We start from the raw sequence: 54,665 nt of genomic DNA, 5'->3' as shown, positions 1-54,665 counted from the left end.
CCAGCCCCAGGACCACCCCGTTGGCCAAGATCACCGCGACGATCGCCAGCTCGAACGGGCGGGAGGCGGAGATCCGGGCGCACGCCTCGACAAGCCTCGACCGCGACGAGTCGACCGGCCCGCGTCGCGGGGCCGGCACCTGCGCACCGTTCACCGGGTGGCTGACCTCGGCACGAGCGCTGGGGCCGGCCGCGCCAGCCACCGTGCGTCACCCAGGTATCGACGTACGGCAGTCATGACCGACAGCCTACGGGGCGACGCCGATCGTCATCATCCGCCCAGTCGGCGGACCATGTTCATCACGGTTTCCACCTGGGCGCCGCCCTTGATGGGGTAGTTCGTCGCCCCCAGGTAGCCCCACCAGTCCCAGCAACCGTTCGGGTTGGCGGTCGCGGTGACGGCCTGCGGGTACAGCACGATCATCGCGTTGGTGTCGGCGTACTGGTTGAGGTTGGCCCGGTCCACGAAGGCCGTACCGACCCGGCTGTGCCCTTGGAGGCAGCCGTGCAGGGCGACGAGCAGGCGGCAGGTCGCGCCGGCCGCGCAGGACGCCGGGACGTAGGCGAACCCCTCGGCGTCCATGCTCAGGGCGGTGGCCCGGCCGCCGGGGGCGAAGGTGTGCTGACCGAACCGCACCAGGGTGCCGCCCAGGGGGCCGGTGTTCGGCGGCTGCACCGTGCCGAACAGCTTGCGCAGCAAGGAGTTCTGCGGGTCGGTGCCGCAGTTGTTGAGATACGGCGCGGCCGTGCCCGTGCAGCCCACCGTCCCGTACGGGGTGACCCAGCCGTGCCCGGCGGAGGAGGTGTTGTCGTACTGCACGTTGGCGCCGAAGTGCTGTTGGTAGCGGACCAGGTCGTCGCTGACCGACCGCTTGACGGTGGTGTCGGAGCGGCCGTGGAAGACGTAGACCGGTTCCCCGGACAGCCCGCTGACCGGGTCGATCCAGCCGTAGCCGGCCCAGGTCCGGGTGTAGGTCTGCAGGGCGCTCAGGTAGGTCGGGTAGAGGTTGTCGCCGCAGCCGTACAGGGCCTGGGCCACGTTGTTCTGGGCGCAGTAGTACGGGCCGGCGGCGAACAGCGCCGCTCCCCTGATCCGCTGCGAGTAGGCGACCTGGAGTTGGGTGGCCAGGTAGGCCCCGGAGGAGACACCGGCGACGTACACCCCGGAGACCCGGTACGGCGACAGGCTCCCGGCCACCGGGGTCTTGGTGTGCACTGTGGCGGCGGCGTACGCCGGTGCCGTGGGGGTGATCAGCATTGCCGTGGGGGTGATCAGCGCTACCGCGACGGCTCCGGCGAGCAGGCGCAGGACGGATTTCAGCATGACGCTCTCCCTGGGGCCGGTGAGCGCCGGCGGTAATGTCGGCGTACGGCGACGCTAGCGTGATCCAGGTCACCGGCGACATGAGCGCGGCCCACACCTGGCCGGGTCGCGGTGTGGTGCCGGGCGCTGTCCGCGGGGCGCTCAGTCGGCGGAGGATCGGGCGACCGGCAGGTCGAAGTAGGTGTCCGGCCAGGGTTCGTCGCGGTAGCGGTAGTGCCACCACTCCCGGTCGTAGCCGACGAACCCGCCCTCGGTCATCAGCCGCCGCAGCAGCCGCCGGTTCTCCCGGGCGGTGGCGCTGACCCGGGTGGCGTCGACGTGCGCCAGCGGGTCGAAGCAATCGAAGCGGGTGCCCATGTCGACACTGTTGTCCCCGAAACGCTCCGGCACGTCGGCGGTGCAGTCCACCAGTGGTTGGCCGGCGACATAGGGGGCCTGCGGGGGCGGGGGCAGGTCGACCAGGGTCAGGTCCACCGTGCTGCCCCGGCTGTGTGCGGTGGGGGCACCCAGATAGCCCTGGTCGAACAGGTCCGACTTGGCCACCCGGGGATAGAACTCGGCCTTCATCCGCTGGTCGCCCGGGCGCCCGGCCCAGGTCAGGAAGTCGTCGGCCGCGGACTGCGGGCGGTAGCAGTCGTACACCTTGAGGGTGTGGCCGGTGGCCAGGGCTGCGTCCTGCACCCGGCGCAGCGCCTCGGCGGCCGGGGCGGTGAGCAGGCACACCGGCTCGGCGTATCCGGCGACCGGCCGGCCGATGAAGTTGTGCGGACCGGCGTACCGGATGTCGGTCAGGATCCGGGGGTCCACCTCGGAGAGCACGACGAAGCCCGGCAGCACCGGGGCCGGTGACGGTGTCGGTGATCGGGTGTCGGACGGTTGCGGCACGGGCGTGGGCCGACCGCACCCGGCCACCGTGACCAGGCCGAGGATCAGCCCGACGAGCAGGGCCGACCAGCCCGCCCGACGACCCGCGGGTGGCCGCGACCGCCAGCCGGGGCGGCGCCGGCCCGCGCCGCACCCACCTCCGTCATGCGGGCGGCCCTCGACCATCCGCGGTCAGCCGCGGGAGGTCGGGGCGTGCCGGTCGCTACGCAGCCGCCGCACGATCAAGGCACCGACCAGGACAGTCAATCCCACGGCGAGCAGCAGGTACGAGCCCGAGCGGAGCCGGTCGGCCAGCGGATGCCCACCGGCGGTCTCGCCACCGGAGGCACCACCGGGCAGCGCCTGGGGTGGCATCGTGGTCGGCGCCGCGGAGGCGGTGGTGGCGCCGGGGGGCACCAGCACACCGACCGAGGCGTCACGGGGCAGGGCGAAAGCCCAGTCGAGCAGCGTGGCCCCCTGTTCCCAGGCGCGCTTGTCGATCGCGTCCGCGCCGAGCAGGGTGACCACCAGTCGGCGTCCGTTGCGTTCGGCGGCACCGACATAGGTGTGCCGGGCCAGGTCGGTGTAGCCGGTCTTGCCCCCCAGCGCGCCCGGGTAGCGGTAGAGCAGCTGGTTGTCGTTGTCGATGGTGAAGCCCTTGGCGCGGTGTCTCGGCTGGGCGGGGATGTCCGCCTCCCGGGTGGACACGTACCGCCGGAAGTGCTCGTCGGCGAAGCAGGCCCGGGCGATCAACGCCAGGTCGTACGCGCTGGTGAACTGCCCCGGACCGTCCAGTCCGGAGGGGGTCGCGGCATGGGTCTGGTACGCCCCGAGCAGTCGGGCCTGGTCGTTCATCGCCCGCAGGCCGCCGGCCATCCCGTCCGCGCCGCCGCCCAGGCGGGCCAGGGCGTTGGCCACCTCGTTGCCGGAGCGCAGCAGCAGCCCCAGCCAGAGGGTCTCGACGCGGTACCGGCCGCCGGCCACCAGTCCCACCGCCGAACTGCCCGGCTCGATGTCGAGGTCACCGGCGGTGATGGTGACGACCTCGGCCGGGTCCAGTCGGGGCAGCATGGTCGCGGCCAGCAGCAGCTTCTGCACGCTGGCCGGGGTGGCGTACTCGTGCGGTCCGCAGCCACCCAACACCTGCCCGGTGTCCAGATCGGCCACCACCCAGGAGGTGGCGGCCACCTTCGGTGGCGCCGACACCTGCGGCGGAGCGACGAGTCCGGCGGTCGCCAGCCGGGCGCCCCCGACCGCTCGCGCCACCGGATCCGGTGCCGGTGTCGCCGAGGGTGTCGGACCGGGCGCGGGTGGCGCCGGGCGCGGGCACGGCACGGGTGCCGCCGCGATGGCACCCGTGGTGGGCACCAGTGGTGATGTCATGAGCGCCGCGGTCACCGCCACGGCCAGGCCGGAGACTCTCACAGCCGTTGACACTATCGGGTGAATTCCGGCCAGTCCGGCGAATCGACCAGCACGGACCTCCCGCCGGCCCTCGGCCCTTCCCGCCGCAGGTCACCGGCGAGGGCGGGGGCCTGCTACCCGGCGCGGCGGCGGACGCCGGCCCGCATCCGTCGTGCGAGAACCACGGCGAGCACGATCACTACCGCTCCCACGGCCAACGCCACATACCGGCCCCCGCCGGGGGTGTCGTCGAGCCCCGCCGAGGTGGTCACCTGCACCGGCGGCAGGTCCTCGCTGAATGGGGTGGGGGTCGGTTCGGCGTCCCACTCCCCCGGCTCGACCAGGCGACCCACGGTGGCCTCGGGCGGTAGGCCGAATCCCCAGTCGAGCAGCGCCGCACCCTGTTCCCAGCCCCGCAGCGGCTGGGGCTCGGCACCGAGCAGGGTGACCACGAGCCGACGTCCGTCGCGCTCGGCGGCACCGACATAGGTGTGCCGGGCGTAGTCCGTGAAGCCGGTCTTGCCCCCCAGGGCGCCCGGATAGCGGTAGATCAACTGGTTGTTGTTCTGGATCTGGAAACCCTTGGCACCCAGGGCCTTCTGCGCCGGGATCCGGGCCCGCTCGGTGCGCACGTACCTGCCGAAGGTGGGGTCGGCGAAGCAGGCCCGGGCGATCAACGCCAGATCGTACGCGCTGGTGAACTGTCCCGGACCGTCCAGTCCGGAGGCAGTGACCGCGTGGGTCTGGAGGGCACCCAGACGGCGGGCGTACTCGTTCATGGCCCGCACGCCACCGGCCACCCCCTCCGACCCGCCGCCGAGGCGAGCCAGGGCGTTGGCCGCCTCGTTGCCGGACTGGAGCAGCAGCCCCAGCCAGAGGGTCTCCACCCGGTACCGGCCACCGGGCAGCAACCCGACCGCCGAACTGCCCGGCGCGATGTCCAGGTCCTCGCGGGTAACCGTGACCACCTGGGTCGGGTCCAGTCGGGGCAGCATGGTCGCGGCCAGCAGCAACTTCTGCACACTGGCCGGAGTGGCGTACTCGTGTGGCCCACAACCACCCAGCACCTGCCCGGTGTCCAGATCGGCCACCACCCAGGAGGTGGCGGTCACCTTCGGTGGCGGTGGCGCCTGCGGCGGCACGACCAGCCCCGGGGTGGCCAGGGCCTCGCCGCCGACGACCCGGTGCTGCGGCACCGAGGGTGGTGGCGTCGGGCGCGGCGACCGGACCGCCTTGGGCGCCTTCGCCTTCGGGCAGGGCGTCACGGCAGGTACGACACCCTCGGTGGTCGCCGCGATACCTGGAGTCACCGGAGCGACAGGGGTCGCGAGGACGACGAAGACGGTCACCAGCGCCCTGAGCTTCATGAACACGCAGACTAACGGCCAGATCCGGCGCCCAGCACCCGGCCGGTGCGACACCCGGCCCGCACACCCGGCGAGACCGTTGAACTGATCGATCGACCCTGCCGTACTCACCGGCGAACCACAGTCACCCCGGACCTGTCACGGGAGCGCTCCCGAAACACGTCCGGTCCCACCCGGGGAGCACGACGCGCAGGCGGGCCGACCGCCGCCGTCGGACCGCCCCCGGGGAAGCCACGTCGCATCAGCCGGCGGGACGACCTTCGTCGACCCCTCCGGCCGGTCAATCATGAGGAGAGATGCATGGTCAGGCGTACGCTACGGCACCAGAAGCACGCGGCCTTGAAGGTCGGCGGGGTCGGCCTGCTCGCGGTGACCCTGCTCGGGGCCGGTCTGACGCTGGCCTCGGCCGATGACAGCGCCAGGACCGCCGCGCAGACGGCGAACTGCCCGACGGTACGAGACAAGCTCGATTCCGTGCCCGCCGCCGCGGTCGCCGGAGTCGAGCAGGAACTGGCCAACCTCGACAAGCAGATCGAGGAGGCCAACGCCCGTCTCGCCCAGCAGGCGGCCAACCCCCAGGGCGGCGCCAACTTCGTCTCCAACGCCATCCTCGGCCCCCTGGCCAGCAAGCGGGTAGCCGCCCTCGACCGGATCGGCATCAACATCAACCGGGTGGGTGGACAGCGGCCCGACCTGGCCAGCCTGGCCACCTGCGGCCTCAACCCCCCGGGCACCCCCAGCGCCCTCAACGGCAACCCCGGCAACGCGGGCAACGGCAACGCGGGCAACGGCAACGCCGGCAACGGTGGAGTCGGAGTCGCCCAGAAGGTGAGTTGCCCGAGCGTCGGCGACCGGCTGCCGGCCGTACCCGCCCAGGCCGCCGCCGAGGTCGAACGTGAACTGGCCAACCTGGACAAGCAGATCGCCGAGGCCGACGCCCGGCTGGCGCAGTTGGCGGTGCGGCCCGAAGGTGGCCCGAACTTCGTGCGCAACGCCGTGATCGGCCCGCTGGAGGACCGGCGGGTGGCCGCCATCAACCGGATCGCCACCGCGATCGGCCGGGTCAACGGCGACCGTCCGGGTGACCTGGTCAACCTGGCTCGCCCCTGCCTGGCGCGCTGATCCCGACAGACCAGAACGGCCCGGGGGTGAGGTTTCCCGTCCCCCGGGCCGCCGGCCCTGGTCCTACCGGTCACCAGGTGACCGCAGCCCGTGGGTCACCTCATGCCGGGTGCCTCAGGTGTTCGGGCAGTCGGCGCAGCCAGCGACGCTGCCACGGGGTCTCCACCGCTTTGGGGCGATAGGCGGCCCGGACCCAGGTGACCGCCTGTTCGGCGGGCAGCCCGTCGAGGATCGCCAACGCCGCCAGGGCGGTGCCGGTACGCCCGGTGCCGCCCCGGCAGGCCACCTCCACCCGCTGGCCGGCGTACCCGCGCCGCAACGCCTCCCGCAGAGCGTCCAGTGTGTCGGCCCGGTCCGTCGGCACCCAGAAGTCCGGCCACCGCACCCGCCGGTGCGCCCAGGCCGGAGCCGGCCCGGGTGCCAACAGCAGACTGAAGTCGGCCGGGGAGGCGGGATCGGCGATCCGTCGCCCGCGTACCCGCACCCCGCCGGGCAACTCGACCACCCCGACCCCGTCCGCCCAGCCCGCTCCACCCTCCATCGACCCAGTCTGCCGCACCAGCACCCCCACGGAGGCCGCCGGACAGGAGCTGTGGCAGTGGAGCTGTTTCGCATCCGGAGTGTCGGCCAGCTCCACTGCCACGGCTGCTGGGGCCGACGGCACCGGTCAGCGGGGTGGTTCCCGGTCCAGTCGGTGGTCCTGGGCCCAGGCGCTGCGGTAGATGGTGCCGCGCCCGTGCGGGTCGGGGACGCTGGCCGGTTCCGCGTCGGTGAGCCCGGCACCGCTGTCGTTGGACCGCAGACCGCCGGCCCGGCGCGAGCGGCGCAGCCGGGTCACGACGAACCACCCCAACCCGAGTACGCAGGCGACGATGACCAGGTTCTGCAGGATGCCGGCGTACGACTCGACCAGGTGCCAGTTGTCCCCGAGCAGGTATCCGGCCAACACGAAGGTGGTGTTCCAGATCAGGCTGCCCAGGGTGGTGTAGACCACAAAGGTGAGCAGCGGCATCCGCTCCACACCGGCCGGGATGGAGATCATGCTCCTGAAGATCGGGATCATCCGGCCGAAGAAGACCGCCTTCACCCCGTGTCGGAGGAACCACTCCTCGGTGCGGTCGATGTCGCTGAGCTTCACCAGCGGCAGCTTGGCGGCGATCGCGCGGACCCGCTCCCGGCCCAGCTTGGCGCCGATCCAGTAGAGGGCCAGCGCCCCCAGCACGGAGCCGAGGGTGGTCCAGAAGATCGCACCGACCACGCTCATCCGGCCCTGAGCCGCGACGAACCCGGCCAGCGGCAGGATCACCTCGCTGGGAATGGGCGGGAACAGGTTCTCCAGCGCCACGGCCAGGCCCGCGCCCGGTCCGCCCAGACGCTCCACCAGGTCGGTGACGAAGCCGACCAGCCCGTCCTCGGGCGGCGCGGACTGACTGACGACGCCGACAGGGGACGAGGCACGCGGAATGTGAATCACCTGTACCACCCTACGAACCATCGTCGGATGGCGCTGTGTGGGTATCGACTCGGCATGAGGGCAGAACCTAGGGTGGGCGACAGTGGAGAATCAACTCGGCCGTGACCCCCTGCGGCTCGCGGTGGCCCAACCCCGGTGTCGGGCGTACGACCTCGGTGCCAACGTGGCCGCCCACGCGGCCCTGGTCGATGCGGCGGCGGCCCGGGTGGTGGTCTTTCCGGAACTGTCCCTGACCGGATACGAACTGGACGCCGCCCCGGTCGATCCGGCTGATCCCCGGCTGGCACCCCTGGTCGAGGCCTGCGCGGCGGCCGGGTCACTGGCCCTGGTCGGCGCGCCGGTGGCCGGCGACCACATCGCCCTCCTCGCGGTCGACGGCACCGGGGCCCGGGTGGCGTACCGCAAGATGTGGCTCGGTGGGTACGAGCCCCGCCGGTTCCTGCCCGGTGCGGAGCCGGTGGTGCTGACCGTGGACGGCTGGCGGCTGGGGCTGGCGATCTGCAAGGACACCGGGGTGGCCGAACACGCCGCCCGCACCTGTGCCCTGGGGGTCGACGTCTACCTGGCCGCCGTGCTGGAGTCGGCGGCCGATGTGGCCGTGCCCGACCAGCGGGCCCTGCGCACGGCCACCACCCACCGGGTGCATGTGGCGGTGGCCAGCTTCGCCGGCCCGACCGGCGGCGGTTACCGGGAGACCGCCGGCCGTTCGGCGGTGTGGGCGCCGGACGGTACGGTGCTGGCCCGGGCCAGCAGCGATCCCGGGGAGTACGCCCGGGTGCTCCTGACCTGACCTGGGTCAGTCGCGGGGCAGGTTGTCCTCGACCCGGTCGAGCAGGTCGTCCATGCGGTCGGCGAAGTCGGCCGGCATCCGGCCCCGATCGGACTCCTTGGCGAGGCGCTTTCGCAGGTCGTCGATCCGCTTCTGCCGGTCCTCGGCCTTGCCGGCGGCGAGCTTGGCCAGGTCCTTGCGGAGGCGGTCGGCCACCTTGCCGTCGAGACCGTCGGTGAGCTGCGCCTCGGTGAGCAGCGCGATGAACTCGGTGGCGAACTCCCGCAGGCTGACCGGGTCGGAGGGTGCCGGTGACGGGCTGGGGCGCTTCGTCGCGGGTGCGGCCGAGGTGGGGGCGGCGGCCGGGGCACTGGGCGGCGCAGCCGCAGGGCTTCCCTCGTCGGTGCCGTCGGGGACCAGCAGCACCCCCAGCCCCACCAGGACGACCAGGGCGGCGAGCACCGCCCCGATCGGCGGGCGGCGGCGCTGGCCGGAGACCGTTCGCAGGGCGGCAGGTGGTGGGCCGCCAAGCCGATCCACAGGGGACAGTGGCCCCGGGGTCGGGCGGGCGGACCAGGCCTCGGCACGGTCGACCAGGGTCGGCGGATGGCTCGCTGCTCCCGCCGGGGCGGTGACCGGCTCGTCGTGGCCGGTGATGATCGGCAGTACGGCTGTGGCGGGGCTGGCCGCGCCCGCGGCGGCGGTGTGCCATCGGGCGGCGAGTTGCCCGGCCGTGGGTCGCCGCCCGGGTTCCGGGTCCAGGCAGGCCAGCACCAGGGCGGCGGAGTCGGCGGGCAGCCCGACCACCCGCAGCGGCGGCACCGGTCGCCGGTTGGCGTGCACCACCAGGGCGTCCTCCCAGCTACCCACCGGCAGCGGCACCGCTCCGGTGAGCGCGCGGTAGAGGAGTACCCCCAGGGCGTACACGTCGCTGGCCGGATCCGGTGCGGCGGCCCGCAGCCGCTCGGGGGCGGTGTACGCGGGGGTACCCATCATGGGTTCGCCGACGGCCCCTGCGGGGGACGGCGGCCCGGCCAGCGCGGCGATGCCGAAGTCCAGCACCTTGGCGCCGGTGTCGGTGAGCATGACGTTCGCGGGTTTGATGTCGCGGTGCACCACCCCGATCCGGTGGGCGGCGGCCAGGGCGGCGGCGACCTGGGCGGCCATTCGCAGCGCCGCCGGCCAGGGCAGCGGCCCGTCGGCCAGCCGGTCGGCCAGGTTGTGCCCCTCGACCAGCTCCATCACCAGGTACGGCACGACCCTGCCGTCCAGGGTGGCCTCACCGTAGTCGTACACCTGGGTCACGTGGGGGTGGGCCAGCCGGGCCGCGGCGCGGGCCTCGCGGCGGATGGCGGCCCGCAGATCGGGGTCGGCGGCGAAGCCGGCGGCCAGCACCTTCACCGCCACCGGGCGGCCGAGGACCTCATCCTCGGCACGCCACACCTCGGACATGCCGCCGAGGCCGATGCGCTCGCGCACCACGTACCGGTCGTGCAGGCGCAGGTGGGGGGTGAAGGGGGACATCAGCGCCCAGTCTGCCTGGTCGGTCGGTGCGCGCACCACCCGGCGGTGCGGGTGGTGCGCGCCGGGCCGCAGTTCCTTGCGGTGTCCGCCGTTACCGGGTGCAGTACGGGGTGGCGGTCCGCGGGGCGGGCTGGATCTGGTCGGCCAGTCGCCGCAGGGTCACGGCGGCGAAGTGGCGGGCACCGCTCAGGCGCGGGGTTCGCGTCGGATCGGCAACGATCGGCGCGTCCGGCCGAGCGGAACTGACGTGTCGGGTGACCGCGTCGATGGCGAAGACGAAGCCGGTGACCGAGAGGTGTCGGCCGGCGTCGCGCAACGTGTCGAGGGCGCCGAGGGCGAGCACGTCGGCGCAGGCCAGCACGGCGGTGATCGGCTCGGACAGGGCATCCGGCGCGCGCACGGCGGCGGCACCGGCGGGGCGGCCGTTGTCGGCCGCCGAGAGGATCGTCAGCTGCGGCCAGTCGACTCCGACCGCCGCGAGGGCGTCGGCGAAACCGGCGAGGCGTTCCCGGGTGGTGGGGTGCGGCACGTCGGCCACGTCGCGGACCCGGACCCGCCCGGGCGCGGCGTCGGGCAGCACGCTCTCGGCGAGCAGGGCGACCCGCCGGTGGCCGAACCCGGTCAGATGCTCGGCCACCGACCGGGCGGCGGCCCGCTCGTCGATGCCCACCCACCGGTCCTCCGCCCGGGGGCGTGCCGAGGTCGTGACGAAGGGCAGTCCGCGGTTACGGATCGTGTCGACGATCTCCCCCTCCTCGTCGCCGCCGCAGTAGACGCAGAACCCGTCGACGGCGGCGTTCTCCACGGCCTTGCGGGCACCGGCCGCGTCGGCGGGCAGCGGCACCAGCAACAGGCTGCTGTCGTGACGCTCGGCCGCCTGCGCCACACCGGTGAGGAACTGCGTGGCGAAGGGATCGGTGAAGGCGTAGGACAGGCGGGAGGTGAACAGCACCCCGATGTGTCAATGGAATGACGGAAAGTGACGGTAGGACGGTCAGCGACGGATCAGTCGTCGGCGAACTCCGCGATGATCCTTTCCAGGATCTCCGGAGTACGCTCCGGCGGCTCGGCCTCCACGCAGAGGCGCTCCATGGCCACCGCGTAGAAGTCCAGGTCTTCCCGCTTGTCCAGGTAGAGCGCGCTGGTCAACTGTTCGATGTAGACGATGTCGGGCAGGTCCTGGTCGCCGAACCGCAGAATGGTGAAGGCGCCCCCGGCGGCGGCATGTCCACCGGCGGTGAAGGGCACGACCTGCAACCGGACGTTCGGGGTGCGGGTGGCCTCGAGCATCGCCTGCAACTGACCCCGCATCACCTTCGGTCCGCCGATCGGCCGGCGCAGCGCGGCCTCGTCGACCACCGCCCACAGCCGGGGCGGACGCGGTCGACGCAACAACTCCTGACGGTGCATCCGCAGGTCCACCCGGCGCTCGATCTCCGCCGGCTCGGCCGATGCGTGGCCGAGCCGCACCACGGCGCGGGCGTACTCCCGGGTCTGCAACAGCCCCGGGACGAACTGGACCTCGTAGCTGCGGATGAGTGCCGCCGCCGCCTCCAGGCCGAGATACGACTGGAACCACGAGGGCAGCACGTCGCCGTACCGGTGCCACCACCCTGGGTTGTTGGCGTCCCGGGCCAGTTTGAGCAGGGCGGCGCGTTCCTGGTCGTCGGTGACCCCGTAGAGGGTCAGCAGGTCGGCGACGTCGCGCTCCTTGAAGCCGACCCGGCCCAGCTCCATCCGACTGATCTTCGACTCGGAGGAACGGATCTCCCAGCCGGCGCTCTCCCGGCTGACCCCGCGCGACTCCCGCAGCCGCCGCAGCTGTGCGCCCAGCAGCATCCGCAGCACGGTCGGGCCTACCGCCGCGCCCTCCTCGGCGGAAACCATGGTCACCTGCCGCCCTCCGCATGCCGTCGTCGATCGTGCCGGTGGACCGGCCCGACCGACGTGTAAGCATGCCATGAACCTTCAGTGAGTTGAACATCCATCCCCGTGCACAACAAATCCCGTCGGTGGGATCCCGGGTCAGCCGATCAGATGATCGAAGTCTCCATCGCGGGCACCGCGCACGAAGGCCGCGATCTCGTCGACCGTGTAGATCAGTGCCGGCCCCTCGGGGTGCCGGGAGTTGCGCATCGCGATGCCCGCTCCCCCGGGCAACTGGGCCAGCTCGACGCAGTTCCCACTGGGATTGCTGCGACGGCTCTTCAGCCAGGCGAGGGGAGGCAACTCGTTGGCGGGAACACCGTTGGGCGGCTGTTGCATGGGGGCGTCTGTTCTCTCCGGTAGGCGCCGACGCCGTGGGAGGAGCGGTAGCGGCACGAGGATGTGGTTTCTCGTTCATTTGCACGTGCATCTGCTATTGCATCTGCAATGGACAGCGAGCATGATAGCGCATGTGTGTGGTGCCCATCCGCTCACAATCTGTTACGTAAACCTGGTTTCCACCAGGGGAAACGAACATGTTTGGCGACGCTCGTCGGCCAAGGGTGGGCGCGTGTGACGGCGAGGGGAGGATCTTGTGCCGGATCCGCTGACGGTCGCCTCCGGCATCTGTGCGGTGGGTGCCCTGCTCTCCTCATGGCAGATGGGTCGCCGAGCCGTACGTGCCGAGGCCGAGATCGGCCACCTTCAGGCTGAACTCGCCGCCGAGCGGCACGCCGCCAGCCACGATCCGTTGACCGGCCTACCCAACCGGCGCGCCTTCTACCGGCTCGCGACGGCGCTGCTCACCGACGCCGCAGGCCGACCCCTGGTAGCCGTGATCCTCGACCTGGACGACTTCAAGCAGATCAACGACCGGTACGGCCACGCCGCCGGAGACAAGGTCCTGATCAGTGTCGCCGAGCGGTTGGCCACCTTCGCCGGAGACAATCTGGTGGCCCGGCTCGGCGGTGACGAGTTCGCGGGTCTGCTGGCCACTCCGACGGTCGACCACCGATGGATCGACCACGCCACCGGGCGCCTGTACGACATGCTCGCCGCACCGATCTGTCTTGGCCCCACCACCGTCCGGGTGACCGCCTCGGTCGGGCTGGCACCGGTACACGGGACCCAGCTCACCGAGGCCCTGGACCGCGCCGACGCGGCGATGTACGAAGCCAAGAGCCTGGGGGCGGCCCGCTCCCGCCGGGCGCTACGCGACACACCGCACCTGGCCGAGTGCTGACCGCGGCGCCCAGGTGCCGGCGCAGTCGGCGCGCAGGGAGTCAGTGCCAGCCGTAGCCGTTGCGCAGGGCGGCGCCGACCCGGTCGAAACGGGCCCGGTCCAGCACCGCGCCCTCGCGTCGGATGCCGTCCTCCCGCATGGTCAGCACCCGGTCCAGCCGCACCCAACTGGGTCGGTTGTCCCGATCCCACTCCCCCGGCCCGAGGGCCAGCCAGTGCCGTTCGCCGTCGCGATCCCGGCTGGAGAGCATCAGCCCGAACAGGGTCTTGCTGTGGCGGCCCACCACCAGCACCGGCCGGTCCTTGCCCTGACGAGGATCGTCCTCGTAGGACACCCAGGTCCAGACGATCTCACCCGGGTCGGCCTGGCCGTCGGGTTCCGGGGCGTAGGACAGTTGACGGCGTTGCAGCGCGGTCACCTGACGGGGCCGCGCGACCTTGGCCGGGGTCGGCCCGGAACGCCGGGGCGTCGGGATCACCACGCCGACACGAGCCGCCATACTCCTCAACAGACCTGCCACGGCGGGCAGCCTACCGGCCGTGGCCCACCCTCCCGGCGGCAGGGAGGCGTGCGCGACGGGACTTCTGGCCGCCGGCCGCTCAGGGCCAGGTCTCGTCCGGCCCGGCGACCGGATCCACGGTGCCGTCGGGGGCCGTGGGCAGCCCGGCCACCAGAGCCCGGAACTCGTTGACGGTGACGGCCTCGCGCAGGGTCGCGAAGACCGCCGCCGCACCCAGGCCCGCCGTCTGCTCGTCCACTCCGGCCCGGGCCCCGACCCGGCGCAGGAAGTCCCCCGGCCCGTCGGTGAGCAGTTCACCGGAGGGCCCGCTCAACTCCTGCGGCAGGTACCCGGTGGGATCGGTCGTCGGCTGGCCGGTCATCCGTTCCGCCAGGGTGCCCAGCACCGCACGGGCCACCGCGGCGGACAGGTCCGTCGACAGCCCGGACCGACGCGACACCGCGTCGACGAACAGGGGAAACCGCACGGCACCCTCCCTCGTCAAGCGCGGCGCTGGTTACCCCCGCCCGGTCCGGCTAAACGACGGCCGTTCCTCGGGGAACGGCCGCTGTTCGGCCAGGCGTGACCGGCGGGCCGCGTGCCAGTCGGCGGCCCGATCCCGGTCCACCCGGTAGCACCGCTCGCGGGGCGCCTCCGGCCGCCCGGGTACCCGGGCGAAGGAAGACCCCGCCCCGGGTAGTCATGGTGGGTCTTCAACACCCGGGTCGGTCCCGCCATCGCGCTGACGGTCACTCAGCCGAAGCGACCGGTGATGTAGTCCTCCGTACGCTTGTCCGCGGGGTTGGTGAACAGCTTGCCGGTCTGGCTGTACTCCACCAGCCGGCCGTGCCGCACCTGCTGGTCGTCCACCTCGGCGGTGAAGAAGGCGGTGTAGTGGCTGACCCGGGCCGCCTGCTGCATGTTGTGGGTGACGATCACGATGGTGTAGTCGCTGGTCAGCTCGGTCATCAGGTCCTCGATCTTCGCCGTGGCGATCGGGTCGAGCGCCGAGCAGGGCTCGTCCATGAGGATCACCTCGGGCTTGACGGCGATGGTCCGGGCGATGCACAGCCGCTGCTGCTGACCACCGGACAGGGCCAGGGCGCTCTTGCGCAGCTTGTCCTTGACCTCGTCGAAAAGGGCGGCCTTGGTCAGCGCCTCCTCGACATGGTCGTCCAGGCGGCCCTTGAGGCCGTTGATCCGCAGCCCGTAGGCGACATTGTCGAAGATGGACTTCGGGAACGGGTTGGGCTTCTGGAACACCATGCCGATGCGGCGGCGGACCTGGATCGGGTCGACGTCGCGGGCGTACAGGTCCTGGCCGTGGAAGGAGACCTCGCCGCTGACCCGGGCACCGGGAATGGGGTCGTTCATCCGGTTGAGCGCCCGCAGCATCGTGGACTTGCCACAGCCCGACGGCCCGATCATCGCGGTCACCTGGTTCTGCCGGATCGGCATGGTGGTGCCGCGAACCGCCTCGTAGCTGCCGTAGTAGACGCTGACGTCGCGCAGCTGCATCACCGGCGCCTCGGTGGGCTCGGTGACGGTGCTGCCCGCGGCGTGCACCGCTACGGGTGGACGGGTGGTCAGGGTGGTGTCGTAGCTGGCCATGTCAGCGCTCCTTGATGGCGAACCGGCTGGAGATGAGACGAGCGATGATCGTGAAGCTGAGCACGATCACGATGAGGGTCAGGGCCGCGCCCCAGGCCCGATCCTGGGCGGCCGGGAACGAGGTGCTGGCGTTGCGGAAGATCTGCGCCGGCAGGGCGGTGTTGGAGCCGTCGAAGAGATTCCAGTTGGGGGTGAAGACGATGCCGGTGACGATGATGATCGGCGCGGTCTCGCCGGCCGCGCGGGCCACGGCCAGCAGGGACCCGCTGGTGATGCCGGAGATCGCCGCCGGCAGCACCACCGTCAGGGTGGTCTTCCACTTGCGCGCACCCAGGGCCATGCTGGCCTGGCGCAACTCGTCGGGGACCAGCCGGAGCATCTCCTCGCTGCTGCGGATGACCACCGGCAGCATCAGACAGGCCAGGGCCAGCGCGCCGGCGAATCCGGTCTGCTGGCCGACGAGCAGCACCCAGCTGAGATAGACGAAAAGCCCCATCACGATCGACGGGACACCGGTCATCACGTCGGCCATCAGCCGGATCACCCGGGCCAGTGGCCGCTGCTTGCCGTACTCGTTGAGATAGATCGCCCCGAAGACCCCCAACGGGATCGCCATCAGCGCGGCGGCACCCGTGATGAGCAGGGTGCCGACGATGGCCGGCGCCATCCCACCGCCTACCCGGCGGTAGGAGTTCGGGATGTCCTCGGTGAGGAAGGACAGGCTCATCACCCCCGCCCCCTTGCTGACGACCGTGTAGGTCACCAGGGCCAGCGGGATGACGGCGAGCAGCACGGCGCCCCAGATGACGGCCGTGGCGAGGTGGTTGGTGAAGCGGCGGCGACCCGACAAGGCGGCCCGGGTCAGGTCGGGTCCGCTGGTTGCCGGGCGGGTGGCCGGTGGTGCGGTGACGCTCACGCGACGCTTCCCTTCATCCGGGCCTCGGCCCGACGGACGACCGTACGGGCGAGCACGTTGATCAGTACCGTCATCGCGAACAGCACCACCCCGAGACCGATCAGGGCGGCGGTGAAGGTGCCGGTGGATTCCCCGAACTGCTGCACGATGACGGCGGCCATCGAGTTGCCGGGGGCGAACAGGTTGGCGGAGATGTTCGTGGCACCGCCGATGACCAGGGCCACCGCGATCGTCTCCCCCATCGCCCGGCCCAGGCCGAGCATCACCGCGCCGACGACACCGCCGAAGCTGTGCGGGAACACCGCGCCCCGGATCATCTCCCAGCGGGTGGCGCCGAGGGCGAGGGCGGCGTCCTTGTCCGCCCGGGGCACCGTGCTGAACACCTCGCGGGTGATCGAGGTGATGATCGGCGTGACCATGATCGCCAGGATGAGGCCGGCCGTCATGAAGTTGCGACCGCTGCTGACCGGGCCGAAGATGCTGCCCAGCACCGGAACGCCACCGAAGACCTGGTGGGCCCACTGGTAGACCGGCACCATGGCGGGGGCGACGACCAGGATGCCCCACAGGCCGAACACCACCGAGGGCACGGCGGCCAGCAGGTCGATCACGGTGACCGCCGGTCCGCGCAGCCGACGCGGTGCCAACTCGGTGAGAAACAGCGCGATGCCGACCGAGACCGGCACGGCGAACAGCAGGGCGATCAGCGACGAGACTGCCGTGCCGTACGCGAACGACAGCGCGCCGAAGATGGCGTCGCCGGCTGCCGGATTCGGATCCCAGGTCCGCTCGGTGAGGAAGCGCAGGCCCATCGTGTCGAAGGCCGGCCAGGCCTCGCGGACGGTGGTGATCAGGATCAGCCCGAGGATCGCCAACACCAGCAGGCCGGTGCCGAGGGTCCACCAGGAGAAGAGGCGGTCGCCGAGGGCGCCGCCGCCGCGGTGGGCCGGCGTCGACCGGGAGACGGGGGTCTTGTTCGTCAAGGTCATCTTCACTCCAGCTCGGGTACCCCGCTGGGGACGGGATCCAGGTGATCCCGTCCCCGCCCGGACGCCCTTTGCGATCTTGGTCTCGATCAGCTCTGGATCTTGTCGACCTGGGCCAGCGCCTTCTCCTTGAGGGAGGCCGGCAGCGGCGCGAAGTCGATCTCCTTGGCCAGCTCCTGGCCGTCGTTGAGCAGGTAGGTGAGGAAGCCCTTGACCAGGTCGGCCTTGGCGGCGTCGCCGTAGGAGGTCTGCACGATGATGAAGGTCGGCGCGGTGATCGGGTACGCGGTGGCACCGGCTGCGTTGAGCGGGTTGTAGCTCAGGTCCTCGGCGATCTCGGCGCCCTCCAGACCGGCGGTGGTGCCCTCCAGGGTCGGCTCGACGAACTGGCCGTCCTTGTTCTTGATGGCGGCGAACTTCAGGCCGGTGGCCTTGGCGTCGCTGAGGTCCACGTAGCCCACGGCACCGTTGGTCTGCTGCACGATCTGCGCGACACCGGTGTTCTTCTCGCCGCCCTGGGTGTTGGCCGGCCAGTTCACGGTGTCACCGCTGCCGAGCTTCCAGGTGCCCGCCGCGGCGGCCTCGAGGTACTTGGTGAAGTTGCTGGTGGTACCCGAGCCGTCCGAGCGGTGCGCGACGACGATCGGGGTGTTGGGCAGTTCCACACCCGGGTTGTCCGCCCTGATCGCGGCATCGTCCCAGGTCCTGATGTCGGTCTGGAAGATCTTGGCGAGGGTCTCCGGGCTGAGCTGGAGCTTCTCCACGCCCTGGAGGTTGTAGGAGACCGTGATCGGCGCCGCCACCGTCGGGATGTAGAGGAAGGAGCCCGGCGCCACGCCGTCGGTCTCCTTGACCAGGCTGTCCGTGCCGGCGAAGTCGACCAGACCCTCACCGAACTGCTTCTTGCCGGTGCCCGAGCCGGTCGCGTTGTAGGTGACCGTCACCTTGCCGGCCACATCCTTGAAGGCCTCGACGACCTCTTGGTAGTAGGCGTCCGGGAAGCTCGCGCCGGAGGCCTTCAACTCGCCGGACAGGTTCGCGTAAACGCCGTCGCCGCCGTTGCTGCTGGGCTCCGTACTGTTGTCGTTGCTTGCGCAGCCGGTAAGCGCGAGCGCGGCAAGCGCGACGCCAGCGAGGACGCGCCGCGAAAGCACGTTGCGGTTCACCAGGTAAGCCTCTCGATCGGGGTGCATCAGCCCGTCCGGGCCGTACGCGAGTCAAGGTGCCAGGCCCAGGTAGCCGGACTCCCGGAACCAGGTGAACGAAGAATGAACTCGGCGTCCCCGGTGATGACCTACCGGCGACGGGATACGACGTTCCGGCGCACCCGGCGCCGGATGTCCGGATCAGGCCCGGCAGCGGGGGCCGATCTCAGCGTCGGAGGGGTCCCAGCCTCCAGGGCCGGTTCAGCGCCGTAGGGTCCCGGCGTCCAGGTTGACGACCTGACGGGCGACGTTCACCGCCTGGTCGGCGTACCGCTCGTGGTAGCGGCCGACGAGGGCCAGGTCGATCGCCGACTCCACCCCGTAGGGCCAACCGGAGACCAGCATCGACAGCAGGCGTTCCTGCGCGGCGTCGACCTCGTCGTCGTCGAGCCCGAACTGCATCGCGTCCAGCCGGTCGCGGGTGGCCAGCAGCACGGTCGTCTTGTCGGCCATCCGGGTCACCGCGTCCGCCAGCTGGGCCGGCACCGGCACCGCCGGCTGCGGCACCACACCCACCGGATGGCGCATCAGGACCACCTTCGCGATGTGCACGGCCAGGTCACCCATCCGTTCCAGGGCGGCGGCGATCCGCAGCGCGGACACCACCAGCCGCAGGTCGGAGGCGACCGGCTGGTGCCGCACCAGCACCTCGGGAATCATCTGCTCGGCCTGCGCGCGGCAGCGGTCCAGGACGACGTCACCGGCGATCACCGTCTCGGCGGCGTACCGGTCGACACCGCGGGGTTGAAGACGATGTGGGGCACCCGCCCGTCGCGCCACTGCGCCTCGAACAGGCTGGTCAGCTCCGACCAGGTGCGCTCCGGGCGGAGGTGGGCCCAGCCGATCGCGATGAAGGCCGAATCCCAGCTCCACTGGTGCGGGTAGAGGGTCCGGGAGGGCACGGTGTGCGCCTGGGCCCAGTTGGCCTCCAGGGTGGCCCGGGCCAGGGCGACCAGCCCGGAGTGATCTCGTGGTGCGCGGTCGACAGCCGGGGTCGGCACCGGCTCGACCGGTGACCCGACGTGTTCGACCATGTGTCACTTCCCGGTAGCGCTGGGCTTCAGAATAGAAGCCCGGCAACCGCGGCACGCATCGAGGGCGGTAGGTTCCGGTGACACCCCTGCCGCCCTGCGGGTGAGCGGCCTCGACGGGATAATCTAGGAATCGACGCATACCGGTCGAAGATTTTCGATGGACCACGTCGATCCTCGGGCCCGGGGCGCCGCGGGTCGAGTGGCACCACGAGGCAGAGGAGCCCCGGATGAAGCAGTCGCGGCAGGGACCCACCGGCACCGAGGGTGCGGACTACACCGAGCGGTTGCAGCAGCTCAGTGGCGCCCGCTGGAAGCAGGTCCTGGACGTGCAGGCGCCCTACCGGTGGAACCTGCGACGGCTGCGACTGGGCCGGACCCTGGATGTCGGCTCGGGGCTCGGCCGCAACCTGATCAACCTGGGCGAGGGCGCGGTCGGGGTGGACCACAATCCGACCTCGGTGGCGCACAGCCGGGCGCTCGGTCTTCAGGCGTACACCACGGAGGAGTTTTTCGCCTCCGAACACGCCCGGCCGGGCACCTTCGACTCCCTGCTGGCCGCGCACCTGCTGGAGCACATGCCGGCCGAGCAGGCCCGCGAGGTGGTCGCCTCCTACCTGCCCTTCCTCCGCTCCGGCGGCCGGGCGGTCTTCATCACCCCGCAGGAGCGGGGCTATGACAGCGACTCCTCGCACGTCCGGTTCGTCGGTTTCGCCGAGGCGGCCGAGGACTGCCGGGCCCTCGGCCTGACCGTGCAGCGGCAGTACTCCTTCCCGTTCCCCCGGGCCGCCGGGCGGGTGTTCACCTACAACGAGTTCGTGACGGTGGCCCGACTGCCCTGACCAGCGCTGGATACGGTGGTCCGATGAGCGAGCACAGCACCGCCACGGGCCGACCGACCCGCTGGGCCACCGACACCGGGCCGGAACACTCCCAGTGGTACGTCGACCGGTTCCGGCACCTGGCCGCCGAGGGGGCCGACCTGGCCGGTGAGGCCCGACTGGTCGACGCGCTGGTGCCGCCCCGTTCGCGGATCCTCGATGCCGGCTGCGGCACCGGCCGGGTCGGCGCCGAACTGGCCGCCCGGGGCCACACGGTCGTCGGGCTGGACGCCGACCCGGTGCTGGTCGAGGCCGCCCGCGCCGACCATCCCGGGCCACGCTGGCTGGTGGCCGACCTGGCGGAGCTGGATCTGGCGGCGGCCGGCGAGCCCGAGCCGTTCGACGCGGCCGTGCTGGCCGGCAATGTGATGACCTTCGTGGCCGCAGGCACCGAGGTGGCGGTGCTGCGTCGGGTGGCCGCGCACCTGCGCCCGGACGGGGTGATCGCGATCGGCTTCGGCACCGACCGGGGCTATCCGCTGCGCGACTTCGACGACCATGTGGCCGCCGCCGGGCTACGCGGTGAGCACCGCTTCGCCACCTGGGACCTACGCCCGTGGCACGAAGGCGCGGACTTCGCCGTGAGCGTGCTGCGCCGCCCCGCCTGACCCTGCCCAGCCCGACCTGACCTGCCCGACCTGACCTGCCCGACCTGACCTGCCCGACCTGACCTGCCCGACCTGGCCTGCCTGGCCTGCCTGGTCGCGGATCTCGACCAGATCTGGTCACCGGTCGCGGGCCTGGGCCGGACCGGTGACCGGTCAGCGCACCTCGGCCCGGTCCGGTTCGGTCGGTAGCGGATGGATCGGGGTGATCGTCGGGAGGAAGGCGATCGCGTCGAAACTCTCGGTCAGCGACGGCAATTCGTAGTAGTGCTCTTCGTCGCGCTCCGCCTGGTAGAGGCCGGAGATCAGGCGGGTCCGCCAGGGCTGGTCGAGCCGGTGCGCGAGCTCGGTGGGCGGTTGGCCGTGCAGGTCGATGACCCGTTCACCGGCACCGTCGAGCAGCGCCTCCAACGACGCCGGGTCCGGCGGCGGGATCTCCGTGCGCGGCGTCCGACCCCGGCCGAAGGTGATGTGGACGTTCGCGTACCCGTCGCCCAGGGCCGCCCGCAGGTGTGCGCCCATCTCCGTGTCGCCGTGCGCCGCGACGTGGGCGCTGCCCTCCCAGAAGACGACCCGGTCACCGGTCCGCCGGTGATGATCGAGCAGTCGCCTGGCGGCGTCACGTTCCCCCCGTCCGGTGTCTCGGCCGGGGTCGGCGTGGAAGTCGACCACCGCGTCGACAAGTCGCAACGCCTCGTCGCGTTCCGGGCCGCCGGCCAACCCGGCGACCAGGTCGCGGGCGCTGCGGGCCAGTTCCACGAACGGTACGCCGGGGTGGGTGCCAAGTCGGCGTTGGACATGCTCGCCGTTGTCATGAGCGGTCCGGATGATGTCGAGAAGTTCGCCGACCCGGGTGGCGGTCGCCCCATCCAGCGGGGCGAGCAGTTCCGCGACCCGGTCGTAGTCGGCGGGCAGGGCACGCGGGGCGTTGACCGCGACGACGCGTACCCGCTCGTGGGGGTGGGCCGCGTTGTGCCGACGGAGCCGGACCAGGGCGTCGCGCATCTCGATCGTGCGCCACGGGCCCCATGCCTGGGCCAGAGCCGCTGACAGGTCCACCTGTTCGCCTCGGATGAACCGGTCGTACCGGTCGCCGACCCGGGGGTTCTCCAGCAGGGCGATGGTCCGGAAGCCGCGCCGCAGGAGGGCGTGGGTGGTCTGCTCGACCAGGCGGAAGGGCTCGGTCCCCTCGCGGGTGCTGGTGCCCAGACCGACCACCTGGGCGGTCTGGACCAGGGCGGCCAGGGTCTGGGCACTTCGCTGCTCGTCCATTCCCCGACGATCGACCTTCAACCTAGGGTGAAGTCAAGCCCGGGCGGTCAGCGTGCCGGTTCCGCCCGCCCGATCTCGCACAGCTTGGCCCCGCTCTCCATCGCGGCGAGTTGGGCCTTGAGGTGGCGTACCCGCTGCTCGACCTCGGTCACCAGCTGACCCGCCACCCGCTGCCAGTCCTCCGGCTGCGGGTCGGGCGGCAGGTCGGTGAAGAGTTCGGCGATCTCCCGCACGCTCAGGCCGACCCGTTGGGCGAGCTTGGCCACCTGGATCCGGCAGGCGGCGGAGGTGTCGAAGCGACGTTGGTTGCCGGTGGTGCGTACCGCGGTGACGATCCCGTGGCTCTCGTAGAACCGCACGGCCGACGGCGCGACACCGCTGTCGGCGGCGACCTCGCTGACGCTGAGGGTGGGCTGCCGGAGAACTGTCATGAGCGGCAGGATAGGCACCAGACCGGTTGACTTCAACATATGTTGAGGTTGCAGGGTGGTGGACATGAGCGTTCCGACCGAACACCACCGCCAGTCCGCCGAGGTACGCATCGCCGTGATCTCGGGCAGCGTCCGTAAGGAGCGGATGGCCCCGACGATCGCCCGCTGGGTGGTCGCCGCGATCGACGATGCCGCAGTCGATCTGATCGACCTGGCCGAGGTCACCCTGCCGGACGACAGTCTGCTGTGGCCCGGTGGTGGACCGAGAAGCGAGGTGGCCGACCGGATAGCCGCGGCCGACGGGTTCGTCTTCGTCACCCCGGAGTACAACCACAGCTACCCCGCCGCCCTGAAACGGCTCATCGACTGGCACTACGGCGAGTGGCGGTTCAAGCCGGCGACCGTCGTGGCCTACGGCGTGCAGGGCGGGTACGCGGCGATCGAGCACCTGCGGGGGGTGCTCGCCGAGCTGGGGGTGGTGACCACCCGCCGGGCGACGGGTCTGCGTACACCGTGGCAGTTCCTCGACGACCGGGACCGCTACACCCCGGAGCCGGAGCTCACCCAGGGTCTGACCGCGAGCCTGGCCGAGCTGCGCTGGTGGGCCGACCTGTTGGCCGAGGCCCGCCGCGACCGGCCCCTACCGGCCTGAACTCGCTGACCGGTCCGGCCTGCGACGTCATTGACCGGTCCGGCCGGCGGAGGTCGGCGTACCGGCGGGACCGGTCCCTACGGGGGCGGCCGACCCGGCCCTGGCCCGAGGCACGGCCCGGTGCCGCAGGCCAGGGCCGGGTCGGCCGGGGTGGGCGGTCAGTCCGCCGAGTTCAGCCGGGCCAGGTGCGCCTCGTCGAGGGTGAGCGCCACCCCCTCCAGGGCGGCGTCGAGCTGGTGCAGTCTGCTGCCGCCGAGGATGGGCCGGATGCCCTGGCTGACCAGCCAGGCGAGCACCACCTGGCTGCGGGTGGCGCCGGTGTCGCGGGCCACCTCCTGAAGCGCCGCCAGTCGGCGGGTGTTGCCCGGGTGGTCGTAGACCTGCGGGATCGGCTTGGCCGGGTTGTCGTACGCCCCGGTGAGCAGTGGCGTGTAGGCCCAGACCTCCATCCGGTGCGCGCGGGCGAAGTCGAGCTGCTCGTCGCTGAGCACCCCGTGCGGGTGGACCACCCCGTCCGGCCGGGTGCCGGGACGTACCCGCAGATAGGTGGCGTTCAGTTGGAGGGCGTCGATCGGCAGGGTGCCCCGGGTGGCCGCGTACGCCCGGGCCCGTTCGATGCGCCAGGCCGGGTGGTTCGAGGCACCCACCCGGCGTACGGTGCCGGCGGCGACCTGCTCGGCGATCGCGTCCACACTCTCCTCGATGGGGGTGGCCCGGTCCTCCTGGTGCAGCCAGAGCAGGTCGACCTGCTCGACACCCAGCCGGTCCAGGCTGCCGGCGAAGGCCTCGCTGATCGCCCGGCGACTCAACCCCGCCCGGTGCTGCGGCCAGGAGCCCTGCCACAGGGGTTCCGCGCCTACCTTGGTCGCGATGCGTACCCGCTCCCGCACGCCGGGGCGGGCGGCGAGCCAGCGGCCGAGGACCCGCTCGCTGTCCCCGCCCCGCCCGTCCGGGCTCAGCCAGAACGTGTAGCAGTCGGCGGTGTCGATCCATTCGCCACCGCCCTCCACGAACCGGTCCAGCAGGGCGAAGGAATTCTTCTCGTCCACCAGGGTGCCGAAGTTCATCGCGCCGAGCACGAGAGCGGAGACGGGCGGCCGTGGAGTCTCATCGAGGTGAGCCGAAGTCATGTGACCACGATTCAGCCTGGAGTGCGCTCCAGGTCAAGCGGTACGGTCGCACGGGTGACGACGTACACCCCCGCCGAGGCCGCCCGACGCAGCGGCTTCTCCATCGACACCCTGCGGTACTACGAGCGGGAGGGCATCCTGGCGCCGGTGGCGCGTACCCCCGGTGGACACCGGATCTACCGCGACAGTGACCTGTCCACCCTGGATTTTCTGCGGTGCCTGCGGGACGCGGGGATGCCCATCGAGCGGCTGCGCCGCTACGGCGAACTGTGCCGCGACCCCGACACCATTACCGACCGGCTAGCCCTGCTGCGCGAACACGCCGCCGCGGTCGAGACCCAGATCGACCAGCTCCGGCTCTGGCAGGCCCGGGTCGCGGAGAAGATCGCCTGGTACGAGCAGGGACTCCACCAGACCTGACCTCGTCGGTCGTTCCCGGTGACCTGTGCCATGTACTGCTTGCTGGTGAGTGGGTTGCGGTACTTGACTGGTCGGTATGGCGCGGATTGCATACAACGCGGCCGACGCGGCGGCCTTCGAGGCCAACCGGCACCTCACCGAATACGGTCTCGCCGCCTGGCGGGCCGCCACGATCCGGCACCTGGACCCCACCCGGGGATGCGGGTGCTCGACCTGGACCCGAGGGCATCAGCCTGTTCCGCTACTTCCCGGAGGCCATCGGGGTGCTCGACACCTATCCGAGCATCGCGGAGGTCGAGGCCGCCTTCGCCGAGGCGGGCTTCGCCACCGTTGCCGTCGAGCAGGTACCCCAACTCACCGCCGCCTCGCTGCGGGAGGCCGCAGCCGGCCTGCGGCGGGAGGCGCACACCCTGCTGCAACTGATCGACGACCAGGCGTACGCCGCCGGGTTGCGGCGACTGCACCGGGCCGCCCAGGTGGACGGTGGACCGGTGATCGACGCCCTCGATCTGCTCGTGTTGCGCTGATCGCGTTTCGGGCAACCATCGGCCGATCGATTCCACTACGGTCGTCGGCGGGCAGCAGCATGTCGTCGTCGCCGGAAGGACCAGGATGCCGGGTCGGTTCGTGTACTGGATGAACGTCTCCCTCGACCTGCGGATCGAGTACGCCCCGGGCGAGGCGGGCGGCGGCGACTGGATGCGCATCACCGAGTCGCTGCACCGGGTCTTCAACGAGCGAGCCAGGGCGATGTCGCTGGCGGTGGAGGGACGCACCATCTACGAGACGATGGAGGCCTTCTGGCCGGCCGCCCGCCACGACGACTCGCTGCCGGACTTCCTGCGCGAGTACGGCGAGATCTGGACCTCGACGCCCAAGGTGCTGGTGTCGCGTACCCGCGAGCACGCCGAGCACAACACCCGGATCATCGGCGGGGAGGACGCGATCGCCCAGTTGGCGAAGCTTCGCGCCGAGACCGAGGGTGTCATCGGGGTCGGCGGGGCCACCCTGGCCACCCAACTGCTGCGGGCCGGGCTGCTCGACGAGTTGCTGCTGTTCACCCATCCGGTCGTGCTCGGCAGCGGCCGCCCGCTGTTCGACAGCCACGACGAGCCTTTGCAGCTGGACCTGCTGGAACAGGCCTCCTTCGACCAGGGCGTGACGATGCACCGGTACGCCGTCCGGGGCGCCCGCCCCGCCTCGTGAACACCCCCCGATCGGGCGCGACGGACCCCTTCGTGATCCGGCGTGCCCTCGACAGCGACGCCGATGCCGTCACCGAGGTGTTCCTGGCCTCCCGGGCAGCCGCCATGCCCTACCTTCCGCGACTGTACGACGACGAGCAGACCAGGGCGTGGATCGCCCAGGTGATGTTGCCGGGCAGCACCACCTGGGTGGCCGAGTCCACGACGACCGGCGAGATCCTCGGCTTCGCCGCCCTCGACGGCGACCTGCTGGAACACCTGTACCTGCGGCCCGAGGCCCGCCGGCAGGGCATCGGAACCGCCCTGCTGGCCCAGGCGCAGCAGGCCGGCCCGGGTGGGCTCAGCCTCCGCGTCTTCGCCCGCAACACCGAGGCGCGAGCGTTCTACGAACGACACGGTTTCCGCCCGGTAGACAGCAACGACGGCAGCCGCAACGAGGAGAACGAGCCCGACCTCACCTACCACTGGCCCGGCCCACGCTGATGCCCTCCCCGGCGCCGCGACCCCTTCGGCCCGTGTTGATCAAGAGGTTTGCGTCGTCGACTTCGCTGTTGGTGACGCAAACCTCTTGATCAACGTTGAGGCGGCGAAGGGTTGGGCACTGGTGCGGCCAGTGTTGGGGTGGCGATCTTCAGCTGGGCGGCTGCGCTTCGGGTAGATCGGTGGCGGCGCCGCGCAGGGCGGTGATGCTGGCGAGTACTGCGGGATGGTCGGCGGAGCCCTGTCGGTACGCGACCCGGGTGCGGCGGCGGATGGTCAGGGGGACCAGGCGGGTGCCGGCGGGTGGTCCCTCGACGGCCAACTGGGGCACCAGGCCGACCCCTTGACCGGCGGCGACCAGGGCCAGTACGGCGGTGAAGTCGTCGGCGTGGTGGCGGACGGTGGGGCGGAATCCGGCCAGTTCACAGGCGTGCAGGGTGACCGCGTGACAGAGGGTTCCCGGGCTGCCGATGATCCAGTCGGCGTCGCGTACCGCGCGCATCGGATCGGCGGGCACCGGGTGGGCGGCGGGTAGGGCCAGGAACACCGTCTCGTCCAGCAGCGGGGTCGAGTCCAGTGCCGGATCGGGCGGCACCGGCACGATGTCGTAGTCGTGCACGAGGGCGACGTCCAGACGACGCTCACGCAGCGCGGCCGGCACCGCCACCGGATCCAGCTCGGTGACCAGCAGATCCAACCCGGGGTGCTCGCGGGCCAGCTCGACCAGGGCGGGCAGCAGCAGGGGACGCACCGCGCTGGGGTACGCCCCGATGCGTACCGTGCCGAGCAGTCCACCCCGAGCGGCGGCCAGGGTGGCCTCGGCGGCCTCCAGCCCGGCGAGGATCACCTCGGTGTGCCGCACCAGTGCCGTCGCGGTGGCGGTGAGGCGTACCCCTCGACCGGCTCGTTCCAGGAGCACGACGCCGGTCTCCCGTTGCAGCGCGGCCAACTGTTGGGAGACCGCGGACGGTGAGTAGGTGTGGGCCTCGGCGACGGCGGCGATGGTGCCGAGGCGGGCCAGGTCGCGCAGCAGACGCAGGCGACGGACGTCAAGCATCAGCTCAGCTTACGGATTGCTGGAACAATCGGAACTGGTGCTTCACCCTGTGCGGTCGCAGGCTGATGGCATGACACCGACCGGACTGTACGTACCGCTGATCACGCCCTTCGACACGCGCGGCGAGATCGACCAGGAGGCGCTGACCCGCCTGGCCGACCAGGTGCTCGCCGACGGTGCCGACGGTCTGGTGGCCCTCGGCACAACCGGCGAACCGCACGCACTCAGTGCCGCCGAGCAACGGACGGTGCTCGACATCGTCGGGGCGGCCTGTCGGCGGCACCACGCCGGGTTCATGGTCGGCGCGCACACCGCCGAGGAGCTGCGTGCCCTGGCCGGGCGGCCCGGCGTCACGGCGGCGCTGTGCCTGGTGCCGCCGTTCCTGCGCCCCGGCGAGGAGGCCGTGCTGACGCACTTCGTCCGGCTGGCGCAGCTCTCCCCGGTGCCGTTGGTCGCCTACCACGTGCCGTACCGCACCGGGCAGGCCCTGTCCGCCGGGGCGCTGCGTCGCGTCGCCGACCTGCCTCAGGTGGTGGGGGTCAAGCACGCGGTCGGTGGCATCGACGCGGACACCATCGCCCTGTTCGCGGATCTGCCACCGGACTTCGCGGTGCTCGGCGGCGAGGACGCGTACCTCTCGCCGCTGCTGGCCCTCGGTGCAGCCGGCGGCATCCTCGCCTCCGCGCACCTGGCCACCGCCGACTACGCCGCCCTGGTCGCGGCCTGGCGCGACGGGGACCTCGCCCGCGCCCGGCCGCTCGGGCACCGGCTCGCCACCCTCTCGGCGGCGCTGTTCGCCGAACCCAACCCGGTCGTGGTCAAGGCGGTGTTGCACGCCCAGGGGCGCATCCCGTCACCGGCGCCGCGCCCACCACTGCTGCCCGCCACCGCCGAGGCCACCGCCCGAGCGCTGGCGTGCGCCGAGCAGATGGCCGGGTCACGGGCTGGCGGCCGGGCCGCCTAGGAGGTAACGGCCCGACGGGCGGCCTGTGGGTCCAGGCTGGCCCCGGCCGGGACCAGGCTGACCAGGCCCGCCGGTAGCCGGACGGGACGGGTCTGCCCGTAGCCGAGCATGGCGGCGACCTCGGGGGCGGCGAGCACATAGCGCCGCCCCAGGTCGGTGATCACACAGAGGGCCCCACCGGACGCTCCCGGGGCCGCCACGGCCTCGACCAGGGCCCCTCGCCCCGGCTCGACCAGCACATGATCGGCCACCGTCCGACCGGCCGTCGCCCCGACGGTGGGGGTGGCGGCGGTCAGGTCCGGCACTGTGGCGTCCAGGCGCAGGTCCACCCCGGCCGCCTCGGTACCGACGATGGCGCAGAGCACCGGTGAGGCGGGGGCGGCCAGTCGGGGCGGCGCGCTCGGGGGCGCCTCGGGGCCGGTGGGCGCGAGATCGGGCAGCTTCGGCAGGGCGGCGAACCGCCCCAGGCTGATCTGCTCCGGGGCCCGCTGGCCGGTCCGGGTCAGTTGCAGGGCGGCCTGCAACTCGGTGACCCCGGCGAGTCCTTCGCGCAGCACCACGGCGTACTGTCGTGCGCCGCCGGAGTTGCTGACCAGCAGGACGTCCCCGATCCGGGAGTCGGCCACCCGGTCGGAGGGCTCCCCCAGGCCGGGCAGGTTCAGGGGGGCCAGATCCAGCCCGACGGGCACGGTGTTGAGCACGGCCGCGGCCACCGGGACGGCCCGGGCCCGGGTCGTGGCCAGGGCGGCCAGCACCCGGTCGGGGTCACGGATCAGGTGCCGGCGCTGTTGGCGCACCAGGTGCAGCCGACCGTCCGGGTCCCGCAGGATCAGCGCCTCGTCGCGCAGGGGCTGACCGCCGGGGTCGCCGGTGCCGATCAGCAGCACCGACCGGGGATCGCGCCGCCCGGCCTGCGGGCCGGTCGAGCAGACCGTCCAGGGCGCGGTGGAGAGCCGGTCGGCCGCCGGCAACGAGTCGGGGGCGTCCGCGATGCCCAGGGGCAGACCTCGGGGTACCCCGTCGATGGCCCGCCGCGACACGAGCACGGTCTTCGGCTGTTCGGCCCCGATGACCAGTAGGGCGGAGGTGTAGTTGGGCACCGGGTGCAGTCGGTCCTCCCGGTAGACGAACCGGGCCCCGGACTCCTTCTCCACGATGACGGCCGCGGTGTCGCGCCAGGTGGCGCCGCCACCGGTGAACAGGCCGTAGAGGGCGAAGCCGCCCAGCCCGATGACGGCCACCAGGACACTGGCCAGGCCCGCCCCGGCCAGCCGGCGAAACGGTGACTGCGCGGGGTCGGTCTCCCGCATCACCAGCGCGGCGACCACCCGCTGGAGGGTGAACTGGTACGAGTGCAGCTGGTCCTGCCGCGACGGCATCGCTTCCCTTCCGGCGAGCGGATCGGCGGACAGGATATGCGTTGCGTCGATGCCTCGCTGACCGTCAGTGCGACAGCGCTCCCCTGCCCACCGCCGCCATTCGGCATGAGCTGGGCCTTTGCCGGGTAGCTGACCCGGTAGGCCGTCCGGATCCACCGGCGGCGGGTTCGGGAGGTAAAGGAATGCGTGCGCTGCTGTGGGTCGTCGGGGTGGTCGGGGGAATCATCCTGCTGCTCGGCCTGGTCCTGGAGGCCGTCCGCTGGCTGGTGATCATCGGGCTGATCGCGCTGGCCGCGGTGATCGTCCTGGCCTTCGTACGGGGTCGCCAGTCGGCGCAGAACTACCCGAGTAGGCACTGATCAGACGGCGCTGCGGTGGTCGCGCGCCCAGCCGGGTTCAACCCGGCCGAGCGGCGCGCCACCGCAGGGCGTACCGGGATCAGGTGCCGGCGGGAACGAGGGCCGGGGTCGGGTTCTCCTCGATGACGCCGCGCTGACGACGGTTCGGCAGGGAGAGCCGGAAGATCTTCTTCCAGGCGGAGAAGACCTGGCGGGGCAGCGAGCCGGTGACGTACTTCAGCCCGTACCGGTCGAACAGGGCCCGCACCTCGGGAGCGATCTCCTGGTAGCGGTTGCTGGGCAGGTCCGGGAAGAGATGGTGCTCGATCTGGTACGACAGGTTGCCGGTCATGATGTGCATCAGCCGGCTGCCGCTGATGTTGGCCGAGCCGAGCATCTGCCGCAGGTACCACTCGCCGCGGCTCTCACCCTCGATCGAGGTCTTCTCGAAGGTCTCCACTCCCTCGGGGAAGTGCCCGCACATGATCACCGCGTGGCTCCACAGGTTGCGGATCAGGTTCGCGGTGAAGTTGGCGGCCATGGTGTGGAAGAACGACGGACCGGACAGTACCGGGAAGAGCACGTAGTCCTTGAGCACCTGGCGGCGCAGTTTGCGGCCGGTAGCCTTCAGGTTGGCGCGGAACTGCGGGTCGTTCTTGAAGCTGCCGTCCTTGAGCTTCTCGCGCAGCTCCAGGTCGTACGCGGCGATGCCGTACTCGAAGAAGCAGGCGTTGACGAAGTTGTAGAACGGCTGACCCAGGTGCGCCGGGTGCCAGGGCTGGTCCTCGTCGACGCGCATGATGCCGTAGCCGAGGTCGTTGTCCTTGCCGACGACGTTGGTGTAGCGGTGGTGCAGTTCGTTGTGCGACTGCTTCCACTGCTCGGCGGGGCTGACGTGGTCCCACTCCCAGGTCGTCGAGTGGATCTTCGGGTCGCGCATCCAGTCCCACTGGCCGTGCAGGATGTTGTGCCCGATCTCCATGTTCTCCAGGATCTTCGCCAGCGACAGCCCGGCGGTGCCGACGATCCAGGCCGGCGGGAACAGCGAGAACAGCAGCACGACCCGACTGCCGACCTCCAGCTTGCGCTGGGTCGAGATGACCTTGCGGATGTAGGCGGCGTCCCGCTCACCCCGGTCGGCGATCACCCGTTCCCGGATGGCGTCGAGCTCCTTACCGAGGGTTTCGATGTCCTCGGCGCTGAGGTGCGCGATCGGGTTGACGGCTTTCTTCTGGATGACGGTCACGTCGACGTTCTCCGATCAAATTTCGAGTTCACAGGCGCCGGCCGCGGCCGACACGCAGGTCTGCACGCGTACGCCGTCGCCCGGCAGGGCGGTGGTGAGCTGCCCGTTACGCAGGTCACGGACCGCGCCTTGGCGCATCGGCAGCACACAGCCGTAACAGATACCCATCCGGCAGCCCGAGGGCATCAACACGCCGGCATTTTCTCCGGCGTCGAGCAGAGGCGTGGCGCCGTCGGCCTCGATGGTGACCGACGAGCGGGTGAAGGTGACCGTGCCGCCGTCACCGGCGGTGATGATGGTAGGCCGGAAGCGTTCGGTGTGCAGCCGGTCGGTGGCGCCCCGCGCGGCCCAGTGCTGCTCGACCGCGTCCAGCAGACCGACCGGGCCACAGGCCCAGGTCTCGCGTTCGCAGTGGTCCGGCACCAGGGTGTCGAGTTCGGCCACGTCCAGCAGGCCGTCGACGGCGGTGTGCCGTTCCACCAGCCGGATGACACCCTGGGCGGCCAACTCCCGCAGCTCCCCGCCGAACACCACGTCGGCCGGGGTCGGCGCGGAGTGGATCAGCACCACGTCGCTGCCGGTGAGGGCGCCGCTGCGCAGCATCCCGGCGACCGGGGTGATGCCGCTGCCGGCGGTGAGGAACAACACCCGCGACGGCGCCGACTGGGGCAGGACGAAGTCACCGGTCGCCTGGTCGAGCTGCACGATGGTGCCGGGGCGGACCCGTCGCACCAGGTAGTTGCTGACCACCCCGTCGGGGATGGCCTTGACCGTCACCGAGATCGGGTCGGTCCGTCCGCCGGGCGGGGAGGTCACCGAGTAGGCTCGCCAGCGGCGTACCCCGTCGACGTCGACCCCGAGCCGGATGTACTGGCCAGGCTGGTGGCCGCGCCAGCTGCGGCCGGGCTGGATCACCACGGTCGCCGCGTCCGGGGTCTCCGGACGGACCTCGACGATGCGCCCGCGCAGGTCGGCGCCGGCCCGCAGCGGGGCGACCATGTCTAGGTAGTCCGCGGGCAGTACCGGGGTGGTCACCGTCTCGACGAGCCGCATCAGGCGGTGCCGGAAGGTTCCCTTCGTGCCCGGTGGCGGAGCGGTGGCGGTCATATAACGATCCTCGCGGCCCGCTGGCATAAAATCTTGGCCAGCGAAGGTAAAGCAGTCCATCCCTTTTGTGCGGGGAGAACAACGTGGCGGAGAACTCCGGAAATACCGAACGGGTGGCCCGCCTTGAGCTTGAGCGGCGGGTCGCCCGCGAACTGGTCGACCGGCTACCCTCGGTAGCCGCGCAGACCGTGAGCGCGATCACGGCCGAGGTGCCCAGCTACTCCGGCACCCTGACCGGTCAGATGCGGGACAAGATCGAGAACGCCGTGCAGATCGCGCTGGGCACCTTCCTGCAACTGCTGGAACGTCCGCACGCCAGTGTCGCCAGCACTCCCCTGGTGCCGGCCTTGGAGGCGGCGTACGCGCTCGGCAGCGGTGAGGCCCGCTCCGGCCGCAGTGTGGACGCCCTGCTGGCCGCCTACCGCATCGGCGCCCGGGTCTCCTGGCGGGAGATGGCCGCGGCCACGGTGTCTCTCGGGCTGCCGGCGGCCACGGTCGCGGAGTTCGCCGAGCTGATGTTCGCCTACATCGACGAACTCTCCGCGGCCAGCGTGGCCGGGCACGCCGACGAGTTGGCCAGCGCCGGCCGGGCCCAGCGCCGCAACCTGGAACGACTGGCCCAGCAGTTGCTCGCCGGTGAGCCGGAGGAGGTGCTGCTGCGCAGCGCCGAGCGGGCGAACTGGCCGGTCCCGGAGACCCTCACCGTGGTGCTGCTGCCGCAGGCGAAGCTGCGCGGCGCCCTGGCGCTGCTGGGCGAGCACACCCTGGAGAGCAGCGAGGATCTGCCCGCCGGTGAGCCCGGTGAGGAGACCGTCGTGCTGCTGGTGCCGAACATGCACGGTGACCGGCGCCGCCAACTCGCCCGGGTGCTGCACGGCCGCCGCGCGGTGCTCGGCCCGGCTCGCCCGTGGGCGCAGGCTAGTTCGTCCTACCGCCGGATGGTACGGGTGCTCGGTCTGGGTATCGCCCCACCCGCCGACGGTGACCCCCTGGACACCGAGCGGCACCTGGCCGAGTTGCTGCTCAGTGCCGACGCCGAGGCCCTGGCGGACCTGCGGGCCCGGGTCCTGCAACCGCTGGCGGAGCTGCCCGCGGCCACCGCGGAACGGCTCACCGAGACGTTGCGCTCCTGGTTGCTGCACCAGGGGCGACGCGACGACATCGCCGCCGACCTGTTCGTGCATCCCCAGACGGTGCGCTACCGGATGGGGCAGCTGCGTCAGCTCTTCGGCGACCGGCTCACCGACCCGCGCAGCCTGCTCGACCTCACGGTCGCGTTGGCGCTGCCGGGTGGCCTCTCCGCCGACAGCTGACCGGGCGACCTCACTCCAGGTTCCGGGGTCCGAGCAGCCGGATCTCCTCGACGTCCAGCCGCGCCTCCAGCTCCCGCTGCACGGCGTCGTCGATCTGTCGGCGGTCCCGCAGTCGGATGATCTCGCGTCGCTTGTGATCGAGCACGGCCAGGCGCAACTGGCGCTCGGTCTCCCGGGCCGCCGCCGTGTCGTCCTGCGGGTCGGCGTCAAGCAGGTCGAGGTGGTTCTCGTACTCGTCGCGGATCCGTCGCACGGTGTCCGGGTCGGCCCCGACCCGGTCGGCGATGTCCGGCAGGGCGTGCAGAGTCTGCCGGATGGCGTGGCTCTGCGCCTGCCGTTTCTCGTCGGCGTGGTCCGAATCCGGGGTCAACCTGGCCCAGCTCATCAGCAGCGGCAGGGTGGTGCCCTGGACCAGCATGGTCAACAGGATGACCGCGGCGACGCAGAAGATGATCAGGTCTCGTTCCGGGACCGGTCGGCCGTCGACGTTCAGTGGAACCGCCAGCGCCGCCGCCAGGGAGACCGCACCCCGGAACCCGGCCCAGCCGGCCACCGTACGGATCCGCCAGTTGACCCGCCGTTCCCGGCCGACCCGACGCCGGTCCACCAGGCGCGTCACCCCGGCCGTCAGGTGCAGCCAGAGCATGCGGACCACCACCAGCACCACGGCCACCACCGCCGCGATGACGATCGCCCGGGTCAGCGCCAGGCTGGTGACCTCGCGTACCACCCGGGGGATCTGGAGCCCCACCAGCACGAACAGCCCGCCGTTGATGAGGAAGGTGGTCAGGTCCCAGAAGGACAGGGCCAGCATCCGGGACCGGGCCCGGATCACCCTGGGGCTGGCGTAGGCCAGCAGCAGCCCGGACACCACCACCGCCAGCACCCCGCTCTCGTGGATGGCCTCGGCGAGGAAGAAGGCCGTGAAGGGGGTCAGGACGCTCAGCGCCCCCTCCCGCAGCGGATCGTCCAGCCGTTTACGGATCGCGATCACCACGACCCCGACCAGGGCCCCGGCCGCGATGCCGCCGAGGAAGGACAGGCCGATGCGTTCGACCAGTTCGAGGGCGTTCGGTGCGGTCCCGCCGCCGAGCAGACCGAGGGCCACCGCGAACAGCACCAGGGCCGTACCGTCGTTGATCAGGCTCTCGGTGTGCAGGGTGGTGAGCAGCCGCCGGGGCATCCGCTTGGCCAGCCCCGCCACGGCCGCCGCGTCGGTCGGGGCCAGCGCCGCCCCGAGCACCCAGGCCACCGCCGGGTCTACGCCGAACCGCTGCACGACCAGGGACACCGCCACCATGGTGACCCCGACCAGTCCGACCGCCAGGGCGGCGATCACCACGATGTTCGCCCGGACCTCCCGCAGGCTGGTGGTCAGGCTCTCCCGGTACAGGATGGCCGGCAGGAACATCAGCAGCACCACCTCCGGCGCGAGCAGCACCCGCGAGAAGGGCGGCAGCAGCGCCAGCAGGGCACCGAAACTGATCAGCAGCACCGGTGGGGCCACCCGGTACCGGCCACCGATGGTCGTACCGACCAGCACGGTGGCCGCGAGGATGATGACCAGCAGCACCTCGTGCACGTCGCCCCCGTTCGTCGCCCACCACATGGTGGTACGCGCCGGGGCCCCGCCGGGTCGATTCGCCGGCTACCGGCGGGAGCCGGCGGCCAGGTCCTCCTCGATCCGGCGGGCGGTGGCCAGCAGGGGGGCCAGCAGTTCCCGGCGGATCGCGTCGAAGGTGCCGCGGCTGGCGTGGGCGGAGACGTTCACCGCGGCGATCACCGCGCCGTCCTCGCCGTGGATCGGGGCGGCCAGCGACCGCAGCCCCTCCTCCAGCTCCTGGTCGACGATGGCGTACCCCTGACCGGCGATCCGGTTCAGGGCGGTACGCAGCTTCGCCGGGTCGGTGATGGTGCGCCGGGTCAACTGGCGCAGCTGCGCGGTGGCCAGGTAGTGGTCCAGCCACTCGGCCGGCTGGGCGGCCAGCAGCACCCGCCCCATCGAGGTGGCGTACGCGGGGAACCGGGTGCCGACACTGATCCCGACCGTCATGATCCGTTTTGTCGGCACCCGGGCCACGTAGACCACCTCGTCGCCGTCCAGGACGGAGACCGAGCAGGACTCGTGCAGCTCGGCGACCAGCGCCTCCATGTGCGGCTGGGCCACCTCCGGCAGGCTCAGGCTGGACAGGTAGGCGTAGCCGAGGTCGAGGATGCGCGGGCGCAGGGCGAACAGCCGCCCGTCGGTGTGCATGTAGCCCAACTCGACCAGGGTGAGCAGGAAGCGGCGGGCGGCGGCCCGGGTCAGTCCGGTGGCCCGGGCCACCTCACTGAGGGTGAGTTGGGGGTGTTCGGCGTCGAAGGCGCGGATCACGGCCAGGCCCCGTTCCAGGGACTGGACGAACTCCCCCGATCGCGCCGCGTCGGTCACTGGGCCTCCTGCCGCAGGGTTTCCTGAGCCACCTTGAACGCCCGGTTCGCGGCCGGCACGCCAGCGTAGACGCCCACCTGGAGCAGCACCTCGCCGACCTCCTGGGGGGTCAGTCCGTTACGCAACGCCGCCCGGACGTGCATCGCCAGTTCCTCGTCATGATGCAGGGTGGCGAGCACGGCCAGGGTGATGCAGCTGCGGGTACGCCGATCCAGACCCGGACGGGTCCAGATCTCACCCCAGGCGTAGCGGGTGATCAGATCCTGGAAGTCGGCCGTGAACTCGTCGGTGTTGGCCACCGCCCGGTCGACGTGCGCGTCGCCGAGCACCTGCCGCCGTACGGCCATGCCGGCCTCGTGTCGCTGCTGGTCGTTCACGGGTTCCTCCCGCCCTCCGGCGTGAAGTGGGTGCCGAGTAGCCGGGCCACGGCGGCGGGCTGTTCGACATTGGCCAGGTGGGCGGCGTCGGCCAGGACGACCAGCCGGGCGGCCGGGATCCGGGCGGCGATGTCCGCGGCGTGCTCGGGTGGGGTGGCCGGGTCCTCGGCGGCGCCGATCACCAGGGTGGGCGCGCGTACCGCCGCCAGGTCGGCCCGCAGATCCATCGCGGCGATGGCCTCGCAGCAGGCGGCGTAGCCGGCCGCCGGGGTGGCGGTCAGCATGTCCCGGTGGTCGGCGACCGTGTCGGGTCGGGCGACGGCGAAGCCCGGGGTGAACCAGCGGGACACCACCGGGTCGGCGATGTCGCCCAACCGGCCGGCCCGGACCGTCTCCGCCCGGGACCGCCACCCCTCGGCCGGGGGCAGGAAGGCCGAGGTGCACAGCAGGGCCAGCCGGTCGATCCGGTCGGGGGCGTGCGCGGCCAACCACATCCCGACCATGCCGCCGAGGGAGAGCCCGGCGTAGTGCACGGACCCGACCCCCAGGTCGTCCAGCAGCTCCAGCACCGCCCGGCCGAGCAGGTCGATGGTGTACGGCCCGGGGGGCACCGGGGAACGGCCGTGACCCAGGTGGGCGTAGCGGACCACCCGGAACCGGGCCGCCAGGGCGGCCACCTGGGGTTGCCACATGGCACCGGTGGTACCCAGGGAACTGCCCAGCAGCAGCACCGGCGCCTCGGGCGGCCCGTCGATGGTGGCGTGCAGCCTCATCCGGTCCCCCGTTCATGGATCGCCAGGGCACGGTCCACGAGATCGGCGGCGCTGCCGAGCCACCCGGCCGGATCCAGCGCGGCGTCCAGGTCGGCCACCGACAGGTGGGCGGTCACCTCCGGATCGGCCAGCAGGGCCTCCCGGAAACCGGTGCCGGTGGCGGCGCGGGCGACCACCTGGTGTGCGGTGGCCCGGCCCAGGGCCGGGGCCAGTCGGGTGGCGACGGCCTCGGCCAGCAGCAGACCACCGGTGGCGTCCAGGTTGGCCCGCATCCGCTGCGGGTCCACCCGCAGGTCGGTCAGCATCCGGGCGGTACGGGCGGCCGCCCCGCCGGCCAGGTGCACCAGGTCGAGCAGGGGTTCCCATTCGGCGTGCCAGCCGCCGGTGGCCCGTTCGTGTTCCTGTCCGGCGGCGGCGAACAGGGTGCCCACGAGTCCGGGACCCCGCCGGGCGGCGGCGGTGACCAGCACGGAGTCGACCGGGTTGCGTTTGTGTGGCATGGCCGAGGAGCCGCCGCGTCCCGCCCCGCCCTCGGTCACCTCACCGATCTCGGTCTGGGCCAACAGCCCGACATCCAGGGCGATCTTGCCGGTGGCGGCCAGCAGCCCGCCGAGTGCGGCCGCCAGGTCGAGCACCGGCTGTCGGCGGGTGTGCCAGGGCAGCGGGCTGGCCGCCAGGCCCAGGTGGGCGGCGAACCGGTCCGCCACGGCCAGGCCGGTCGACCCGTACCCGGCCAGGGTGCCCACCGCACCGCCGAGTTGCGCCGGCAGGGCGGCGCACGCCTGGGCCACCCGGGCCCGGGCCTGGTGCAGGCCGAGCAGCCAACCGGCGGCCTTCAGTCCGAAGGTGGTGGGGGCGGCCTGCTGACCCAGGGTGCGGGCCACCATGAGGGTGTCGCGGTGGGCCCGGGCCAGGTCGGCGGCGGCCGTCGCGGCGGAGTCGAGGTGACCCAGCAGGGGTACGGCGGCCCGGGTCACCACCAGGGCCAGGGCGCTGTCGAGGATGTCCTGGCTGGTGGCGCCGTGGTGCACCCAGGGGCGGGCCGAGGGCGACACGGCCTCGGTCAGCCGGCGGACCAGCGGGACCACCGGGTTGCCGGCGGCGTCGGCCGCCGCGCCGAGGGCCGCCGGGTCGTACCGGTCGGCGTGGCAGTGCCGGGCGATCTCCTCGGCGACCGGGGCGGGCAGCAGACCGGCGTCGGCACCGGCCCGGGCGAGCGCGGCCTCGGCGTCCAACAGGGCCTGCAACAGGCGCCGGTCGTCGAGTTCGGCGTCGACGTCGACCGCGCCGGACAGCCCGCGCAGCAGGGCCTCAGACGGCGAAGAAGACGGTCTCATGTTCTCCCTGCAAGCGGATGTCGAACCGGTAGCCGTCCGGGGCCGGCCGGGCCACGAGGGTGTCGCGGCGGTTGGCCTCGACCGTACGCAGCACCGGGTCGGTGGCGTTGGCCGACTCGTCCGGGAAGTAGACCCGGGTGACCAGGCGGTGCAGCAGTCCTCGGCCGAACACCGACAGGTTCAGGTGCGGGGCCTCGATCTCACCCTCGAGGGTGGGCAGGGGTCCGGGCCGTACGGTGTGCAGGGCGTAGCAGCCCTCGGCGTCGGTGTCGGCCCGGCCGAAGCCCCGGAAGCCGGGCAGGGTGGACGCTCGGGCCCCCCTTGGGTCGTCGGGGTGGTCGAAGTGCCCGTCCGGGTCGGCCTGCCAACTCTCCACCATCGCGTCGACCACCGGGGCGCCGGTGCCGTCGACGATCCGGCCCCGGATCCAGAAGGCGCCCGGGGTGCCCTCGGGCACCACGTAGGGGCCGTCGGGCCAGCTCAGGCCGATGTGCAGGTACGGCCCGACGGTCTGGGCGGGCGTGACGCCCAGGCGGTCACTCATCGTCGTCCTCGTCCTCGAAGGGGGTGGCTTCCCGGCCCCGCAGCACGATGTCGAACCGGTAGGCCAGGGCCCACTCCGGTCGGGTGGCGGTGTGGTCGTAGTGGGCCACCATCCGCTGGCGGGCCTGGGGGTCAGGCACCGAGTTGAAGATCGGGTCCTGGGAGAACAGCGGGTCGCCGGGGAAGTACATCTGGGTCACCAGGCGCTGGGTGAAGGCCCGGCCGAACAGCGAGAAGTGGATGTGTGCGGGCCGCCAGGCGTTGTCGTGGTTGCGCCAGGGGTAGGCCCCGGGCTGCACGGTGACGAACTCGTACCGTCCCTGGTCGTCGGTGAGGGCCCGCCCGGCCCCGGTGAAGTGGGGGTCCAGGGGTGCCGGCCAGTTGTCGACGGCGTGCCGGTAGCGGCCGGCGGCGTTGGCCTGCCAGATCTCCACCAGGGTGTGCGGCACGGCCCGACCGTCGCCGTCCAGGACCCGACCGTGCACGATGATCCGCTGCCCCTGGGGCTCGCCGTCGTGCTGCCGGGTCAGGTCGTGGTCGAGTTCGCCGAGGCGGCCCTCGCCGAGCAGCGGGCCGGTGATCTCGGTGAGCCGCTGCGGCAGGTGGATCAGCGGCTGCCGGGGGGCCCGGCTGACGGTGGACTTGTAGCCGGGGCTGAGCAGCGGGGGGTGGGCCTCGACGTCGTCGCGCCGGTAGTCGGGCAGCAGCAGCGCCGGGGTGGTCTCGTTCATGGATGTCCTTCCGGGGGCCGGCGCATCAGTGCGGGGCCTTCTTGGTCGCTTCCAGGGCGCGCAGCACGGTGAGTTCCGCCGCGGTGGGTGGCTCGCCGACGGTCACCTGCTCGGCGACGGCCAGCGGCCAGCCGGTGGCCGCCCGGACCTGGTCGACCCTCACCCCGGGATGCAACCGGGTGAGGGTGAGTTCGCAGGTCACCGGGTCGGCGGTGAGCACACCCAGGTCGGTGATGACGGTCTTCGGGCCGCCGCCGCGTAGCCCCAGCCGGGCCCGGTCGCCCGGACCGGCGCCGTAGCCGACCGAGGTGACGAAGTCGACCCGGTCGATGAAGGTACGCAGGCTCTGCCGGACGATGACCACCACCTCGCCGCAGGAGGCGGCGATCTCCGGAGCGCCACCGGCACCGGGCAGGCGTACCTTCGGGTCGGTGTAGTCGCCGCCGATGACTGTGGTGTTGATGTTGCCGTACCGGTCGAGTTGGGCTGCGCCGAGGAAACCCACGTCGATGCGGCCGGGTTGCAGCCAGTAGTTGAAGACCTCCGGCACGGAGACCACCGCGTCGGCGGTGTCGGCGAGCACCCCGTCGCCGATGGACAGCGGCAGCCGGTCGGGCTTGGCGCCCAGGCAGCCCGACTCGTAGACGAGCACGAGGTTCGGGGCGTGGGTGACCCGGGCCAGGTTGGCCGCCGTGCTGGGCAGCCCGATGCCGACGAAGCAGGCGGTGCCGTCGCGCAACTGTCGGGCGGCGGCCACGGTCATCATCTCGTCGGCGGTGTAGTCGGGGCTCACGCCGGTACCTCCGCATCGAGCACGTGCCGGGCGATCCACTGCTCGAAGCCAGCCCGCTCCCGGCTGATCGCGTCCCAGGCCAGGTAGAAGTCGTTGTCCCGCACCGAATAACCCTGGGTGTACGAGGGGTGGGCTCCACCGGGCACGTGTGCCACCGCGGTGACCGCCCAGCCGGGCAGGATCACCTGCCCGGGTACCGGCTCCAGGTCCTCGACGATCTCCTCGACGGTGACCAGTGACCGCCGGGCGGCCAGGACGGCCTCCTTCTGTACCCCGGTGATGCCCCACATCTGCACGTTGCCGGCCCGGTCGGCGCGTTGGGCGTGCACCACTGTCACGTCGGGTCGCAGGGCGGCCACCGCGGTCAGCCTCTCCCCGGTGAAGGGGCATTCGATCGGGCGGATGTTGGCGGTGTGTCGGGGCAGGTCGGTGCCGGTGTAGCCGCGCAGCACCGCGAAGGGCAGGCCGCTGGCACCGGCGACGTACCGGTTGGCCATTCCGGCGTGGCTGTGTTCCTCCAACTCCAGCGGCACCGGCCAGGAGTTCTGCACGGCGTCGCGGAACCGGTGCAGGGAGCCGACCCCGGGGTTGCCGCCCCAGGAGAAGACCAGCCGGCGGGCGCAGCCGGCCCCGATCATCTGGTCGTAGATGACGTCGGGGGTCATCCGGACCAGGGTCAGGTCGCGTCGCCGCTGCCGGATGATCTCGTGGCCGGCGGCGAAGGGGATGAGGTGGGTGAATCCCTCCAGGGCCACCGTGTCCCCGTCGCGGACCAGGTCCGCCACCCCCTCGGCCAGCGAGACGAGCTTCGCCATCAGCTTCCGCCCTCGTTGAGGTCCAGGCCCGCCGCCGGGTGTTCGGTATGCGGACTCGCGTACACATCTCGAACGTAGTGGCCCGAGCCGAAGTCCGTCAACGCACCGGATTCCGGTGCGCGGAATGTCCGCCGGTCTCCGTTGACTAGCCCCGACGCCCGTGCCATGTTCTGAATGAGAACGGCCGTTCGGTTTCCGAACAGCCGGTGGAGCGCTCCTCCGGACCACACCACCACCCCCGCAAGGAGGATCACCATGCCCCTGCTCGACACCGGCACCTGGGGTTGACCGTGCAGGGTGACATCACCCGTTACCCGTTCTGAGCCGGAGGCAGCGATGGCGGGCGGCAGCCGCTCCCCCGGCGCCTCGGTGACCTCGCGGGTGCTGGCCGTGCTCGGCGCCTTCGACGCCACCCATCCGGCGTTGACCCTCAGCGACATCGCCCGGCGCAGCGGCCTGCCGCTGGCCACCACCCACCGGCTGGTCGCCGAACTGGTCAGCGGCCGGGCCCTGTCCCGCGCCGCCGACGGCAGCTACCGCATCGGGGTACGGCTGTGGGAGATCGGGTTGCTCTCCCCGCTGCACGGCCAACTCCGCGAGGTGGCCCTGCCCTACCTGCAGGAGCTGTACACCACCGTGCAGGAGAACGTGCACCTGGCGGTCCGGGACGGCGACGAGGCCCTGTACGTGGAGAAGGTCACCGGACATCGGGCGGTGCCGACCGTCTCCCGGGCCGGGGGCCGCCTGCCGCTGCACGCCACCGGGGTCGGCAAGGCCCTGCTGGCGTACGCCCCACCGGAGGTGATCGCCGCCCACCTGCGGGGACCGTTGCTCCGCTGCACCCCGTACACCATCACCGAGCCGGGTCGGCTGGCTCGGGAGCTGGCCACCGTCCGCGAACGCGGCTGGGCGCGGACCCACGAGGAGATGACCCTGGGTTCCTGCTCGATCGCGGTCGCGGTCCGAGGGCCCGACGGCGCGGCCCTGGCCGCCATCGGGGTGGTCGGGCACAGCCTGGGCAGCACACCGCAGCGGCTGGTCCCGGCGCTGCGGGCGGCAGCCGACCAGGTGGCCGCCCGACTGGCCGCGGCCCAGCCGTACGCCGCGCGCCGGGAGACCGCCTGACCGGCGCAGCGTCGGGCTTCCACTGGACGGAAACCGACAGCGGCGTCCGGGGTCGACAGGGGGCAGGCTCAGGGTGACGGCGGGCACCGGTCACACCGGTGCACGGAGCTAGGAGGCGGCATGCGTACCCAGGTCGGCATCATCGGAGCGGGACCGGCCGGTCTCATGCTGTCGCACCTGCTGCACCGGCACGGCATCTCCTCGGTGGTGCTGGAGAGCCGCAGCCGGGAGTACGTGGAACACCGGGTACGCGCCGGGGTGCTCGAACAGGGCTCGGTCGACCTGCTGCGCGCCACCGACCTGGGGGCCCGGCTGGACCGGGAGGGCCTGCGACACGAGGGCATCGAACTGCGCTTCGCCGGCGAGTCCCACCGGGTGGCGATGACCGACCTGACCGGCCGGGCGATCACCGTGTACGGGCAGCAGGAGGTGGTCAAGGACCTGATCGCCGCCCGGCTGGCCGCCGGGGGCACGATCCTGTTCTCCGCCGAGGCGACCGGCCTGTCCGGCCTGGAGTCGCCCTCGCCGGTGGTGCACTACCGGCACGAGGGGCGCGAGGAGGAACTGCACTGCGAGTTCGTGGTCGGCTGCGACGGCTTCCACGGGGTGAGCCGCACGGCCGTGCCGGAGGGGGTGCTGCACACCTACGAACGCACCTACCCCTTCGCCTGGCTGGGCGTCCTGGCCGCCGCCGCACCCGCGGTCGAGGAACTCATCTACGCCCACCACGAACGGGGCTTCGCCCTCTACAGCATGCGGTCGCCGCAGATCTCCCGGCTGTACCTCCAGGTCCCGGCCGAGGAGGACATCGCCGACTGGCCGGACGAGCGGATCTGGGCCGAGCTGCGGACCCGGCTGGAGACCGTGCCGGGCTGGACCCTCAACGAGGGGCCGATCCTGGAGAAGGCGATCACCCCGCTGCGCAGCTTCGTGGTGGAGCCGATGCAGTGGCGACGGCTGTACCTGGCCGGGGACGCCGTGCACATCGTGCCCCCCACCGGCGCCAAGGGGATGAACCTGGCCCTGGCCGACGTGGCACTGCTCGGTGACGCCTTCGCCGCCTGGTACGCCGAGGGTCGCACCGACCTGCTGGACGGCTACTCGCGCACCGCCCTGCGTCGGGTCTGGCGGGCCCAGCAGTTCTCCTGGTGGATGACCTCGATGCTGCACCGCCTCAACGCCGACGACCCGTACGAGGCGAAGCTCCAGGAGGCGAACCTGCGCTACCTGACCACCTCCCCCGCGTACGCCACCAGCCTGGCCGAGAACTACGTCGGGCTGGCGGAGGTGTGACTGCGTTTCGGCGCGATGGCGGTGTCCGGGTACGGCCGAAGCCGCCATCGCGCCGAAACGGAGTCGGTAGGTCAGTCGACGACCGGGCTGCGCCGTTCCAGCAGCACTACGTCGCGCCAGCGGCCGTGGTGGCGGGCCACCCGCTCGCGGACCCCGACGACCCGGAAACCGGCCCGACGGTGCAGGGCCAGGCTGGCGGTGTTCTCCGGGAGGACCGCGGACTGGATGGTCCAGATGCCCGCCGCCTCGGTCGAGGCGATCAGGCCGTCGAGCAGCAGCCGGGCCACTCCCCGCCCCTGCGCCGCCGGGTCCACGTAGACGGAGTGTTCGACCACCCCGGCGTACACCGGCCGGGCCGAGGTGGGTGACACGGCGACCCAACCGAGCAGCGTCCCCGCGTCGTCGACCGCCACCAGGCGGTGCGCCGGCAACCGCCCGGCGTCGAAGACGGCCCAACTGGGGGCCACGGTCTCGAAGCTGGCCTGTCCACCGTCCAGCCCCGCCTGGTAGATCGCCAGCACCCGGTCGGCGTCGGCGGCCGTCATCGGCCGCAGCACCACCTCGGCCATCGGCCCCCGCTTTCGTTCGCTCCGTACCTGCTCAGGGACGTCTTCGGTGTCCGTAACGCCCCCCGCCTCACCGTACTCCGGCACCTCACGGCCTTGATCATCAGCACTCCGCCGGAGAGCTTTCCGGCCTCAGGCCAGCCCCTCCGCCGCCGGGACGGCATCGCCGGCAGCACGCCGGCCCGCCGCCGAGGGTTCTCGACAGCGGGCCGACATGGTGTGTGCCCCGAACGCGGTCCGGTCGGGGTCAGCGTTCGGTGAGGTAACCCTCCACCGCGTCCGCCGCTGCGGTGATGCCACCGTTGGCCCGTACCTCGGCGCAGATCTGGGCCAGGCGGTCCCGCACCGCGGCATCGGCGGCTACCGCGTCGACCGCCGCCCGCAGGGTCTGGGCGGTGACCTCCTCGGCGGGCAGCAGCCGACCCAGGCCGGCGTCGAGGAGTTGCTGCGCGTTGGCGAACTGGTCCACCGCCTGCGGGATCGCGACCGTGGGCACCCCGAACCAGATCGCCTCCGTGCAGCCGCCCATGCCGGCGTGGGTGACGAAGGCCGAGGCGTGGGCCAGCACCACCAGCTGCGGCACCCGGCGATGCACCTCGACGTTGCCGGGCAGTGGCCCCAGGTCCGCCGGGTCCACCTTGTCCCCGAGGGCGATCACCACCTGCCACGGCGAGTCGGCGAACCCCTCCAGGCAGGCCCGGTAGACCGGCAACTGGTCGTTGTACGCCGTACCGAAGGAGACCAGCAGGACCGGCCGCCCGTCGGTCGGTGGGGTCCACCCCGGCTCGGTGAGCCGGGCCGGGTCCAGACACGGGCCGACGAACCGGACCGTGTCCGGGACCCGGTCGGCGTTGGGCTGCATCACCCGTGGGATCAGCGACAGCACCCGCTCGGGGAAGGTGAGGAAGGTACGCGAATCCTGGTGGATGCCGTGTTCGGCCAGCCAGGCGTCGAAGGTGGCGTAGTAGTCCCGCCCGGAGGCCGAGGAGGTCAGCGCGGTGAGGAAGTCGGCCATGTCCTGCTGGTAGCCGGTCCAGGCGACCATCGTCGGTGACAGTTGCACCGCCGGCACACCGTACCGGTGGCCCAGCAGTGGGCCGGGCAGCCCGCCGATGTCGTAGAGCAGCAGGTCCGGCCGGTCCGTGTCGTAGTGGGCGGTCAGTCGCGGCAGCACCGCGATGCCTTCGTCCAGGAACACCCGCATGGCCGTGGCCGGGTCCTCCGGCCACGGGGTGTCGCCCTGGGGCAGGATCGTCGGGTGGGCGATCGGCTCGGCGCCGGTCGAGGCGACCAGGTCGGTCAGGGGTTCGCCGACCGCGTAGGTCACCCGGTGACCCCGGTCGACCAGTTCGCGGATCAGCGCGAACGAGGGGTAGATGTGGCTGGGCGCGGTACAGCCGACCATGGCGATATGAGCTGGCTTACGCATTCGAGAAAGGTCCTGTCGAGTCGGAGAGACGGTGTCATCCGAGGGAGGCGACGCGGACCGGGCCCGGGCCACTCGCCGTGGCGAGGGCGTCGTCGGGCCGAGGAAGACACCGGTCGAGGCACGACCGGGGTCAGGCGCCGCCTCAGGCGGAACGCAGGCGCATGAATGCGATGATCATGAGTACGACCGTAGGGCACCGGGCCCGGCCGGTCAACCCGGTTGACGCCGGCGGGTCTTGTCGGCCGCGCACCTGCGGCGGTACCTTCCGGCGATAGCCACCGACTCCTCCGCCGCCACCCCGACCGGCCGGCACCTGCTCTGGTATCGGCGGCCCGCCGAGGACTGGCAGTCCCAGGCCCTGCCGATCGGCAACGGTCGCCTCGGTGCCATGCTCTTCGGCCAGCCCGACCACGAGCGGATCCAGTTCAACGAGCAGAGCCTGTGGGGCGGGGTCGCGGACTACGACAACGCCCTGGCCGGGCAGCCCGACGAGGTGTTCGACCCGAGCATGACCGGCTTCGGTTGCTACCAGGCCTTCGGCGACCTGCACCTGCGCTTCCACCCCCAGCCGGAGGTCGGCTACCGCCGGCAGCTGGACCTGGAATCCGGCCTGCACAGCATCCGCTTCGGCGCACCCGGTGAGAGGGTGCTGCGGGAGGCCTTCGCCAGTCGTGGCGCCGACCTGATCGTCCTGCACTACACGGCCGAGCGGGCCGGGGCCCTCGACTGCGACATCAGCCTGACCAGCGCCCAGGCGGCACCCACGACCGCCGAGGCGACGACCCTGGTCTTCTCCGGCACCCTGGGCAACGGGCTGCGGTACGCCGCCGCCGTCCGGGTGGCGGCCACCGACGGGCAGGTCACCGCCGAGGGCCACCACCTGCGGGTACGCTCGGCCACCCGGCTGACCCTGCTGTTGGACGCCCGTACGGACTACCGGCTGGACGCCGCCGCGCGGTGGCGCGGGGCAGACCCGGAGCCGCTGGTACGCGCCACCCTTGACCAGGCGGCCGGGCAACCTCATGCGGTGCTGCGCGCGGCCCACCTGGCGCAGAGCCGGTCGGCAGCCGACCGGGTACGGGTGCACTGGGGGGCCAGCCCCGGCGAGGTCACCGCCCTGCCGACGGACCAGCGGCTGGCCCGCTACCGGGCGGGCGGCGCCGACCCCGAACTGGAGCAGACCATGTTCGTGTTCGGCCGGTATCTGCTGCACAGCTCCTCCCGGCCCGGAGGCCTGCCCGCCAACCTGCAAGGGCTGTGGAACGACAGCAACCAGCCGGCCTGGGCGGCGGACTACCACACCAACATCAACGTCCAGATGAACTACTGGTGCGCCGAGACCACCGACCTGGGCGACAGCCACCGGGCGCTCGTGGAGTTCATCCGGCAGGTCGCCGTGCCCAGCCGGGTGGCCACCCGCAACGCCTTCGGCGCCCGGACCCGGGGCTGGACGGCCCGCACCAGCCAGAGCATCTTCGGTGGCAACTCGTGGGAGTGGAACACCGTGGCCAGTGCCTGGTACGCCCAGCACCTCTACGAACACTGGGCCTTCAACCAGGACATCGGGTACCTGCGGGACACCGCCTATCCGCTGATCAAGGAGATCTGCGAGTTCTGGACCGACCGGCTGGTCGACGACGGCACCGGCCACCTGCTGGCCCCGCAGGGGTGGTCGCCGGAGCACGGCCCCCGTGAGGACGGGGTGCCGTACGACCATCAGATCATCTGGGATCTGTTCCAGAACTACCTGGACTGCGCCGCCGTCCTGGAGGTCGACGCCGACTACCGGGCCACGGTCGCCGACCGGCAGGCCCGGCTGGCACCGCACCGGATCGGGCGGTGGGGTCAGCTTCAGGAGTGGCGGGCCGACCGCGACGACCCGGACGACCGGCACCGCCACACCTCCCACCTGTTCGGGGTGTACCCGGGCCGCCAGATCACCCCCACCCGTACCCCGGAACTCGCCGCCGCGGCCCTGGTGTCCCTGCGGGCCCGCTGCGGCCGGGGCGACGGCGGCCCGGTCAGCGACAGCACCGTCACCGGCGACAGCCGCCGGTCCTGGACCTGGCCCTGGCGGGCGGCGATCTTCGCCCGGCTGGGCCAGGCGCAGCCGGCCTGGGCCATGCTCCGGGGTCTGCTGCGGCACAACACCCTGGACAACCTGCTGTGCACCCACCCCCCGATGCAGGTCGACGGCAACCTGGGCATCACCGCGGCGATCACGGAGATGCTGCTGCAGAGCCACGAGGGCACCATCCATCTGCTGCCGGCCCTGCCCTCGCACTGGGCCGACGGCAGCTTCGCGGGGCTGCGGGCCCGGGGCGGCTACCGGGTCGACTGTGTGTGGCGGGCCGGCCGGGTCACCGATTTCACGGTCACCGCCGACCGCACCCGGTGCCGCGCCCCGGTGCAGGTCCGGGTCGGAGGCCGGGAGGTGCTCGTCGAGCCGCGTTGACCGGCTCAGGAGGAGAGCAGGCCCTCGGCCAGCAGGTCCGCCCAGAGGGCGTCCGGCATCGGCCTGGCGAGCAGTTCGGCGTTGCGTCTCACCTGCTCGGCACTCGTGGCGCCGACGACCACGGTGGTCACCGCCGGATGCCGGGCCACGAAGGCCATCGCCGCCTGCGGCAGGCTCACCCCGTGCCGTCGGCAGGTCGCGGCGATGCGTACCGCCCGGTCGTGGATCGGCTGCGGCACCGGACGGTAGTCGTACATCCGGCCGGGTTGTTCGGTGGCCAGCACCCCACTGTTGAAGATTCCGGCGGCGAGCACGGACACCCCACGCTCCCGGCAGGCCGGCAGCAGGTGGTCCTGTGCGGACTGGTCGAGCAGGGTGTACCGCCCGGCCAGCATGACGGTGTCGATGTCGGTCTCCCGGACGAACCGGTGCAGCATCCGCCACTGGTTCATGCCGACGCCGATGGCACCCACCACCCCCTGCGCCCGCAGGTCGTGCAACGCCGGGTACGCCTGCTCGACCGCCTGCCGCCAATGCTCATCCGGGTCGTGCAGCAGCACCACGTCGATGCGGTCCAGGCCCAGCCGGTCGAGACTGGACTCCAGAGACCTGCGTACCCCCTCGGCGCTGAAGTCCCACTGCCGGACATGGTCGGCCGGGACGTCGAATCCGCCCTCCTCATCGCGCAGGTGGGCGGTCTGTGGCGAGGACACCAGCAACCTTCCGACCTTGGTGGACACCGTGTACTCGGCACGGGGCCGTTCGGCGAGGGCGGCGCCCAGCCGACGTTCGGCCAGGCCGAGGCCGTAGTGCGGGGCGGTGTCGAAGTAGCGGACGCCCGCCTGCCAGGCCGCCTCCACGGTGCGGTGTGCGGTCTCCTCGTCCACGGCCCGGTACAGGTTGCCGATCCCGGAGGACCCGAAGCCGAGCCGGCTGACGGTGACCTGTGTGCTGCCCAGCCGTCTCATGAGATCTCGATTCACCGGTGGGGGTGGTTGTCGGTGGATCCCGCCGGGCGTACCCGCAGGCCGTGCATTCCGCCGTCGACCGCGAGCACCGTCCCGGTGGTGGCGGCGGCCGAGGGGCCGGCCAGGTAGGCCACTGCCGCCGCCACCTCGACCGGGGTGACCAGCCGCCCGAGGGGTTGGCGGGCGCGCAGGGCCGCGTACTCGGCGGCGGGATCGTCGGCGGCGTCGACCAGTCGGCGTACCCAGGGGGTGTCGACCGTGCCGGGGTTGACGCAGTTGACCCGGATGCCCTCGGCGAGGTGGTCGGCGGCCATGGCCAGGGTCAGGGCCTGCACCGCGCCCTTGGTGGCGCTGTAGAGCGCCCGGCCGGGCAGACCGGCGGCCGCCGCGATCGAGCAGATGTTGACGATCGCGGCGGCCGAGGAGAGCCGCAGGTACGGCAGGGCCGCCCGGGTGACCCGGACGATGCCGACCACGTTGACGTCGTACACCCGATGCCACTCGTCGTCCGACTGGGCCTCGATGGTGCCCTGTACCCCGACACCGGCGTTGTTGACCAGCACATCCAACCCGCCGAGCCGATCCACGGCGGCCGGCACGGCCGCCTGCACCGAGTCGGGGTCGCTGACGTCGCAGGCGATGGCGTGCAGCGGCGGAGGTACGTTCGACGGGTCCAGGTCGAGGCAGGCCACGGCGGCACCCCGCGCGGCCAGCAGCTCGGCGGTGGCCAGGCCGATGCCCGATCCCCCGCCGGTCACCACGGCGGCCAGCCCGGTGAACTCCCCGTTCACGCGGTGCCGACCGGCTGGCGTTGCCGACCGAGCCCGTCGATCTCGATCTCGATCATGTCACCGCCGCGCAGGTACGGCTTTGGGTCGGGCATCCCCAGGGCGACCCCCGCCGGGGTGCCGGTGTTGATCACATCGCCCGGTTCCAACACCATGAACTGGCTGACATAGTGGACGATCTCGGCCACCCCGAAGATCATGTTCTTGGTGTTGCCGTCCTGGCGCAGGATGCCGTTGATGCTGCACCTCAGGCCCAGCTGCTGCGGGTCGGGCACCTCGTCCGGGGTGACCAGCCAGGGTCCCAGGGGGTTGAAGGTCTCGCAGGACTTGCCCTTGTCCCACTGGCCGCCGCGTTCCAGCTGGAACTCGCGTTCGGAGAGGTCGTTGGAGATCGTGTACCCGGCGACACAGGCCAGGGCCTCGGCCGGGCTCGTCAGGTAGCGGGCGGTGCGGCCGATCACGACGGCGAGTTCGACCTCCCAGTCGGTCTTGCGGCTGCCCCGGGGTATCAACACCTGGTCGTTCGGGCCGACCACGGTGTTCGACGCCTTCAAAAACAGGACCGGCTCGGCCGGTGGCTTCGCACCGACCTCGGCGGCATGATCGAAGTAGTTCAACCCGACGCAGACGACCTTGCCGGGTCGGGCGACCGGGGCCCCGATGCGGGCCGTGGGATCAGCCAGCGGAAGGCCGCCGCCCTGCACCGCCGCGCGTACCTCCTCGATGCCGTCGCCGTCGAGGAAGGCCCCGTCGATGTCGGACACCAGGCCGGACAGGTCGACCAGCCGACCGGCCGGGTCCAGCGCGGCCGGACGTTCCCGCCCGGGGGCTCCCACTCGAAGTAGCTTCACGGCGCACCCTTCGGCCAGACATCGGATCTATCCGCCTGGTTCTATCCGCATCGATGAGTACACGGCAAGGCCCAGCCGCAAACGAACCCGAAACATCTATTCACCGGCGTACGTGGCGGGGCGCGCAACGGCCCGCTGGGCCTGAAGTCGAGAATGCTCCGCCCGGTGGTCAGCTGGCGGTGCGTTCGGCGGCCTCGATGGCGGCGTCGGTGACCCAGCGCATGCCGACCAGCAGGGCCAGGGCCAGTACGCCCATGATGACGAAGACCGCACGGAGGCCGAACAGCTCGGCGAGCCCGCCGCCGAGCAACGCCCCCACTGGCATGCTCCCCCAGGCCAGCAGCCGGTATCCGCTGTTGACCCGCCCGAGCAGGCGGTCCGGGGTGATCCGCTGGCGCAGCGAGACCGTGATGATGCTCCAGGCGGTGAGCAGGATCCCGCCGACGAAGAAGATTCCGCCGAGGACGAACGGGTTGGTGCTCAGCGCCGGAGCGCCCACGACGACCGCGATCGCGACCATCGCGACGCCGAGCGCGCGGGCCCGGCCGAGCATCGCGTACGCCACTGCGCCGGCGACCAGGAAGCCGGCCAGCGGCGGGCCGACGAACTGGTTGGCGGCCAGGTTGGACACCGCCGATGCCCACCACAGCCGCCAGTACCGGCCACCCAGACCGCTCGACTCCGCACCGGTCGAATCTGAGCCGGCCGGTTACGTGGTCGCTACTGGTTCCTCCACCCCCGTCACCGCCGAATCATTGCAGACCCCGCGCACTCGATCGGCCCCACGCGAGGCCGCCGGTACTCGGCGAGGGACCGGCCGGAGAGGACCGTGGAAAAGAGCGATCATGGATGACCGGAATTATCGATATTCACAAGCATCTTGCTCCGACCCATGGTGCGCGCCCATACTTTGGCTACACGCGAGCAGCGGATTGGCACGAATTGCACCGTTGGCACGGCGAGGTGAGCGGACACCAGGCTCCGTAGGGCAGCACCTCGCGCATCGCGACGCCGGTCCTCGTCCTCGGTCCACGCTTAGTTGCCGTGGCCCGGTCCGGCGCGCTGTCGTAGTCCATGGAGGTGGACGTGAAACGAACCGTAGCGGCGCTGGGATCCCTGGCTGCCGCGCTCCTTCTCGCCGTGACGGGCGTGCTCTTCGCCCCGTCGCCGGCCTCCGCCGCGTCCCTGGTCGAGGTGACCAACTTCGGCACCAACCCGGGCAACATGCGGATGCACATCTACGTACCGGACGTCCGGCCGGCCAATCCCGCCATCGTGGTGGCCATGCACGGCTGCGGCGGCAACGGCCCCGGGTTCTACTCCGGCAGTGAGTTCGGCCGCCTCGCCGACCAGTACGGCTTCGTGGTCATCTACCCCACCGCCACCCAGCAGGCCGGCTTCGGCAACTGCTTCGACGTGTGGTCCGCCGCCTCGAAGCGGCGCGACGGCGGCAGCGACCCTGTGTCGATCATGTCGATGGTCAGCTACGCCCAGCGTCAGTACGGCGGCGACCCGCAACGGGTGTACGCCACCGGCAGCTCCTCGGGCGGCATGATGACCCAGGCCCTGATGGCCCTCTACCCGGACGTCTACAAGGCCGGCGCGTCGTTCATGGGGGTGCCGTTCACCTGCTTCGCCAACGCCGCGGACTTCCCGCCCACCAACAGCCAGTGCGTCAACGGCCGGATGGACCGGACCCCGCAGCAGTGGGGTGACGCGGTCCGGCAGGCGTACCCCGGCTACACCGGGCCTCGTCCCCGGGTGCAGCTGTGGCACGGCACCAACGACAACCTGACCCCCTTCCAGCTCCAGCAGGAGTCGGTCGAGCAGTGGACGAACGTGGCCGGGCTGAGCCAGACCCCGACCCGCACGGACACCCCACAGGCGAACTGGAACCGGCGTCAGTTCGCCGACTCCACCGGAACGGTGCGGGTGGAGGCGTACGCCATCCAGGGTGCCGGGCACAGCCTGCCCTCGACCGGCATGGCCCGGGCCGCCATCGACTTCTTCGGCCTGACCAGCACCACCCCCCCGCCCACCACCACCCCGCCGCCGACGTCTCCTCCGCCCACCACTCCCCCGCCGACCACGCCGCCGCCCAGCACTCCCCCGCCCACCACTCCGCCGCCGACGACCCCGCCGCCGGGTGCCACCTCCTGCCAGGTGCAGTGGACGGCTGACTCCTGGAACAACGGCCTGGTCGCCAACCTCACCGTCACCAACACCAGCCCGGTCGCGGTCAACGGCTGGACGGTGCAGTGGACCTGGGCCAACAGCCAGCAGGTCACCAACGCCTGGAACGCCACGATCACCCAGACCGGCAACCAGGTGACCGCCCGCAATGTCGGTTACAACGCCACCATCGGGGCCAACCAGAGCATCAGCTTCGGTTTCCAGGCCACCCACACCGGCACCAACACCCCGCCCGACCGCTTCACCCTGAACGGGGCAGCCTGTAGCTGACCCCTCGACCAGATCGGTGCCCCGGCCGTCAACGGCCGGGGCACCGGCGCGACCGGTCCAGGCCGACACTCCTCCCCGACGACCTGGCGCAGGGCGGACGTACCGCTCAGGATTCCGTCCGGTCGACCGGCGGCAGGTCGATCGGGACGCCGGTAAGGCGTTCGCTCTGCGCCCACAGCCGCTGCGCCACCCCGAGGTCCAGGGCCTGAGGGCTGCGGCTGGCGGGCACCGGCGGGCCGGAATTCTCCGCCCGGTACGCCGGGCCCCAGTAGCTGCCGCCCTCGGCGTCCGGGTCGGTGGCGGCGCGCAGGATCGGCAGCGCCCCCTCGGCCAGCGGCATCGCCAGGTACCGGCCGATGCCGTTGACGATCGTGACGAGCCGGTCACGGCCCTGGCTCGGCCCGGTATAGGTCCACCCAGGATGGGCGGCGGTGACCCGCAACGACGATCCGGCCCCGGCCAGCCGCCGGTGCAGTTCCAGGGTGAACAGCAGCATCGCCAGTTTGCTCTGCCCGTAGGCGGCGAACCGGGCGTAGCGGCGCCGCTGCCAGTTCAGGTCGTCGAGGTCCATCCGCCCGGTGCGGTGCGCGTTGCTGGCCACGTTGACGATCCGGGCCTGCTCGGTGGCGAGCAGCAGAGGCAGCAGCCGGCCGGTGAGCGCGAAATGACCCAGGTAGTTGGTGCCGAACTGAAGTTCGAAGCCCTGCCGGGTACGCCGCAACGGCGGATACATCACCCCGGCGTTGTTGACCAGCAGGTCGAGCCGGCCGTGCTCGGCCCGGTAGGCGGTGGCGAAGGCGGCCACCGAATCGAGGTCGGCCAGATCCAGCGGACGGCAGTGCACCTCGCCGTGCGGGTACCGGGCGCGGATCACCTCCGCCGCGGCCTCGCCCTTGCCCCGATCCCGGCAGGCGAGCACCACCCGCGCACCCTTGCCGGCCAGCGCACGCGCCGTCTCCAGGCCGAGCCCGCTGTTGGCCCCGGTGACGATCACCGTGCGCCCCCGCTGGTCGGGAATGTCGTCGTACGCCCAGTGGGGCATCTGTCGCTCCTCGGTCCGCGGTACCCGGTCGGGTTCGTCAGGGCGACCGGTGCGGTCCGCCGGCGGGGTGGCCCCCCCCGCGGCCCCCCCGCGGTCAGCCCAAGGTGGAGAGGGTGGCGGTGGGGCGGGAGGCCGGGGGCG

General features: G+C 71.9%; 57 protein-coding genes and 2 pseudogenes (1 of these 59 running past the window's edge). 17 read left to right on the top strand and 42 right to left on the bottom strand.

Annotated elements, in window-relative coordinates; all coding sequences use genetic code 11:
• The 5 genes from ACLQ2T_RS26545 to ACLQ2T_RS26525 all read right to left on the bottom strand — a co-directional run.
• Positions 1–202, bottom strand: partial view of an ion transporter gene (locus tag ACLQ2T_RS26545; RefSeq protein ID WP_425769080.1) — the start only. Its footprint begins 773 nt before the window's first position; the window shows 202 of its 975 coding nt (coding positions 1–202); its start codon is at positions 200–202; the stop codon falls past the left edge of the window.
• 68 nt (positions 203–270) lie between these two features.
• The gene (locus ACLQ2T_RS26540; RefSeq protein WP_425769079.1) at positions 271–1,323 is read right to left on the bottom strand and encodes an extracellular catalytic domain type 2 short-chain-length polyhydroxyalkanoate depolymerase; all 1,053 of its coding nucleotides are present in this window, start codon (positions 1,321–1,323) and stop codon (positions 271–273) included.
• A gap of 141 nt (positions 1,324–1,464) precedes the next feature.
• On the bottom strand, positions 1,465–2,208 hold the full coding sequence (locus ACLQ2T_RS26535; protein ID WP_425769078.1) for a M15 family metallopeptidase: 744 nt from the start codon (positions 2,206–2,208) through the stop codon (positions 1,465–1,467).
• A gap of 171 nt (positions 2,209–2,379) precedes the next feature.
• Positions 2,380–3,570, bottom strand: a complete 1,191-nt coding sequence (locus ACLQ2T_RS26530) for a D-alanyl-D-alanine carboxypeptidase family protein (protein WP_425769108.1) — start codon at positions 3,568–3,570, stop codon at positions 2,380–2,382.
• Between the two features lie 155 nt (positions 3,571–3,725).
• Positions 3,726–4,958, bottom strand: coding sequence for a D-alanyl-D-alanine carboxypeptidase family protein (locus ACLQ2T_RS26525; RefSeq protein WP_425769077.1), 1,233 nt, complete (start codon positions 4,956–4,958; stop codon positions 3,726–3,728).
• A gap of 300 nt (positions 4,959–5,258) precedes the next feature.
• On the opposite strand from ACLQ2T_RS26525, the gene ACLQ2T_RS26520 reads away from it, so the two are divergent.
• Complete coding sequence (locus ACLQ2T_RS26520; protein WP_425769076.1) at positions 5,259–6,080, top strand: hypothetical protein; 822 nt, start codon at positions 5,259–5,261, stop codon at positions 6,078–6,080.
• Between the two features lie 100 nt (positions 6,081–6,180).
• Here ACLQ2T_RS26520 and ACLQ2T_RS26515 read toward each other — a convergent pair whose 3' ends face one another.
• A complete protein-coding gene (locus ACLQ2T_RS26515) occupies positions 6,181–6,621 on the bottom strand; it encodes a protein-tyrosine phosphatase family protein (protein WP_425769075.1) in 441 nt (146 codons plus the stop codon).
• 126 nt (positions 6,622–6,747) lie between these two features.
• Positions 6,748–7,554: a DedA family protein gene (locus ACLQ2T_RS26510; protein ID WP_425769074.1), complete on the bottom strand. Its 807-nt coding sequence runs from the start codon at positions 7,552–7,554 to the stop codon at positions 6,748–6,750.
• A gap of 82 nt (positions 7,555–7,636) precedes the next feature.
• On the opposite strand from ACLQ2T_RS26510, the gene ACLQ2T_RS26505 reads away from it, so the two are divergent.
• Positions 7,637–8,344, top strand: coding sequence for a carbon-nitrogen hydrolase family protein (locus ACLQ2T_RS26505; RefSeq protein ID WP_425769073.1), 708 nt, complete (start codon positions 7,637–7,639; stop codon positions 8,342–8,344).
• A 6-nt stretch (positions 8,345–8,350) separates the two neighbouring features.
• Here ACLQ2T_RS26505 and ACLQ2T_RS26500 read toward each other — a convergent pair whose 3' ends face one another.
• From ACLQ2T_RS26500 to ACLQ2T_RS26485, 4 genes are all read right to left on the bottom strand, one after another.
• Complete coding sequence (locus ACLQ2T_RS26500; RefSeq protein WP_425769072.1) at positions 8,351–9,883, bottom strand: serine/threonine-protein kinase; 1,533 nt, start codon at positions 9,881–9,883, stop codon at positions 8,351–8,353.
• Positions 9,884–9,938: 55 nt separating this feature from the next.
• Entirely contained in the window at positions 9,939–10,799 is an 861-nt protein-coding gene (locus ACLQ2T_RS26495; protein WP_425769071.1) for a substrate-binding domain-containing protein, read from the bottom strand.
• A 53-nt stretch (positions 10,800–10,852) separates the two neighbouring features.
• Positions 10,853–11,734 carry a helix-turn-helix domain-containing protein gene (locus ACLQ2T_RS26490; RefSeq protein WP_425769107.1) on the bottom strand — a complete coding sequence of 294 codons (882 nt, stop codon included), beginning with the start codon at positions 11,732–11,734 and terminating at the stop codon, positions 10,853–10,855.
• Positions 11,735–11,872: 138 nt separating this feature from the next.
• Positions 11,873–12,112, bottom strand: coding sequence for a DUF397 domain-containing protein (locus ACLQ2T_RS26485; RefSeq protein ID WP_327026081.1), 240 nt, complete (start codon positions 12,110–12,112; stop codon positions 11,873–11,875).
• Between the two features lie 256 nt (positions 12,113–12,368).
• On the opposite strand from ACLQ2T_RS26485, the gene ACLQ2T_RS26480 reads away from it, so the two are divergent.
• On the top strand, positions 12,369–13,016 hold the full coding sequence (locus tag ACLQ2T_RS26480) for a GGDEF domain-containing protein (RefSeq protein ID WP_425769070.1): 648 nt from the start codon (positions 12,369–12,371) through the stop codon (positions 13,014–13,016).
• Positions 13,017–13,056: 40 nt separating this feature from the next.
• Here the strand turns inward: ACLQ2T_RS26480 and ACLQ2T_RS26475 are convergent, their stop codons facing one another.
• From ACLQ2T_RS26475 to ACLQ2T_RS26440, 8 genes are all read right to left on the bottom strand, one after another.
• Complete coding sequence (locus ACLQ2T_RS26475) at positions 13,057–13,515, bottom strand: type II toxin-antitoxin system PemK/MazF family toxin (protein ID WP_425769069.1); 459 nt, start codon at positions 13,513–13,515, stop codon at positions 13,057–13,059.
• 100 nt (positions 13,516–13,615) lie between these two features.
• Entirely contained in the window at positions 13,616–14,002 is a 387-nt protein-coding gene (locus ACLQ2T_RS26470) for a DUF2267 domain-containing protein (RefSeq protein WP_425769068.1), read from the bottom strand.
• A gap of 266 nt (positions 14,003–14,268) precedes the next feature.
• Positions 14,269–15,126, bottom strand: coding sequence for a phosphate ABC transporter ATP-binding protein PstB (pstB, locus tag ACLQ2T_RS26465; protein ID WP_425769067.1), 858 nt, complete (start codon positions 15,124–15,126; stop codon positions 14,269–14,271).
• A 1-nt stretch (position 15,127) separates the two neighbouring features.
• The gene (gene pstA, locus ACLQ2T_RS26460) at positions 15,128–16,042 is read right to left on the bottom strand and encodes a phosphate ABC transporter permease PstA (RefSeq protein ID WP_425769066.1); all 915 of its coding nucleotides are present in this window, start codon (positions 16,040–16,042) and stop codon (positions 15,128–15,130) included.
• Complete coding sequence (gene pstC / locus ACLQ2T_RS26455) at positions 16,039–17,031, bottom strand: phosphate ABC transporter permease subunit PstC (protein WP_425769065.1); 993 nt, start codon at positions 17,029–17,031, stop codon at positions 16,039–16,041. Before pstC ends, pstA begins: the two co-directional genes overlap by 4 nt.
• Positions 17,032–17,117: 86 nt before the next feature.
• Positions 17,118–18,194 (bottom strand): phosphate ABC transporter substrate-binding protein PstS, encoded by a 1,077-nt coding sequence (gene pstS / locus ACLQ2T_RS26450; RefSeq protein ID WP_425769064.1) that lies wholly within the window; start codon positions 18,192–18,194, stop codon positions 17,118–17,120.
• Between the two features lie 240 nt (positions 18,195–18,434).
• On the bottom strand, positions 18,435–19,046 hold the full coding sequence (locus ACLQ2T_RS26445; RefSeq protein WP_425769106.1) for a phosphate signaling complex PhoU family protein: 612 nt from the start codon (positions 19,044–19,046) through the stop codon (positions 18,435–18,437).
• Positions 18,941–19,267 carry an MGH1-like glycoside hydrolase domain-containing protein gene (locus ACLQ2T_RS26440; protein WP_425769063.1) on the bottom strand — a complete coding sequence of 109 codons (327 nt, stop codon included), beginning with the start codon at positions 19,265–19,267 and terminating at the stop codon, positions 18,941–18,943. The genes ACLQ2T_RS26445 and ACLQ2T_RS26440 overlap by 106 nt, the downstream gene beginning before the upstream one ends.
• A gap of 227 nt (positions 19,268–19,494) precedes the next feature.
• Here ACLQ2T_RS26440 and ACLQ2T_RS26435 point away from each other — a divergent pair, with 227 nt between their 5' ends.
• Both ACLQ2T_RS26435 and ACLQ2T_RS26430 read left to right on the top strand, forming a co-directional pair.
• Positions 19,495–20,106, top strand: coding sequence for a class I SAM-dependent methyltransferase (locus ACLQ2T_RS26435; RefSeq protein WP_425769062.1), 612 nt, complete (start codon positions 19,495–19,497; stop codon positions 20,104–20,106).
• Between the two features lie 23 nt (positions 20,107–20,129).
• Positions 20,130–20,753 (top strand): class I SAM-dependent methyltransferase, encoded by a 624-nt coding sequence (locus tag ACLQ2T_RS26430; RefSeq protein WP_425769061.1) that lies wholly within the window; start codon positions 20,130–20,132, stop codon positions 20,751–20,753.
• Between the two features lie 153 nt (positions 20,754–20,906).
• Here ACLQ2T_RS26430 and ACLQ2T_RS26425 read toward each other — a convergent pair whose 3' ends face one another.
• Both ACLQ2T_RS26425 and ACLQ2T_RS26420 read right to left on the bottom strand, forming a co-directional pair.
• Complete coding sequence (locus tag ACLQ2T_RS26425) at positions 20,907–22,022, bottom strand: erythromycin esterase family protein (protein ID WP_425769060.1); 1,116 nt, start codon at positions 22,020–22,022, stop codon at positions 20,907–20,909.
• Between the two features lie 47 nt (positions 22,023–22,069).
• Positions 22,070–22,453 carry a MerR family transcriptional regulator gene (locus tag ACLQ2T_RS26420; protein ID WP_425769059.1) on the bottom strand — a complete coding sequence of 128 codons (384 nt, stop codon included), beginning with the start codon at positions 22,451–22,453 and terminating at the stop codon, positions 22,070–22,072.
• A 64-nt stretch (positions 22,454–22,517) separates the two neighbouring features.
• Between ACLQ2T_RS26420 and ACLQ2T_RS26415 the strand changes: the two genes are divergently transcribed.
• Positions 22,518–23,105 (top strand): NADPH-dependent FMN reductase, encoded by a 588-nt coding sequence (locus tag ACLQ2T_RS26415; protein WP_425769058.1) that lies wholly within the window; start codon positions 22,518–22,520, stop codon positions 23,103–23,105.
• Between the two features lie 158 nt (positions 23,106–23,263).
• Here the strand turns inward: ACLQ2T_RS26415 and ACLQ2T_RS26410 are convergent, their stop codons facing one another.
• The gene (locus tag ACLQ2T_RS26410) at positions 23,264–24,235 is read right to left on the bottom strand and encodes an aldo/keto reductase (RefSeq protein WP_425769057.1); all 972 of its coding nucleotides are present in this window, start codon (positions 24,233–24,235) and stop codon (positions 23,264–23,266) included.
• Positions 24,236–24,289: 54 nt separating this feature from the next.
• Here ACLQ2T_RS26410 and ACLQ2T_RS26405 point away from each other — a divergent pair, with 54 nt between their 5' ends.
• The 4 genes and pseudogenes from ACLQ2T_RS26405 (at position 24,290) to ACLQ2T_RS26390 (ending at position 26,343) form a co-directional block, all read left to right on the top strand.
• Positions 24,290–24,655 (top strand): MerR family transcriptional regulator, encoded by a 366-nt coding sequence (locus tag ACLQ2T_RS26405; RefSeq protein WP_425769056.1) that lies wholly within the window; start codon positions 24,290–24,292, stop codon positions 24,653–24,655.
• A 76-nt stretch (positions 24,656–24,731) separates the two neighbouring features.
• Positions 24,732–25,182: pseudogene (locus ACLQ2T_RS26400) on the top strand (hypothetical protein).
• Positions 25,183–25,267: 85 nt separating this feature from the next.
• Positions 25,268–25,861, top strand: coding sequence for a dihydrofolate reductase family protein (locus tag ACLQ2T_RS26395; RefSeq protein ID WP_425769055.1), 594 nt, complete (start codon positions 25,268–25,270; stop codon positions 25,859–25,861).
• Positions 25,862–25,893: 32 nt separating this feature from the next.
• On the top strand, positions 25,894–26,343 hold the full coding sequence (locus ACLQ2T_RS26390; protein ID WP_425769054.1) for a GNAT family N-acetyltransferase: 450 nt from the start codon (positions 25,894–25,896) through the stop codon (positions 26,341–26,343).
• A 148-nt stretch (positions 26,344–26,491) separates the two neighbouring features.
• Here ACLQ2T_RS26390 and ACLQ2T_RS26385 read toward each other — a convergent pair whose 3' ends face one another.
• Positions 26,492–27,397, bottom strand: coding sequence for a LysR family transcriptional regulator (locus tag ACLQ2T_RS26385; protein ID WP_425769053.1), 906 nt, complete (start codon positions 27,395–27,397; stop codon positions 26,492–26,494).
• Between the two features lie 70 nt (positions 27,398–27,467).
• On the opposite strand from ACLQ2T_RS26385, the gene ACLQ2T_RS26380 reads away from it, so the two are divergent.
• The gene (locus ACLQ2T_RS26380; RefSeq protein WP_425769052.1) at positions 27,468–28,361 is read left to right on the top strand and encodes a dihydrodipicolinate synthase family protein; all 894 of its coding nucleotides are present in this window, start codon (positions 27,468–27,470) and stop codon (positions 28,359–28,361) included.
• Here the strand turns inward: ACLQ2T_RS26380 and eccB are convergent.
• Complete coding sequence (gene eccB, locus ACLQ2T_RS26375; protein WP_425769051.1) at positions 28,358–29,740, bottom strand: type VII secretion protein EccB; 1,383 nt, start codon at positions 29,738–29,740, stop codon at positions 28,358–28,360. The two genes, ACLQ2T_RS26380 and eccB, sit on opposite strands and share 4 nt — an antisense overlap.
• 182 nt (positions 29,741–29,922) lie before the next feature.
• Here eccB and ACLQ2T_RS26370 point away from each other — a divergent pair, with 182 nt between their 5' ends.
• Positions 29,923–30,099: a hypothetical protein gene (locus tag ACLQ2T_RS26370; protein ID WP_425769050.1), complete on the top strand. Its 177-nt coding sequence runs from the start codon at positions 29,923–29,925 to the stop codon at positions 30,097–30,099.
• 79 nt (positions 30,100–30,178) lie between these two features.
• On the opposite strand, the gene ACLQ2T_RS26365 is transcribed toward ACLQ2T_RS26370, so the two are convergent.
• The gene (locus ACLQ2T_RS26365; protein ID WP_425769049.1) at positions 30,179–31,324 is read right to left on the bottom strand and encodes a fatty acid desaturase family protein; all 1,146 of its coding nucleotides are present in this window, start codon (positions 31,322–31,324) and stop codon (positions 30,179–30,181) included.
• Between the two features lie 15 nt (positions 31,325–31,339).
• Positions 31,340–32,431 (bottom strand): ferredoxin reductase, encoded by a 1,092-nt coding sequence (locus tag ACLQ2T_RS26360; protein ID WP_425769048.1) that lies wholly within the window; start codon positions 32,429–32,431, stop codon positions 31,340–31,342.
• 83 nt (positions 32,432–32,514) lie between these two features.
• Between ACLQ2T_RS26360 and ACLQ2T_RS26355 the strand changes: the two genes are divergently transcribed.
• Positions 32,515–33,744, top strand: a complete 1,230-nt coding sequence (locus tag ACLQ2T_RS26355; protein ID WP_425769047.1) for a PucR family transcriptional regulator — start codon at positions 32,515–32,517, stop codon at positions 33,742–33,744.
• Between the two features lie 10 nt (positions 33,745–33,754).
• On the opposite strand, the gene ACLQ2T_RS26350 is transcribed toward ACLQ2T_RS26355, so the two are convergent.
• The 9 genes from ACLQ2T_RS26350 to ACLQ2T_RS26310 are packed head-to-tail and all read right to left on the bottom strand — an operon-like array spanning position 33,755 to position 41,544.
• Entirely contained in the window at positions 33,755–35,353 is a 1,599-nt protein-coding gene (locus ACLQ2T_RS26350; protein ID WP_425769046.1) for a Na+/H+ antiporter, read from the bottom strand.
• 39 nt (positions 35,354–35,392) lie between these two features.
• A complete protein-coding gene (locus ACLQ2T_RS26345) occupies positions 35,393–36,175 on the bottom strand; it encodes an IclR family transcriptional regulator (protein WP_425769045.1) in 783 nt (260 codons plus the stop codon).
• Positions 36,172–36,552 carry a 4-carboxymuconolactone decarboxylase gene (pcaC, locus tag ACLQ2T_RS26340; protein WP_425769044.1) on the bottom strand — a complete coding sequence of 127 codons (381 nt, stop codon included), beginning with the start codon at positions 36,550–36,552 and terminating at the stop codon, positions 36,172–36,174. Before pcaC ends, ACLQ2T_RS26345 begins: the two co-directional genes overlap by 4 nt.
• A complete protein-coding gene (gene pcaD / locus ACLQ2T_RS26335; protein WP_425769043.1) occupies positions 36,549–37,325 on the bottom strand; it encodes a 3-oxoadipate enol-lactonase in 777 nt (258 codons plus the stop codon). Before pcaD ends, pcaC begins: the two co-directional genes overlap by 4 nt.
• The gene (pcaB, locus tag ACLQ2T_RS26330; protein ID WP_425769042.1) at positions 37,322–38,662 is read right to left on the bottom strand and encodes a 3-carboxy-cis,cis-muconate cycloisomerase; all 1,341 of its coding nucleotides are present in this window, start codon (positions 38,660–38,662) and stop codon (positions 37,322–37,324) included. Before pcaB ends, pcaD begins: the two co-directional genes overlap by 4 nt.
• Positions 38,637–39,206: a protocatechuate 3,4-dioxygenase subunit alpha gene (gene pcaG, locus ACLQ2T_RS26325; protein WP_425769041.1), complete on the bottom strand. Its 570-nt coding sequence runs from the start codon at positions 39,204–39,206 to the stop codon at positions 38,637–38,639. The genes pcaB and pcaG overlap by 26 nt, the downstream gene beginning before the upstream one ends.
• Positions 39,199–39,936 carry a protocatechuate 3,4-dioxygenase subunit beta gene (gene pcaH / locus ACLQ2T_RS26320; protein WP_425769040.1) on the bottom strand — a complete coding sequence of 246 codons (738 nt, stop codon included), beginning with the start codon at positions 39,934–39,936 and terminating at the stop codon, positions 39,199–39,201. Before pcaH ends, pcaG begins: the two co-directional genes overlap by 8 nt.
• Positions 39,937–39,961: 25 nt before the next feature.
• Entirely contained in the window at positions 39,962–40,729 is a 768-nt protein-coding gene (locus ACLQ2T_RS26315; RefSeq protein WP_425769039.1) for a CoA-transferase subunit beta, read from the bottom strand.
• The gene (locus tag ACLQ2T_RS26310) at positions 40,726–41,544 is read right to left on the bottom strand and encodes a CoA transferase subunit A (protein ID WP_425769038.1); all 819 of its coding nucleotides are present in this window, start codon (positions 41,542–41,544) and stop codon (positions 40,726–40,728) included. Before ACLQ2T_RS26310 ends, ACLQ2T_RS26315 begins: the two co-directional genes overlap by 4 nt.
• A gap of 336 nt (positions 41,545–41,880) precedes the next feature.
• Here ACLQ2T_RS26310 and ACLQ2T_RS26305 point away from each other — a divergent pair, with 336 nt between their 5' ends.
• Together ACLQ2T_RS26305 and ACLQ2T_RS26300 are read left to right on the top strand one after the other, a co-directional pair.
• The gene (locus tag ACLQ2T_RS26305) at positions 41,881–42,669 is read left to right on the top strand and encodes an IclR family transcriptional regulator (RefSeq protein ID WP_425769037.1); all 789 of its coding nucleotides are present in this window, start codon (positions 41,881–41,883) and stop codon (positions 42,667–42,669) included.
• Between the two features lie 120 nt (positions 42,670–42,789).
• Positions 42,790–43,962: a 4-hydroxybenzoate 3-monooxygenase gene (locus tag ACLQ2T_RS26300; protein WP_425769036.1), complete on the top strand. Its 1,173-nt coding sequence runs from the start codon at positions 42,790–42,792 to the stop codon at positions 43,960–43,962.
• Between the two features lie 71 nt (positions 43,963–44,033).
• Here ACLQ2T_RS26300 and ACLQ2T_RS26295 read toward each other — a convergent pair whose 3' ends face one another.
• The gene (locus ACLQ2T_RS26295) at positions 44,034–44,531 is read right to left on the bottom strand and encodes a GNAT family N-acetyltransferase (protein WP_425769035.1); all 498 of its coding nucleotides are present in this window, start codon (positions 44,529–44,531) and stop codon (positions 44,034–44,036) included.
• Between the two features lie 244 nt (positions 44,532–44,775).
• Positions 44,776–45,957 carry a macrolide family glycosyltransferase gene (locus tag ACLQ2T_RS26290; RefSeq protein WP_425769034.1) on the bottom strand — a complete coding sequence of 394 codons (1,182 nt, stop codon included), beginning with the start codon at positions 45,955–45,957 and terminating at the stop codon, positions 44,776–44,778.
• A gap of 235 nt (positions 45,958–46,192) precedes the next feature.
• Here ACLQ2T_RS26290 and ACLQ2T_RS26285 point away from each other — a divergent pair, with 235 nt between their 5' ends.
• Entirely contained in the window at positions 46,193–48,412 is a 2,220-nt protein-coding gene (locus tag ACLQ2T_RS26285) for a glycosyl hydrolase family 95 catalytic domain-containing protein (protein ID WP_425769033.1), read from the top strand.
• Between the two features lie 5 nt (positions 48,413–48,417).
• On the opposite strand, the gene ACLQ2T_RS26280 is transcribed toward ACLQ2T_RS26285, so the two are convergent.
• From ACLQ2T_RS26280 to ACLQ2T_RS26265, 4 genes and pseudogenes are all read right to left on the bottom strand, one after another.
• Positions 48,418–49,380, bottom strand: a complete 963-nt coding sequence (locus tag ACLQ2T_RS26280; RefSeq protein WP_425769032.1) for an aldo/keto reductase — start codon at positions 49,378–49,380, stop codon at positions 48,418–48,420.
• A gap of 11 nt (positions 49,381–49,391) precedes the next feature.
• Positions 49,392–50,171, bottom strand: a complete 780-nt coding sequence (locus ACLQ2T_RS26275; protein WP_425769031.1) for an SDR family NAD(P)-dependent oxidoreductase — start codon at positions 50,169–50,171, stop codon at positions 49,392–49,394.
• Positions 50,168–51,019, bottom strand: a complete 852-nt coding sequence (locus ACLQ2T_RS26270; RefSeq protein WP_425769030.1) for a fumarylacetoacetate hydrolase family protein — start codon at positions 51,017–51,019, stop codon at positions 50,168–50,170. The genes ACLQ2T_RS26275 and ACLQ2T_RS26270 overlap by 4 nt, the downstream gene beginning before the upstream one ends.
• Before the next feature lie 169 nt (positions 51,020–51,188).
• Positions 51,189–51,569 (bottom strand): annotated as a pseudogene (locus ACLQ2T_RS26265) (MFS transporter); the annotation flags it as partial.
• Positions 51,570–52,093: 524 nt separating this feature from the next.
• Between ACLQ2T_RS26265 and ACLQ2T_RS26260 the strand changes: the two are divergent.
• Positions 52,094–53,482, top strand: coding sequence for an extracellular catalytic domain type 1 short-chain-length polyhydroxyalkanoate depolymerase (locus tag ACLQ2T_RS26260; protein ID WP_425769029.1), 1,389 nt, complete (start codon positions 52,094–52,096; stop codon positions 53,480–53,482).
• 106 nt (positions 53,483–53,588) lie between these two features.
• Here the strand turns inward: ACLQ2T_RS26260 and ACLQ2T_RS26255 are convergent, their stop codons facing one another.
• Positions 53,589–54,524 (bottom strand): oxidoreductase, encoded by a 936-nt coding sequence (locus tag ACLQ2T_RS26255; protein WP_425769028.1) that lies wholly within the window; start codon positions 54,522–54,524, stop codon positions 53,589–53,591.
• Positions 54,525–54,665 lie beyond the last annotated feature (141 nt).

This window comes from Micromonospora sp. DT229, assembly GCF_049844505.1.
Lineage (GTDB): Bacteria > Actinomycetota > Actinomycetes > Mycobacteriales > Micromonosporaceae > Micromonospora.
This window is presented reverse-complemented; position numbering and strand designations above follow the sequence as displayed.

Coding starts and splice junctions, on each gene's coding strand:
- ACLQ2T_RS26540 (WP_425769079.1), bottom strand. CDS start 1,323: ATGCTGAAATCCGTCCTGCGCCTGCTCGCCGGAGCCGTCGCGGTAGCG.
- ACLQ2T_RS26530 (WP_425769108.1), bottom strand. CDS start 3,570: ATGACATCACCACTGGTGCCCACCACGGGTGCCATCGCGGCGGCACCC.
- ACLQ2T_RS26525 (WP_425769077.1), bottom strand. CDS start 4,958: ATGAAGCTCAGGGCGCTGGTGACCGTCTTCGTCGTCCTCGCGACCCCT.
- ACLQ2T_RS26520 (WP_425769076.1), top strand. CDS start 5,259: ATGGTCAGGCGTACGCTACGGCACCAGAAGCACGCGGCCTTGAAGGTC.
- ACLQ2T_RS26515 (WP_425769075.1), bottom strand. CDS start 6,621: ATGGAGGGTGGAGCGGGCTGGGCGGACGGGGTCGGGGTGGTCGAGTTG.
- ACLQ2T_RS26490 (WP_425769107.1), bottom strand. CDS start 11,734: ATGGTTTCCGCCGAGGAGGGCGCGGCGGTAGGCCCGACCGTGCTGCGG.
- ACLQ2T_RS26485 (WP_327026081.1), bottom strand. CDS start 12,112: ATGCAACAGCCGCCCAACGGTGTTCCCGCCAACGAGTTGCCTCCCCTC.
- ACLQ2T_RS26475 (WP_425769069.1), bottom strand. CDS start 13,515: ATGGCGGCTCGTGTCGGCGTGGTGATCCCGACGCCCCGGCGTTCCGGG.
- pstB (WP_425769067.1), bottom strand. CDS start 15,126: ATGGCCAGCTACGACACCACCCTGACCACCCGTCCACCCGTAGCGGTG.
- pstC (WP_425769065.1), bottom strand. CDS start 17,031: ATGACCTTGACGAACAAGACCCCCGTCTCCCGGTCGACGCCGGCCCAC.
- ACLQ2T_RS26440 (WP_425769063.1), bottom strand. CDS start 19,267: ATGGTCGAACACGTCGGGTCACCGGTCGAGCCGGTGCCGACCCCGGCT.
- ACLQ2T_RS26435 (WP_425769062.1), top strand. CDS start 19,495: ATGAAGCAGTCGCGGCAGGGACCCACCGGCACCGAGGGTGCGGACTAC.
- ACLQ2T_RS26430 (WP_425769061.1), top strand. CDS start 20,130: ATGAGCGAGCACAGCACCGCCACGGGCCGACCGACCCGCTGGGCCACC.
- ACLQ2T_RS26425 (WP_425769060.1), bottom strand. CDS start 22,022: ATGGACGAGCAGCGAAGTGCCCAGACCCTGGCCGCCCTGGTCCAGACC.
- ACLQ2T_RS26420 (WP_425769059.1), bottom strand. CDS start 22,453: ATGACAGTTCTCCGGCAGCCCACCCTCAGCGTCAGCGAGGTCGCCGCC.
- ACLQ2T_RS26415 (WP_425769058.1), top strand. CDS start 22,518: ATGAGCGTTCCGACCGAACACCACCGCCAGTCCGCCGAGGTACGCATC.
- ACLQ2T_RS26410 (WP_425769057.1), bottom strand. CDS start 24,235: ATGACTTCGGCTCACCTCGATGAGACTCCACGGCCGCCCGTCTCCGCT.
- ACLQ2T_RS26395 (WP_425769055.1), top strand. CDS start 25,268: ATGCCGGGTCGGTTCGTGTACTGGATGAACGTCTCCCTCGACCTGCGG.
- ACLQ2T_RS26385 (WP_425769053.1), bottom strand. CDS start 27,397: ATGCTTGACGTCCGTCGCCTGCGTCTGCTGCGCGACCTGGCCCGCCTC.
- ACLQ2T_RS26380 (WP_425769052.1), top strand. CDS start 27,468: ATGACACCGACCGGACTGTACGTACCGCTGATCACGCCCTTCGACACG.
- eccB (WP_425769051.1), bottom strand. CDS start 29,740: ATGCCGTCGCGGCAGGACCAGCTGCACTCGTACCAGTTCACCCTCCAG.
- ACLQ2T_RS26370 (WP_425769050.1), top strand. CDS start 29,923: ATGCGTGCGCTGCTGTGGGTCGTCGGGGTGGTCGGGGGAATCATCCTG.
- ACLQ2T_RS26360 (WP_425769048.1), bottom strand. CDS start 32,431: ATGACCGCCACCGCTCCGCCACCGGGCACGAAGGGAACCTTCCGGCAC.
- ACLQ2T_RS26350 (WP_425769046.1), bottom strand. CDS start 35,353: ATGTGGTGGGCGACGAACGGGGGCGACGTGCACGAGGTGCTGCTGGTC.
- pcaD (WP_425769043.1), bottom strand. CDS start 37,325: ATGAGGCTGCACGCCACCATCGACGGGCCGCCCGAGGCGCCGGTGCTG.
- pcaB (WP_425769042.1), bottom strand. CDS start 38,662: ATGAGACCGTCTTCTTCGCCGTCTGAGGCCCTGCTGCGCGGGCTGTCC.
- pcaG (WP_425769041.1), bottom strand. CDS start 39,206: ATGAGTGACCGCCTGGGCGTCACGCCCGCCCAGACCGTCGGGCCGTAC.
- pcaH (WP_425769040.1), bottom strand. CDS start 39,936: ATGAACGAGACCACCCCGGCGCTGCTGCTGCCCGACTACCGGCGCGAC.
- ACLQ2T_RS26310 (WP_425769038.1), bottom strand. CDS start 41,544: ATGGCGAAGCTCGTCTCGCTGGCCGAGGGGGTGGCGGACCTGGTCCGC.
- ACLQ2T_RS26305 (WP_425769037.1), top strand. CDS start 41,881: ATGGCGGGCGGCAGCCGCTCCCCCGGCGCCTCGGTGACCTCGCGGGTG.
- ACLQ2T_RS26300 (WP_425769036.1), top strand. CDS start 42,790: ATGCGTACCCAGGTCGGCATCATCGGAGCGGGACCGGCCGGTCTCATG.
- ACLQ2T_RS26295 (WP_425769035.1), bottom strand. CDS start 44,531: ATGGCCGAGGTGGTGCTGCGGCCGATGACGGCCGCCGACGCCGACCGG.
- ACLQ2T_RS26290 (WP_425769034.1), bottom strand. CDS start 45,957: ATGCGTAAGCCAGCTCATATCGCCATGGTCGGCTGTACCGCGCCCAGC.
- ACLQ2T_RS26280 (WP_425769032.1), bottom strand. CDS start 49,380: ATGAGACGGCTGGGCAGCACACAGGTCACCGTCAGCCGGCTCGGCTTC.
- ACLQ2T_RS26260 (WP_425769029.1), top strand. CDS start 52,094: ATGGAGGTGGACGTGAAACGAACCGTAGCGGCGCTGGGATCCCTGGCT.
- ACLQ2T_RS26255 (WP_425769028.1), bottom strand. CDS start 54,524: ATGCCCCACTGGGCGTACGACGACATTCCCGACCAGCGGGGGCGCACG.